This is a genomic window from Pseudomonas sp. 8 R 14 (assembly GCF_900005955.1).
GTDB lineage: Bacteria > Pseudomonadota > Gammaproteobacteria > Pseudomonadales > Pseudomonadaceae > Aquipseudomonas > Aquipseudomonas marginalis.
The window spans coordinates 1-56,799 of record NZ_CVTH01000047.1; the positions used below are offsets into that span (position 1 = coordinate 1).

A 56,799-nucleotide genomic window follows, 5' to 3' on the forward strand; every position below is an offset into this window, starting at 1 on the left:
TGGACTTGCCCCTACAAAACCGGACACCAACTCCCCGTCAAATTGATGCTGCTGCCAAGCGCCTGAACTCCCTCGGTGAGCGATAGTTCAAGGCGCTGTGCGGATGCTGCTCGTTGTAATGCTCGAAGGCAATTGCCAGGTTGCGCAGCGCCGTTTCTCGATCCGGCTTGGGCATGTGCGCAACGTAGTCACGTTTGATCGTCTTCACGAAGCTCTCGGCCATGCCGTTGCTCTGCGGGCTGCGCACCGGGGTGGTCACCGGCTGCAAACCGATCTGTCGAGCAAACAGGCGTGTCTGTTCGGCGGTGTACGCCGAGCCGTTGTCGCTTAGCCATTGAACCGGCGTTGCAGGCAGTTGATCACCGAAGCGTTTCTCTACGCTCTCCAGCATCAAGTCGCGGATGTCATCGCCGCTGTACCCGGTCGGACTCGCGACCCAGCCGATGGCTTCGCGGTCACAGCAATCCAGGGCGAAGGTCACGCTCAGTTTGGCGCCGTCCTCACAGCGGAACTCAAAGCCGTCCGAGCACCAACGCGTATCACTGGTTTGCACCGCAATACGACCCTCGTGCCGACGCGGCACGCCGGGCTGTTTGATGCGCCGCGCCAACAGCAGGTCGTGATCGCGCATGACCCGGTAAACCCGTTTCACATTGATCGCCGGCAGCGACTGGGTTTCACGGGCACGACGCAGCAATCCCCAAACACGACGGTAGCCATAGCTGGGCAGTTCGCTGATCTGTTGCTGGATTTCAACCACCAGATCAGCATCGTCCACAGGCCTGCGGCGCCGTACTTTGAGCGATACCGATTGCTTGATTCGAACCGTTAATTGCGAGCGCGCCACACCGAGACATTCGCTGACCAGCTTCACTGGTCGTCCCCCGGCAACAAGGGTGAGTGCGCAATCCATTTTCGCGACCGGGCGATCTCCACGGCCTCTTTGAGGATTTCTGCTTCCATCGTTTTCTTGCCCAGCATCCGTTGCAGTTCACGGATCTGCTTGAGCGCATCGCTCAACTCCGAGGCGGGCACAACGGCTTCACCGGCACTGACCGCCGACAGACTGCCGTCCTGATATAACTTGCGCCATAGGAACAGCTGGTTGGCATTGATGCCGTTGCGTCGAGCGACCACCGAAACGCTTTGCCCTGGCTCAAGACTCTCGCGAACCATGGCCAGTTTTTGCTCCGGGCTCCAGCGGCGCCGCCGCTCCTGGCCCAAAAGCTCCCCACTCTTGTCGTTGCTATTAGTCATAAACATAACCGTTTGCCTATCCCTTATCGTAAGGGGGAAACGGTGTCCTGTCTTTCATGGGGCTCGTTCACTTGATGACCAGTTGCCTTGCATCGGCGGCCTGCGTTGCAATCCTAACCGTTGCAAGAACTCCGTCGTAAGTGCGTCCAATGCCCCACGTTGGCGTGACGTTTATCACCAGAACAAAATGAACCTCGAAAAGCCTGAGTTTGCCCACAATCGGGCCCAGATGCTTGAGGCTATGGAAGAGGCGAAAGGTGTATTGGAACATCTCGGTGAGGTGGTTGAGGTTGATCTTGATCTACCCCAGGACTTCGTTTTGGAATCTGAAGAAGAGGTCGAAGTTTAATCATGACGGCCAGAGAGTTTGATAAGAAGAACAAGGAAGACCTAGATCGGAATACCGCCATTCTCACGGATGCGCTCATGAAAATGGCTGGGGATTCTAAAATCAAGGCCACTATCTGCGAGCTCTCGCGATTGAGTGGGCTCCATCGCAATACCATTCGAGATCGAGGATGGCCGGTGGAGCGGATCAATGCCATCAAAAAGAGCCGCAAGCTCGATGTTTACCGTCAGAAGATGGAGAAAGAGGAGTCAGTTGATCCACTATCTGTCCTGTCTGACCGTCTTGAAGCTTCGCGTGTAGAAGTCATTCATTGGTTCAATAAGTACCTTGCCGCCGAGAAAAACAATCGGACTACTGAGGGTCAGTTGGCGTTGATGAAATCATCCCGTGACACTTACATGGAGTCTTCGCGGAAAGCACGGCAAGAAGTCTGGGAGAAAGAGGCCGAGATCGAAAAACTACGAGGCGTCATCCAAGTTCTAGAGTCGGCTCGGGCGGAATGACTTTCATGACTAGAGAGCTTGGTCAACGTCAGCCAGTGTGTAGGCGGCGAGCAGAGGTAAATGGCCAGGCTCCGCTACCTTCCTGTCATTTTGAAATCAACGTGGATCGGGAGGCTACCTCCGTTGCTCGCCTGGGACAGACCCTGTCTCTCCAATTTCGGTATCATCCTAATTTTTAGACGCGTGCGTCCGACGCTCGACAGACTAGAGGCCATCATGAAAGCGTACCTAGACCTCCTGACCGATGTCATCACCAATGGATTGGTCAAAGGTGATCGGACGGGCACTGGCACCAAAGCGGTGTTCGCCCGCCAATTCCGGCACAACCTCGCACATGGTTTTCCGCTGTTAACCACCAAAAATCTGCATTTCAAAAGCATTGCCAATGAGCTGATCTGGATGCTCAGTGGCAATACGAACGTGAAATGGCTCAACGAAAATGGTGTCAGCATTTGGGATGAGTGGGCCACGGAGGAGGGGGATCTCGGGCCGGTTTATGGACAACAGTGGACTGCGTGGCCAACGAAGGATGGTCGAACCATCAATCAAATCGATTACATGGTTGAGACGCTCAAGACTAACCCAAATAGCCGCCGCATTCTCTTCCATGGGTGGAATGTTGAGTACCTCCCAGATGAGCGCCAGAGTCCTCAGGAGAATGCCAAGAATGGCCTTCAAGCTCTGCCGCCCTGCCACCTCCTGTATCAGGCCTTCGTCCATGAAGGGCACCTGTCGATGCAGCTGTACATTCGCAGCTCTGACGTGTTCCTCGGGCTGCCATACAACACGGCTGCTCTTGCCCTACTGACACATATGCTGGCTCAGCAATGCGATCTGATCCCTCACGAGATCATTGTCACCACCGGAGACACGCATGCGTATGCCAATCATATGGAGCAGATCCAGGAACAGCTCAGCCGCACGCCTCGTCAGCTTCCTCAGCTCAAGATCTTGCGCCGTCCAGAATCAATCTATGACTATCGCTTTGAGGACTTCGAGATTGTTGGATACGACGCCTACCCGAGTATCAAAGCCCCGGTGGCCGTTTAACCCCTAGCTTGACCAGCGATCAACTGCAGATGCATTCAGAGCGCCGTGATCGTGCGGCGCAAGCGCTTCCTTCGTCCACACACGAGGTCTCCAAGGAATGAACCGATCAGAGCGCCGCAGGTACGAGAAAGAGTTTCCAAAAGCCCTCAAAAAGGCGGGTGACAATTGCGGGATCTGCCGCAAGCCACTGCAACACAACTCCCGTACCTTTGGCGGGGTGCTGGCTGATGGGCAGGCTGCGCTGGCAGGGGAGTGCTGCCAGAACCAGCTTGATGTCGTCATGGGGTCTGGGATTTATATTAACCAGAACACTGATGCCATCATGGATGCCCTGGGCCAAATGAAAGGTCGTTCAGGTGGGGAGCCTGTGTCTGACGCTTTGGAAGCTTCCAAGCGCCTCCAGAAGGGTATTGGAGGCTTGGAGGATTTTGTCGAGCGCGCAAAGCAGCGTGCGGGTGTTACAGGGCCCGTCCAACGGATTTCACTGACTGACACACCATGGAAAACCGATGACGCTCAATGGTTCGAGAGCCATCCCGGTCGCTCTCATCGGTTGCGGCCAATGCATCCGGGTGAGGAGGAGACACTTCCGCCCGAGATAAAGGATGCTGCCATCCCTGAAGGTCATCGCTGGGAAATCCTTGTGCGGCAAATCAAGAAAGGTCAGCGTGTTCGCTCAGCATTTTGCCGCGACACCCGCACCGAGATTCCCGATGTTGAGGCGGTCATTCACGCAATCTTTGACACTGTGGCTCGTGCCCAGCATGCAGGCACAATCACTGTTGAGGAGATTGCTGCGTTGGCCAAGCGATATCACATTCCTGAGGGCTCAGCACCTAACTGAGCAATAGCACTGCGGGTCATCGAACACTCAATGTCCCCACCGCCCCAGGGATAGTCCTCCGTCCGGGCAATACAAACCTATGATTTGCCATAGCAGGCCATGGTGTCCATGCCGGTGGACACCAGGCTTCCTAGGATTTGCAGTAACCGTCCGGCCAACACACCTTCCTGACGCCGTCGCATGAGGCGATGGTGTCCACCTAAATTTAAGTGGACACCATTTTTAGCCTTTTAAGCGGACGCCCATGCCACAAGAACGCCGTTCCTATTCCAAGTCCTTCAAGGCCCAGGTCATTGCCGAGTGCGCACAGGCTGACACCTCGATTGCCAATGTCGCCTTGACCCATAACCTCAACGCCAACCTTGTCCATAAATGGATTCGGGTGCATGCGCAGAAAAACCTGGCACTGCAAACCGCCTTTGTTCCGGTCAAGGCATTGTCGTCGACAGCGGTACCTCAAGTTCTTCCTGCCACGATTCGAATCGAAGTGCCTCATTCAAAAGGCGTAGTCGTGGTGAGCTGGCCGGCAGAAAATGCAGCGGCATGCTCCGCTTTCTTGCGAGACCTGCTGCGATGATTCGCATCGACTCCATCTGGCTCGCCACCGAGCCCATGGACATGCGGGCCGGCACTGAAACCGCGCTGGCGCGGGTCGTAGCGGTGTTCGGTGCGGCGAAGCCGCACTGTGCTTATCTGTTCGCCAACCGCCGCGCCAATCGTATAAAAGTGTTGGTGCATGACGGTGTAGGAATTTGGCTTGCCGCCCGGCGTTTGAATCAAGGACGCTTCTTCTGGCCTGGTGTGCGACACGGCTCCGAAGTTGAGTTGGATGCCGAGCAACTTCAGGCCCTGGTAAGTACCTACGTGATCATGGCTTGGTACCGCTGGTTGAAGTGATCTGCACAGAAGCCGCGCCGGGTTACTTCTTCTCGGATTTCCACAAGGCGCAGGACGCCCTTGAGCGTTTCCCAGACCTTCGTCTGATTCTGGATCTCTACCATGCTCAGATCCTGACGCAGGATGCGATAGGCATACTTCGGGCCTATCATCATCGAACTGAGCATGTACAGATTGCAGACTGGCCTGGACGGCATGAACCAGGTAAAGGGAGTATGGATTTTTTGAGCCTATTCAACATGTTGCAACAGCTCGGCTATAGCGGCTGGGTGGGCTGCGAGTACCATCCTTCTGGTGTGACTACGGATACGCTTGGTTGGATGAGTCGATTCAAGAGCGATCTGTGACCGCATTCGCGGAGCTTGAGACGCTACCAATCAGGAATTGAACATTGCGCTACGACCTTACCAGCCTTGACCTTTTCATCACTGTTGCCCAAGAGCGGAACCTCACTCGTGCGGGTCGAATCAAGCACGTCGCAGTCTCGGCCATCAGCAAAAGGATTACTGAGCTCGAAGCGCAGATCGGCTCCCCCCTGCTTCTGCGGAATGCTCGGGGGGTGGAGCTGACCCCTGCAGGTCAATCCCTGTTGTTCTACGCCAGGCAACTCAAGCAAACCATGGCCCAGCTCGATACCGAATTGAGTGGATATGCTAGCGGGGTCAAGGGGCATATTCGAATCCACGCGATCACCTCCGCGTTGTCCCAATTTTTGCCTCAGGACGTTGATGGTTTTGCCCAGCTCTACCCGCAGATCAAATTCGATATCGAGGAGCGAGTAGGCTCCGCAGTGATTCGAGCAGTAGCTGATGGCCGAGCTGACCTTGGGATCATCGCAGCACAAACAGCCTCTGAGGGCCTTGAGACCCTGACGTACAGGCATGATGAGTTGACCTTGGTAGTTCCCAGTGGCCATGAGCTCGCTACGCGTAAGGCCATCAAATTCAAGGAAGTGCTGGAGCATGAGTTCGTTGGCCCTCATCTCGAAAGCTCGATGCACACCTTGCTGACAGGAGAGGCCGCGAAGCTAGGATTGAGCCTCAAACTGCGTATCCGAATCAGCAGCTTCGACTGCATGTGTCGAATGGTGTCTACGGGATTGGGTATCGCTGTGCTGCCTCGCAGTGTCATCAATCAGTACTTGCGCAGCCACAAGCTAAAGGCAGTGACCCTGGATGAGCCATGGGCGCACCGCACGCTTTTACTGGTGGTGCGAAAGTACGAGGCTGCGTCGCCCACACTCAAAACATTCATCGATCATCTGAAACTGCCAGAGTAAAGCTGTTCGAGAGCGTTCTCGTTTGGAGAACGCTGCTATGGCAATTGACCAATTTTCATCCCCACAGACTGCTCTTAGTATCGGCTCAACCGCATAAGGCATGGCTCCGTGCATGCCTGCGAGCACTATAAAAAGCCGAGCGAAATGAGCATGACCGAGACTGCCTGCGACCTCTTTACTCCCCTGACAATCAGTGATGACTCGTTCACGATTGTCGATTTGAGCAAGATGCTTGATCACAGCCAGCTTGCAAAGCTGCCGTATTCCATTCGTATCTTGCTGGAGAACGTTGCGCGTTGTTCTCCTGAAGCACTGCCGTCGGTACTGGCTAGGGCCGTGGGTAACGGCCCTGACTGCGAAGTGCCTTTCCAGCCCAACCGCCTGATGTTCCATGACACGACCTGCTTGCCAGCTTTGGCCGATTTCGCCGGTATGCGCGATGTTGTCGCCGAACTGGGTGGCGATCCACAGGCGATGAACCCGCTGATCCCGGCTGTACTGACTATCGACCACTCGGTGATCGTCGAGCGCTACGCCGAGGCAGATGCGGTCGAGCAGAACCTGGATATCGACTTCCGCCGCAACAGCGAGCGCTACCGTTTCATCAAATGGGCACAGAAGAGCCTGGACAACTTCGGTGTAATCCCACCGGGTACCGGGATCATTCACCAGATGAACATGGAGGCATTGGCCCAGGTCGTCTGGGAAAGTCGCGGAGCCAACGGCGAACGCTTGCTCCATCCTGACGACATGGTCGCCACCGACAGCCACACGCCGATGATCAATGCCATTGGTGTGTTGGGCTGGGGTGTCGGTGGTCTGGAAGGCCAGGCCGCCATGGTAGGTGAGCCGGTACCGATCAGTTTCCCGAAAGTGATCGGTATCCGTGTGACAAATGCCATGCGCCCGGGTGTTACAGCCACCGACCTGTCCCTGCATGTGGCCGAAATTCTGCGTAAGCGCTCGGTCGTGGGCAAGTTCGTGGAGTTCACCGGCCCAGGGCTCTCGACGCTCAGTTGGGCAGCCCGTGGCACGGTTTCCAACATGGCACCCGAGTACGGTGCGACCGTCGTATTCTTCCCATTCGACGATGAGACTTTGGCTTACCTCGAACTCAGCGGTCGTTCGGCCAAGTTGCGCGAGCAAGTCATCGCCTACATGAGTGCCCAACCGCTTTGGCGCCGCGACGAGCTGGCTGAGCCGGAATTCGACGAGCTCATTGAGCTTGATCTGGCGAGCATCGAGCCAAGTGTTGCAGGGCCTCACCAGCCGCATCAACGTCAGCCCCTTTCCAAGGCTGCAGCGTCATTCCAAGATGAAGTGCTGGGTGGTGGCAAGCTCATCACAGCTCCACAAGAGCAGAGCTTCTTCGAGCCTTCATTCGGTCAGTCGATCACTCACGGTGCTGTGGTGATGTCCGCCATTACCAGCTGCACCAACACCGCCAACCCGGCACAGATGATTCAAGCTGGTTTGCTGGCTCGCAAGGCCCGGAGCCTGGGTCTTCAGCGTAAGCCGTGGGTAAAGACATCGCTCTCGCCTGGTTCGCAGGTGGTCGCCGACTACTTGGCTGAGGCCAACCTGCTTGAAGACTTCTCTGCCCTGGGCTTCGATCTAGCTGGCTTCGGTTGCATGACCTGTATCGGTAACTCCGGAAAGCTCGAAGAGCACGTTGAGCATTTCGCCGACGAGGGCCTCAAAGGCGTGGTCGTGTTGTCCGGCAATCGAAATTTCGAAGGCCGGGTGAACCCTAAAGTACCAGCAGGCTATCTGGCGTCCCCGGCATTGTGCGTTGCATATGCCATCGCCGGTACCATCGATATCGACCTGACTTCGCAGCCGCTTGCCACGGGTGCTGATGGCCAGCCCGTATTCTTGCAGGATCTCATGCCAAGCGATGCTGACATTGCCGATGAGGTCGCCAAAGTCGTGAAGCCGGAGTTCTTCCAGCATCGCCTGGCGACAGTCTGGGATGGTACGCATCATTGGCAGGCTCTTTCTGCAGAGGGCAGCGTGCAGTTTCCCTGGAGCCCGGAGTCTACCTATCTCCGTCGTCCGCAATACCTGGCGGATATCCAGGCGCAACCCAAAGCGTCCCTGGCTATCAGTGGTGCTCGTACACTGATGGTGCTTGGCGATAACGTCACTACTGACCATATCTCACCTGCAGGCGCGATCCCTGCCAACAGCTTGGCCGGCCAGTGGTTGCTGGAGCGGGGAGAGGATCCACAGGATCTCAACCAGTATTCCACTCGTCGTAGTAACCATGAAGTGATGCTGCGGGGCGCCTTCACCAACAAGTCGGTGAAGAACCGTCTCCTTGGCGATCAGCAGCCAGGGCTTGGCGCTTGGGCGTGGAATGCTGACCACAGCAAATGCTTACCTCTGTACGAGGCCGCCAAAAGCTACGCCTTGCAAAAGACGCCGATGGTGGTCTTTGCCGGTATCAACTACGGCGCTGGCTCCAGCCGTGACTGGGCCGCGAAGGCGCAGGCCCTACTTGGCGTAAAGGCAGTGGTTGCGCAAAGCATTGAGCGTATTCACCGCAGCAACTTGATTGGCATGGGCGTACTGCCTTTGGTCTTCAAGCCTGGCCAAAGCGTTGATGACCTTCGTTTGGATGGTAGCGAGCAATTCGATTTCCTGGGCCTTGATGAGCTGGTTGTAGGCGAGAACCTAATCAAGCTGATCATTCATCGCGCCGATGGCCGTCGTGATGAAGCTGAGGTTATTGCGCGTGTGGATTCGCAGCAAGAAGTGCGCTACCTGGTCAGCGGCGGTGTGCTCCCGTTCGTAATCCGCAAGGTTGTTGCCCGCACTCGGGCTTGATCATTCAAGGGCTCCATGCGGGGCCCTACTTGGCCAAAACAATAAGAAGGACACGTCCATGGATCGCGAACAATTCAACGTTGTTGCGCCTGACCCTGTGAGCATCACGCACGCTGGGTTATGCCGTCGCACGCTGATCAAACACTTAGGTACAGCCGCAGGGCTCGGTATTCTGGGTTCATTGCTGCCTACAGGGCTGGTCAGCGCCGCGAGTGCCATGTCTTCAAACAATTCTGTAAGCGGGAGTAATACCCCTATGTTCGCGTATGTCGGATCGCGCACAACCCGGGAGCGTAATGCCCGTGGTGATGGCATCACGGTCTATCGGGTGGATCAGGAAGCCGGCACGCTGGAGCAGGTGCAACTGGTCGACGACCTGGTGAACCCCTCGTTTCTTGCCCTCAATCGTGCCGGTGATCGCCTCTACACTGTACATGGCGACCGTAGTGAGGTCAGTGCCTTCAGCGTAGATAAGGCAAGTGGAAAGCTGACCTTCCTCAACCGCCAAAGCTGCGAAGGAAAGAATCCGGTGCATTTGGCCCTGGATCCTAGCGAGCGGTTCATGGTGGTTTCCAACCATATCACCGGCACCTTGGCAGTGGTCAATGTGGAAGAAAATGGCGCTCTGGGCGGTATCAACCAACTGCTCAAGCTTGAAGGCCCTACTGGCCCTCACCGAGTGGAGCAGCCTTTCGCCAAACCGCACTTCAACCCATTTGATGCAACAGGCAACTACGTCTTGGTACCGGATAAGGGCCTGGATCGCGTGTTCAGCTTCCGCTTCGACAATGGCAAGCTGCATCCCGCTGACCAGCCATTCGCTGTTGCGCGCGAGGGTTCTGGCCCGCGCCATATCGCAATGCACCCGAAAGCCGGTTTCGCCTATGTGATTAACGAGCTGGACTCAACCGTAACCAGCTACCGTTTCGACTCCCGCAGTGGTGCCCTGCAACCGTTCCAGGTATTGCCGTCCCTGCCAGCAACCTATACCGGCAACAGCCGAGCTTCCGAGATCGAAGTGGATCGCAGTGGACGTTTCCTATACGCCTCCAATCGCGGCTACGACAGCATTGCTGTGTTCAAGATTGACCAAGGAAGTGGCCTGCTGAGCCCGGTCGATTTCGTACCGAGCGAAGGAAAGACGCCGCGCTTCTTCACCCTCACGCCGAACCAGCGTTTCCTGTTTGCCCTTAACGAAGACAGCGACAGCATCGTGTCCTTCGCTGTCGATCAAAACAGCGGAGGGTTGAGCAAGACAGGCTTCTTGACTTCGACCGGTAGTCCAGTCTGCATGATCTTTTCCGCCTGATACCTGCTGCAACGATAACAATTAAAGGGCGGACTACGGTTCGCCCTAGATGAGGTCTCTATGAACAACAACAAAACTGTCGATGAGCAGGCCATCGTTCGCAAGGTTACCTTGCGGATCATCCCGTTCATGTTCTTGCTGTACATCGTCTCCTATTTGGATCGCGCCAATATCGGTTATGCCGCGCTGGAGATGAACAAGGAGCTCGCCTTGACCAGCGAGGCGTTCGGCTTCATTTCTGGGATCTTCTTCATCGGCTATTTCCTGTTCGAAGTGCCGAGCAACGTGATGCTCAACAAGTTCGGCGCGCGGGTTTGGATCGCTCGGATTCTCGTCACCTGGGGTGCGATTGCCGCCGCCACTGCTTTTGCCCAAACCGCCAACCAGCTCTACGTGCTGCGCTTCTTCTTGGGCGTGGCTGAGGCGGGCTTCTTCCCAGGCGTGATTGTCTACCTGACCTACTGGTTCCGCTCAAAGGAGTTGGCCACTACAGTCGCGCTGTTCACGGCGGCAATCCCGGTCAGTTACATCATTGGCGCGCCGCTTTCTACCTGGATCATGGACAACATCAAGTGGTTCGACTGGAGCGGCTGGCGTTGGATGCTCTTCCTTGAAGGTGTTCCTGCCGTATTCCTTGGCGTTGCCTGCTTCTTCTTCCTGACTGACAAACCCGAGCAGGCCAAATGGCTGACTCAGCAGGAGAAAGACTGGTTGCTCGCCGAGCTTGAGCGCGACCGCCAGAGCCGCAAGAACGTCAAGCGCCTGAGTGTGTTCAAGACGATGGTCAACAAGAAGGTGCTGTACTTGGCCTTCATCTACTTCGTCTATCAATGCGGCAGCCTGGGCGTCGGTTACTGGATGCCGCAGATCATCAAGGGCTTCTCCAGCGACCTGACCCACACTCAGATCGGCCTCATCGCCATGCTGCCCTACATCGTTGCCACAGCAGCGATGATCATCTGGTCGCGCAGCTCCGACCGCCGTAACGAGCGCAAAATACACTCAGCCATTCCGCTGGCAGTCGCAGCAATCGGCTTGATCGGTGCAGGCATGCTGCCCAGTGCCGTGGCGTCGATGGCGATGATCTGCGTCGCGCTTTCGGGGCTCTACAGTTTCAAATCGCCGTTCTGGGCATTGCCGACGCTGTTCCTCGACCGCGCTACCGCAGCGGTGTCGATTGCTGTGATTAACTCGATCGGTAACCTCGGCGGCTTCGTTGGGCCTTCGCTGATCGGCGTTGTGAAGGGCAGCAGCCAGAGTGCTGCCACTGGCTTGCTTTTCCTAAGCGCACTGCTGGTCATCGCCTTCCTGATGACAGCCTTGATGCGTGTCACCAACAGCGAGCCTGATCAACCAGTGGCCGCCTCGGCCCACTGATGCTCCTGGCCGCATAGCGGCCTGCCCAAGGCTCAGGGTCGCTTCGACAGTTCCTGCCCAGTTTGTCGAAGCGGCTCGCAGTAGCGAAGCAATCCCCGTATCAAGCAAATTCTTCCTAGCTCAATCATGAGTTGGGCAGCGTCATGCCACCTAAATGGAATCGCCAGATGCACAACAACAAAAACATCATGCGTACCCTGATCACTCTGTCCCCTTGCCTGGTCGTCGGCACTGCCAGCGCAGAGGGGTTTGTTGAGGACAGCAAGGCAAGCCTGCAACTGCAGAACTACTACCTCAATCGCGATTTTCGCGATGGTGCCGGCCAATCCAAACGAGAAGAATGGGCCCAGGGATTCCTGTTCGATTTCCGCTCTGGTTACACCCCTGGCACTGTAGGCTTTGGCCTCGATGCGCTCGGGATGCTGGGTATCAAGCTGGATTCAAGCCCTGACCGATCCGGTTCCGGCCTGCTGCCGGTACATGATGATGGGCGTGCTGCCGATGAGTTCAGTCGTCTCGGCCTGACTGCCAAGGTGAAGGTTTCCGAAAGCGAGCTGAAGTACGGAACACTCATTCCTAAGCTGCCGACGATACAGGCGAATACCGGGCGGATTCTTCCGCAGACATTCGAAGGTGGCCTGGTAACCAGTAACGAAATCGAGGGCCTCACACTGACAGGCGCACGCTTCAATCGCGTGACTGATCGTGACTCTACCGACGCTCAGAAAATCACCCTGAACAACAAGAACCGTCGTTTTGCCGGTGCTGTGGAAGGTGATGACTATTGGGTTGGCGGATTCGATTACGCCCTCAACAAAGGGCTAACGATTAGCTACCAGTACGCCGAGCTTCAGGACGTTTACCGGCAGAGCTTCTTTGGTATCAACCACACGTGGAGCATCGGCCCCGGTAAGCTCAAAAGCGACTTGCGGTACATGCTGAGCGACGATGCTGGCAACGCGAACGCTGGTGCCATCGACAGTGGTGCTCTCAGTGGTTTGTTCACCTATAGCCTGGGCGGCCATGCAGTTGGCCTTGGGCTCCAAAAGATGAATGGCGATACTTCAATGCCATTCCTCAACGGCACTGATCCGTATCTCACGAACTACATCCAGATCAACGATTTCGCTGAGCCAGGTGAGCGCTCCTGGCAGCTACGGTACGACTACAATTTCGCCGCTGTCGGTATTCCCGGGCTGACCTTCATGACTCGTTATGTCAAAGGTGATCACGCAGATGCCGCTACTCATGTCGGCGAGGGGCGAGAGTGGGAACGCAATACCGACATCGCCTACGTCTTCCAGTCGGGAGCCTTGAAAAATGTTGGTATCCGTTGGCGCAATGCCGCTTACCGCTCAAACCTCGCCCGTGGCGCTGATGAGAATCGCTTGATCGTTTCCTACACATTGCCAATTTGGTAATTCCATCTTCAGGAGAACCACATGACAGCCGTTACCCCTGCGGTACTTGATGATTTGGCGCCAACAGGCGTTCTCTATGCTGCGATCAACTTCGGCAATCCCGTTCTGGCTCAGCGTGGCCCGAACGGTGAGCCTCAAGGGGTATCAGTAGCGCTCGCCAAGTCCTTGGCACAGGAATTGGGTGCATCGCTGGAAATGCGAACCTTCGACGCTGCCGGCAAGGTATTCGCTTCGTTGGAAGAAGGCGTGTGGAATCTGGCGTTCTTGGCTATCGAGCCGGTGCGAGAAGCGCAGATTTCGTTTAGTGAACCGTACGTCATCATTGAAGGCACGTATCTGGTTGACCGTGATTCTCCGTACCAGTCCGTGGCAGACCTCGATCAGGACGGCTTGAGATTGGCAGTTGGCAAAGGGGCTGCCTATGACTTGTTCCTGAGTCGCACTCTCAAGCATGCCCATCTCGAACGCGCTGAAACCTCGGCAGGCGCAGTTGATCTGTTCCTTGAACAAAAGTTGGATGCTGCCGCTGGCGTTCGTCAGCCCCTCCAGAAAGTCGCGGATCTCGACCCACGCTATCGCGTGCTGGATGACGCCTTCACGTCCATCCGTCAGGCGATGGCTGTGCCCCGAGGACGGGATGCCGGCGCTGCTTACGTCCGAGCATTTGTAGAGCGTAAGAAAGGCGAAGGTTTCGTTCATGAGGCTCTGGCTCAGAGCGGTCAGTCGGACGTGACGGTTGCACCGTAGACCGAAGTGCTAAGTGGAAGAGGCCGGAGACGGCCTCTCGTATTTTGAAGTAAAGGGCATAAATGCCCGCCGTGTTTAGGGTGATGAAATGACCAAGGCCGCTGATGTCGTTGTGCAATGCCTGGAAAACGAGGGTGTCGAGTATGTGTTCGGCATCCCTGGTGAGGAAAACCTCGACCTGCTGGAATCCCTGCGCAAGTCGAAGATCAAGCTGGTACTGACTCGCCACGAGCAGTCGGCGGGCTTCATGGCCGCCACCTATGGTCGCCTGACCGGCAAGACTGGCGTAAGCCTTTCTACCTTGGGCCCCGGCGCCACCAACCTGGTCACCGCCAGTGCGTACGCCTATCTGGGCGGCATGCCGATGATGATGATCACTGGTCAGAAGCCAATCAAGAAATCCAAGCAGGGGCGTTTCCAGATCATTGATGTGTGCGGGATGATGGATCCCATCACCAAGTACACCCACCAGTTCGCTTCGGCGGATAACATTCCGGCACGCATGCGCGAAGCCTTCCGCCTGGCCGAAGAAGAGAAACCGGGCGCCGTACACCTGGAGCTGCCCGAGGACATCGCTGCCGAGCAGACCGACGCTCTGCCAATCCCGCCTAGCCTGCACCGCAGGCCGCTGGCCGAACACAAGGCGATCGAAGCCGCTGTTGAGAAGCTGCAAAAGGCTCGCAGTCCGATTCTGGTGATCGGTGCAGGTGCCAACCGCAAGATGACCGCCAAGGTGCTCAAGCAACTGATCGACAAGACCGACATTCCGTTCATCACTACCCAGATGGGTAAAGGCGTGGTCGACGAACGTCACCCACGCTTCCTGGGTAACGCTGCGCTGTCGTCCGGTGACTTCGTGCACCGCGCCATCGAGGCCGCTGACCTGATTTGTTGGCGCTGATTGAAAACTGACCCACCCTGCCGATTGAAAATTGACCCAGGACGGATTGCTGATTTTTGCCCCAGCAATTGTGGATAAGCTTAGCAGCAGTGTTCCGATTGAAGACGCATCAAGCCCCACCGCATGCAGCAGGGCATTTATGGCGCGGATTAAAATGGCTCATCGTCCTCGACATCATCTCCGTCCTTGCGCTTTCGTTCCCGTGACTTGATCTTTGTCTGGGCGGCTAATGTGCTGTGTTGCAAGCGGTAAGACTCGTTGCCCGTTTCGACGATGTGGCAGTGATGTGTCAGCCGATCCAGCAGCGCCGTAGTCATTTTGGCGTCGCCAAACACACTCGACCATTCCGAGAAGCTGAGGTTGGTGGTGATGACCACGCTGGTGTGTTCGTACAGTTTGGACAGCAGATGAAATAACAGGGCACCGCCGCTTTGACTGAAGGGCAAATACCCCAGCTCATCCAGTATCACCAGGTCTGTTCGTAGCAGTCCCTGGGCGATTCGGCCTGCCTTACCATCGTACTTTTCACGCTCCAGCAGATTGACCAGATCCACCGTGGAGAAAAAGCGCACGCGTTTGTTGTGGGCCGTAATTCCGGATACAGCCAAGGCACTGGCCAGGTGTGTTTTCCCGGTTCCAGGGCCGCCGATGAACACGACATTCTGCGCGGTTTCAGTGAACGCTAAGCTGGATAGATCGCTGACCAGCCGGGCATCAGCGCTGGAAGCGCTGAAGTCAAAGCCAGCTAAGTCACGGTGCATGGGGAGTTTTGCCATGTTCATCTGATGATTCACCGAGCGCACCGCGCGATCCGCATGTTCCTGCTGAAGCAGATGTTCCAGCAGCCACTTCGATGAAGCCGTCGACGCTGTTCCTTGAGATACCAGTTCTTCCCAAGCACTGGCCATGCCGTGCAGGCGCAGTTCTTTGAGTTCAGTCATCAGGTCACGCATTGCGATTCTCCTCATCGGTCGTACGGAGCCGGTCGTAGCGCGCCGTATTGGCAACAGGCGCGACCTTGAGTTGCAGGCTGGTTTCTACACAGGGAGGTGGTGCGGTGGAGGTCAGGCGGGCAAGGACATTGAGGATTTGATCGGCGCTCAGACTTCCCGATTCAAGTACCAGCTCCACCGCCACCAGCACAGGTTCGAGACCCGCAATTGGCACAGCAGCCAGTACCTGCATCATGATTCGATCACCGTTGGTGTGACGCCTCAGTCCTCGTTTGAGAAGCCGTAACGGTTTTGGCAGATCAGCAAATGGCGCGCCATTGCGCAGTGCACCAGGCTTGCGTTCGATGAGTGGGATGTAGTGCTGCCAGTCAAAACTGACCTGATCTCGATCAAAGAGGCGCTCATGGCTGGCGATCACCGTTTCGTCGGCAATGACCACGATCCGCGAAGGGTACAAACGGCTGCTGACCCACTGACCAACACGCTCGCAAGGCACCGAATAACGATTGCGCGCCACGCTGATCAGGCAGGTACTAGAGACACGGACGGTGCGTTCCACGTAGCCATCAAAGGCCGTCGGCATCGGCATCATTTCAGCCTGCTCCAGCTCCAGGACTTCTGCCAGCGTCAAACCGTTGTACTGCGGATGTACAAGTTCGGCCCAGAGCGTACGACAGCGTTGGCCGAGCCAGACGTTCAGCTCCTCGAAGGTATGGAACATGCAGTTTTGAGCATCGAGCCAGATTCGTCTCCGGCTGTCCTGCACGTTCTTTTCGACGATGCCTTTCTCCCAGCCAGAGGCCACGTTGCAGAAGTCCGGATCGAACAGATAGTGCGCGCACATCACGGAAAACCGGGCGTTGACCGTGCGGCCTTTGCCTTTGTTGACCTTGTCGACAGCCGTTTTCATGTTGTCGTAGATGCCGCGACGTGGCACGCCACCCAACGCTCCAAACGAACGGGTATGGGCATCAAACAGCATCTCGTGGCCTTGGCTGGGGTACGCAACCAACCAGAATGCGCGACTGGCGCACAGCTTCATGTGGGAGACCTGGATACGTCGAAACAGGCCACCGATCAGCAGACTCTCTTCGCTCCAGTCAAATTGAAACGCCTCGCCGAGCGCAAAAGTCAGCGGTACAAAAGCGCGTAAAGACTTGCCTTGCTCACCTCGCCAAGAGCGCACAAACGCCGTGAGCTGGCTGTACCCGCCGTCGTAACCCTCGGCCTTGATCTGCTCGAAAAGCGCTTTGGCGCTCCTGCGGTTGTGTTTTGGCCGGAACGAATCGGCCTTGAGCGCCTGTTCCAACGTCTCGTGGAAAGGGCCGAGTTTGTTGAAGGTTGCGCACCGTTGGTACGCCGGCTGAGTGGCTTCGGGCGCTCTGACCCATTTTCGGATGGTGTTTCTCGACAGCCCGGTACGCTTGGCTATCTGATGCAGCGAGAGCTTGTCGCGGAAGTACATCCGCCGGATTTTTCCCAACATTTCCATGCTGATCACCCTGTGTTCTCCTGCTCGAAAAGTGAGCAGAAGCAGTTGAACACCTGGGTCAGTTTTCAGTCGGCAGAAGAGCCTCTACTGGGTCAGTTTTCGGTCAGCGGCAACAGTCTCTTGGCCAACCGACGAACCCGCCATCATTGAGACCTAAGGTAACAGAAAATGTCGTTGGATGAGTGGTGGCGAACCTGTCGAAGACGCCCAATACCAAGCGATCATTTTCGGTAAAGGGAATTTGTTTAGCGTTGGCAGAACTATAATTTTTTAATAACTTTGCGCTGGTGATCTGAGGGTCTTTAGCAAGATGCTCAACGTTCTGAGTGATGCTGTCGAAGAATTGCGTGATTCCGTTGTCGACATGGAGAATTTCGCGGGTGCTATTTTCAAAGAAATGGGCCTCCGCGTCTCCGCGTAGATTAATAATGACAAGCGCTGCGACCAAAATCACTGGAAGGCAGGCTATTGCTGAAAATACCCATGTTAATTTCTGCTTGATGCTCATGATTTCTCCAGCGCGAATTCTTAGTTTTTTAGCTGTGGGAATAAAGCCATGCTTGCAGGCCCGTAATTAGCAGGAAATGGCTGGCCTAGAAGGAAAAAAACTCCCGAGGCTGTCGGGAGTAAAGGAGCGCGCGTAACAGAGGAGAACAAAAGTCATCGAATTTCACTGCGCCACTCCATGGCGCGAAACAAAAGCGGCGATCTTTAACTAAGCTATCATCGCCGCAAGGCAATGTCAGGTTTAATCTGACGGCTTGATTAGAAGATGTTGATCGGGTACTCAGCAAATGCCCTTACTTCATTGCCGTCCTCATTATAGTCGCGAGCATTGTTTGATACGCGCAACCAGGAGCCTCGCAACTTTAGTTTCAGATCTTTAGCAGGGCCGCTTTGGACAACATATTGAATTTGGTTGAAGATTTCCCGCTCGCTACCATCGCCGTCATTGGTGCGAATGTTATCACCGTGAACATACGCGATTCTGTATGAGAGTCCGGGTGCACCGTACTCAGCGAAATCGAGGGAGTATGCAACTTGCCAAGAGCGCTCATCCTCCGCATTGAAGTCCGACCAGTAAGAGTTGGCGAGGAAGATTGTGCTGCCGCCGTCTCCGACACCGCCAACATTCTGGTATCTGCCATAGTTATAGCCCGTGTCCCCCGAACTACGTTGGTGGGCTAAAGTAACGGCGTGAGGGCCGAACGCAAACGTGGCGCCCAAGCTCCATATGATGTTGTCACGACCAGTTCCGAGCTGTTCCGAGTATGCCTTGTCCAGTCGGGACTTATATGCGTTCAGGTCAAGTGTGAGCGAAGTGTTATCTTCGAACGGAAGGGTATACACTGCGCCCAAATAGTGCTTGGTGAGCCGGTCTTCAACGTCGGATGTGTAGAGAGCGGCGCTGAAATTATCGCTGAACTCATAGCTGCCGCCAATTAAGTCAATGTTCTTCAGGCCGCCGCTGTCACGCCCCTCAGCACTTTTCCGCACCTCTGCAGTTAAGTGTGCGGCATTGACTTCAAGCCCCTTCAGTTCCTTCGATGTCACCATCCATCCGGTATAGGTTTCTGGTAATAGTCGAGCATCATCGTGATTCAAAACAGGGAGCGTTGGCCTTAGGTCACCATATTTAAGAACGGTGTTTGAGGCCCGTAGCTTGATTGCGCCGCCTGCACGCGATAGATCACTTGCAGCTTCGCCACTATCACCTTGCTTGAAGAAATCGATACCCCCAGCGCCCGATTTACCTTGACCGCCATCCAGTCTCAGTGCGTAGAAACCGAATGCATCAGCTCCAAACCCTACAGTCCCTTGGGTAAAACCAGACTCGAACTGGCCCATTACTGCTTGACCCCATTCTGCCTTGTCTTGGCGCTGATTATTGTAATCTCGATTGATATAGGCGTTTCGAAGAAGGACTTTTAAATGGCTATCTTCTATGAAGCCATTGGCTGACGACTGATCGCTCGCAAGCGCGTTGAGACTCAGGGCCAGTCCCAGAGGGGCTGCCATAAATATTGTTTTTTTCATTATTATCCCTTGTTGTGTTTGTGATGCGCTGGCTGTCGCAAGGGCTAATTGTCCCTGTTGCGATTATAGGGCGATAGATTTGTAGTTATCTTCGGCGTCCAGGGCGTAGTCTCCGGGCGCGCGAAGAGGAAACAATTTATCTATTATTCGTTATATGGCTATGACTGGGCATCGGGCGGTCTCTTTAGTTTTTGTTATTTTTTGGGTGAAGCCAAGGGCGTTACTGCTGGCATTTCTGATTCGTCGAAGCTATCAAAGCTTTCTCGATTCTAATATCTGATTTCTGAATACTTGGTCTTCAGGATTCGAATAGGCTCAGTCGAATCATTACGCATGAGGCCTGGGGGGGTTCTAGCTATTCGGAATCTGAATACCTGGATTTCGGATTCTGTATAGTAGATGGTGCTAAGGGGGGTGATATAGTCCAAGGCGAAATCACCTTTAAGGAAAGGAACCGCCAGTGACAGCGTTCTCTTATACGATCAAGCCCGAAATTTTTTCTGACCACCCCGACTACGTTCGAGGGGTCGTTGTATTTAGAGGGCTAGATAACGCTGCGCTCCACGCTGAGATCACGCAGGAGCTCCGCGCCAGTGAGGGAGCGCTGCGCGAACGGATCCAAGGCAACCCTGCAGAATTCCCACAGATTGCCGCCTGGCGAGATGCTTATCGCAAATTTGGCGCGAAGCCGTCGGAGCACAGGAGCTCGATCGAGGCCCTTAGCAGGCGCGTTCTAAAGCCGGACTCCCTGCCCGATATCAACGCTTTGGTGGACATCGGCAACCTTCTGTCCCTGCGATACGTCCTGCCTGCGGGGGTTCACCCGATCGGTTCAGGATCCCATGAGATCGAGCTTCGTAAATCCAAAACCTCAGACACCTTCCTGGCAGAGTCAGAGAAAGATCCAGAGTTCATTGCACCTGGAGAAGTGGTGTTGGCCGCTGGCGGGCGAGTATTGACTCGTCGGTGGACATGGCGGCAGGCGGCTGATACCAGGACTCTTGCTGAGACAAATTGTGTCTTCTTCGATATCGATGGCTTGGCCCCCACAGGTCTGGCGGATGTGAGGTCTGCCATCGCCGATCTGATCCAGCTCGTCGGTAAATTCTGCGGCGGCGAATGCGTGGGATACGCCATACTGGACGCTAAGAACTCCACGATGAACGTTAACCTGGGATAGCCGATGAACCCTGCCTTCAGTAGCCTGACCATACTGCAATTGAGGGCATTGGTGACGATCCTTGATGTGCGTAACCTGAGCAAGGCTGCGGATATTTTGGGTACTAGTCAGCCAGCGATCAGTAGATATCTTGCTCATGCTCGCGAGGCCCTGGGCGACCCATTGGTGGTTCGCAAGGGTCGTCAGTACGTTCTCACCGAACGAGGAGTCGAGGTAATTCAGCCGCTCAAGGACATCTTGGTGCGCCTTGAGGGCATGACATCTACCATTAACTTTTCTCCTGAAAAATGTGATCGCCGCTTCAGCATCGCAGGTTCGGACTACGTTGCGCAGTACATTCTTCCTGATTTGATGAAGGATCTCGCGCTGGTTGCTCCGAAGGTCAGCGTCGATTACCGCAGTTGGCAAGCCAACCATTATGATTGGCTTGCCAATGGAGAGGTAGATCTTGCGGTTAGCATGGTCGCCGAAACGCCAGCGGATTATCACGGTCGTATGATCGGGGAGGATCATGCCGTTTGTTGTATGCGGCTTGGCCATCCTGTTTCTTTGGCTCAATCCGTTGATCAAGAGGCGTATCTAAAGTGGCCTCACGTCAAGATCACAACAGGCGGGGACAAGGATAGCTTTATTGATTCGTTCCTTCGCAAATCTCAGCACAATCGCAAATTGAAATTGACGGTTCCATACTACTCGGCTGCATTGATGGTCGTTCAGCAGAGTGATGCATTGCTTACGCTGCCTGAACACATTGCCCGTAAATGGTCAGAGATGGGCCTGGTGTGCTATCGCCCGATATCGTTCCTGCAACACCAATTCCGATACTGGGTGGTATGGCACTCCCGAACCCAGTCATCTCCAGAGCAGCAGTGGTTCAGGCATTTTATATACCAGCATTGCCGAGCATCTCACTTCCTGAGTCCTGGTGATCGCTCACCGTCGCTGCTGGGGTCTGATGTATCTACAATCTGAATAGCTGCTATGCAGGCATGATTACTGCCATCTCATCTTCTAGGTGATACCTTGGGTATCAATCGATGAGCTATTGCTTTTCGATAAAAGCGGTACCCAATAATTACAAAATGGGTAGCCTGCACTTCAATCTGCCAAAATCACATCTGGCCTGTCACTTTGGTGGCGCCTTAGGCTGATGCATCACAATTGAGAAAAATATGATGAGCAGAGATCAAGAGTCTGGGCAGGCGCTCGTGCGCGGCCTGTCGAATCGTCACATTCAAATGATCGGATTGGGCGGTGCCATTGGTACCGGTCTTTTTCTGGGTAGCGCGGGTGTTATTAAATCAGCTGGCCCCAGTTTGCTAATTGGTTATGCTTTCGCTGGAATGATTGCATTTCTTATTATGCGCCAGCTCGGCGAAATGCTTGTGGATGAGCCTGTGTCTGGCTCTCTCAGTTACTTTGCTCGGAAGTACTGCGGCGGATTCTTAGGGTACTTGACTGGGTGGAACTACATCGCGGCGTATGTCCTGGTCGGCATGGCAGAACTTACGGCAATTGGTAAGTTTATTCAGTTCTGGTGGCCAGAGGTTCCCACCTGGATCACGGCCTCGTGTTTCTTTGTGATTATCAATGCCATGAATCTACTCAACGTTCGCTTTTACGGCGAAACGGAGTTTTGGTTCTCGTTGGTTAAAGTTACCGCCATCGTTGCCATGATCGGCTTCGGAAGCTGGCTGCTCTTTGGCCCTACGCCCCCACCTGAGGCTGCTGTTTCGAATCTCTGGGCGCATGGTGGATTCTTCCCTCACGGGGTTGGCGGATTGCTGATGGCTTTGCCATTCATAATGTTCGCGTTTGGTGGCCTGGAAATGATTGGCTTCACTGCTGGTGAAGCTCGTGAGCCGAAAAAGACCATCCCATTGGCCATCAACCGTGTCCTGTACCGTATTGGTATTTTTTACATCGCTGCCTTGGCTATCCTCTTGGCGCTCACCCCTTGGGATACCTTGGTCAGTTCCCTGGATAACGCGGGTGATCCCTACAGCGCTAGCCCGTTCGTTAAAATTTTGAGCCTGTTGGGTAGTGACTTCGCGGCGAACCTACTTAACCTTGTAGTTCTGACTGCGGCAATGTCTGTCTACAACGGCATCGTGTATTGCAATGCGCGCCAGTTGTTCGCTCTCGCACAGCAAAATCAAGCGCCTAAGCGATTCTTGAAACTGAACGGTAATAGCGTGCCTGTGAATGCTTTATTTGCAACAGCGCTTATTACTGGCATTGCCGTTGTAATCAACTATTTCTCTCCAAATGGAGCTATTGAAATATTGATGTCGTTGACTGTGTCGGCCACTGTAATCAATTGGTTGCTCACAAGCTATACACATCTGAAGTTCAAGAAAGCTAAGGCCGAAGCAGGCGAGGAGCTGGCGTACAACTCCCCTTTGCATCCTTACAGTAACTATCTGTGCATCGCTTTCATTGTCGGGCTGCTCGTGCTTATGGCTTTCATTCCTTCAATTCGGATTGCTGTGTGGCTTATTCCTCTCTGGCTGATGGTGATTTATGCCAGCTATAAAAAAACCCAAGTTGGTGCGACTCGCGCAGTTAGCTTTGAGTAAATTGCATTAGGTGATACAAATGAAAACTGAGAACTCTACAGCTGTAACCATGACTGGCGGCGATGCTATCGTCCAAGGCCTTAAGGCTCACGGTGTTGATACTGTATTTGCACTCCCTGGTGCTCAAATCTACGGTTTGACCGATGCGCTCGCTCGTAACACCGACTCGCTGCGTATCTTCGGTGCCCGCCACGAGCAGACCAGCGCTTACATGGCATTTGGTTATGCTCGCTCCACTGGCCGCCCAGGCGTGTTCACTGTGGTGCCTGGCCCAGGCATTCTGAACGCCAGTGCCGCGATGCTTACGGCACATGGATGCAATGCGCCAGTGCTCGCTTTGACTGGCGACGTGATGAGCGCCTTCAAAGATCGTGGTCGTGGCCAGCTGCATGAGCTCCCTCGCCAACTGGAAATTCTGCAAAGTGTGGGCAAGTACGCTGCTCACATTGAGCAGCCAGCTGATACATCCTGGCATGTCGCCCGAGCGTTCCAGGAGATGTGCTCGGGCCGGCCAGGCGTCGTGTCTCTTCAAGCATCTTGGGACTACTTCACCAAGCCAGCTGCTGTCGCTCCCCAGGCGCCGCTCCCGCTGAAGCCAACTCCACCAGTCGATTCTGACGCGGTAGAGCGCGCGGCTGGAATTCTGAGCAAAGCCAAAGCGCCAATGATTTTTGTTGGCTCTGGCGCGCTTGAGGCCAGCAATGAAGTCAGTCAACTGGCAGAGGTTCTGGGTGCACCGGTTGTAAGTTTCCGTGGTGGTCGTGGTGTGGTAAGCGATGATCATCCTCTGGGCTTCACTGTGGCCTCCGGCTCTCGCCTTTGGCCGCAAACCGATGTGGCTATCGTCATCGGCTCGCGATTTGAGCTTCTGGACATTCGCTGGAGGCATCGCCCAGAAGGCTTGAAGATCATCCGTATCGACATCGATCCTGCCGAGGTACGCCGGATCAGCGCTGAGGTCAACCTGCTGGCTGATGCAGGCGAAGGCTCCAAAGCACTCGCTGAGGCCGTACTGCGAGTAGGAGCGCCTAAGCACAGAGATGCAGATCTGGCCGAGGCAAAAGCGTCGGCTGAGCAGGCTATTCAGTCTGTACAGCCACAATTGAGCTACTTGCGCGTTATTCGAGATGTCTTGCCACGTGATGGCTTCTTCATCGAAGAAATCTCGCAGGTTGGTTTCACTTCGATTTTCGGCTTCCCGGTATACAAGCCTCGCACCCTCGTCACATCGGGTCACCAAGGCACGCTGGGCTTCGGTTTCCCAACTGCACTTGGTGTGAAGGCGGCTCATCCAGACAAAGCAGTGGTCTCGATCTGCGGTGATGGCGGATTCATGTTTGCTGCCCAAGAGCTTGCCACCGCTGTTCAGTACAAGCTGAACCTGGTCACCATCGTTTTCAACAACAGTGCTTATGGGAACGTGTATCGGGATCAGCAGGAGAGCTTCGGTGGCCGCCTGCTCGGCTCCGAGCTGGTCAACCCGGATTTTGTGAAATTCGCTGAATCCTTCGGCGTAGAAGCCCACCGAGTCAATACCCCGGCCCAGCTTCGTCCCGTCCTGGAAAAAGCTTTCGCTGCTGATAAGCCGGTTCTGATTGAAGTCGTGGTTCCTCGTGGTGGAGATACCAGCCCTTGGACTTTCTTGCACCCGACTTTCAACTGAATCTAAAGGAAACTCAAAATGCTTGAACAAGTAGAGCTTTATCCGGGCGACCCCATTCTCTCGCTGATGGATGATTTCCATAAAGATCCACGAGCTGAAAAAGTGAATCTCAGCATCGGCTTCTACTACGACGAAAACGGCAATGTACCCGTGCTTACGTCCGTGAAGAAAGCCAAAGAGATTCTGGATGGCCGTGTTGAGGAGCCAAACCTCTACCTTCCTATGGATGGTCTGCCCTCCTTCCGTACCCAGGTACAGGAATATCTGTTCGGTGAAGCGAATAGCTCCCACGGCGCACGGATTGCCACAATCCAAACTGTGGGTGGGTCTGGTGCGATCCGGGTAGGCGCAGACTTTTTGAAGCGCTACTACCCTGACTCACAAGTGTGGGTGAGCGATCCAACCTGGGACAACCATCACGCTATCTTCAAAGGTGTGGGCTTCGATGTGCACCGATACTCCTACCTGAAAGATGGTGGGCGATCGGTCAACTTCGAAGGTATGCTGGAGACATTCAAGTCTCTCCCAGAAAACACGATCGTTCTCTTGCATGCGTGCTGTCATAACCCGACCGGTTTGGATCTGACGCCTTCGCAGTGGGACACCTTGATCGAGCTGTTCTCCAGCAAATCTTTGATTCCGTTCCTTGATGCAGCGTATCTGGGGATGGGGGAGGGTTTGGATGAGGACAGTTACGGCATTCGAGCTCTCGCAGGGTCTGGCATCACGGGACTGATCAGCAACTCATTCTCGAAAGTCTTTTCTCTGTATGGTGAACGGGTCGGCTCGTTGTCCATCATTTGTGAGTCATCAGAAATTGCGGAGCGGACAGGCGGTCAACTGAAAGGTACCGTCCGTACCAACTACTCCAATCCCCCACGTTTTGGAGCGGAATTGGTGAGCATTATTCTGTCGAACGCCGACCTTCGGGCTGAGTGGCGAGCTGAGTTGGAGTCGATGCGTGAGCGCATGGTGACCATGCGGCATGCCCTGTATGACCAGATCAAAACAATCCGTCCGGAAGCCGATGTTGAGTATCTCGTCACCCAGAAAGGAATGTTTAGCTTCAGTGGCTTGAGCGCAGAAGCTGTTGACAGAATCCGTGACAAGCATGGCATCTACTTCATTCGCAATGGTCGGATCTGCATCGCTGGTCTCAATGAGTTCAACGTCTCCAAAGTAGCCACTGCAATTGCTGCAGAGTCATAAGTTCTTCGTTAGGAAGTTACCTCTTAGCGCCCCTTAGGGGCGCTTTTTTTATATATCTACTTCAGGCGTTTGCACAGGTATTTCATGTGCTCAACAACGAGGTGTCGTGATGGCTGGCCTCCAAGAATGTGGAAACTCGGTGTCTCAGTGGAATTTTGCAGTGCGTGCCGTTTGTGGGCCATACGAGACAGAGGTTAATCGAAAGTACGCCAAATTCGTTGGTGATGTCGTGTCCGGGACGCGGGGTGGGCTACCATTCGCTCGGTTACGAACCAACGCAGCTCGTGTCAGGCGGTGTGCTCGTGGAGCGGATCGAGATAATGATCAGCGCTGCGTACTCCTCAGTCAGAGCATTGGCCAGGCCCGGGTAGTTCACGATGGTTTCACTTACCACCTGATGCCTGGAGACATTGTGCTCCTCGACAGCGCAGGGGAGTGCGAAATTGAACCGAAAGGTTTGATTGAGCACATGGCTATTTCTCTTCCGAAACCCATGGTCGCTCGGCACATCAGCCCTGGTCGACGCCTTCAAGGGATGGTGGATCTGAATTCTACTTCCGGTCGCCTGTTGCGTTTATTGCTGGCCCAGCTGTCTGAAGAGGATCATAAGCTTTCTGAACTTGAACAGCATGGAGTGCTATCTGCAATTCTATGCCTGCTCGGCTCAGCACTCCAAAAACAGAACGTACAGCCATCAAAAAAATTAACTCGAAGAACATCTGCAGAATTGCGAGTGGAAGCGGAGATCTTTATCCAAAACTCAATCGCATCTCCCGAGCTCAGTCCTGCATTAATTGCTAGCGTTCTAAATGTCTCCCTGCGACAGCTGTACCGATCGTTCGAGGAAGGTGGGGGGTCTGTGTACAGATACATACTAGCAAGCAGATTAAAGCACTGCGCTTCGGAGCTTACAGTCGCTGGCTCAATAAGAGTATCTGTTACTGATATTGCCTACAAATGGGGGTTTTCAGACTCAGCTAGCTTTAGCCGCGCTTTCAAGCGCCATTTTGGATTGGCGCCACGTGAGTATCGTATGGTTTTTTGCGATCAGAAAATTATTATTTAAATTTGCATAAAAGGCTTGCGTATGATTGATTCGCCAACCTATATGAATTTGAGACTTTCGCATGTTCGTGAATTTTTTATGCGGAACTTAAGGCCTGCCTTGAATCGCTATAACGTAACAGAGCAACAGTGGCGAGTTATTCATGCCCTCAGCCACCACGGCCCAATGGAGTTCAGCCAACTCGCCCATCAGTGCTGCATAATTAAGGCAAGTTTTAGCTCTATCCTGGTAAGGATGGAAAGTGCAGGCTACATTTCTCGAAAAAAATCAAGCTCAGATCGACGGCGGATAATCATTGCGCTAAAGAAGCCAGGGGCAGATCTGTTTCTGCAGCTGTCCAATGACATGGCTATCAATCAGAGAGAGCTTAAGGAAAGTCTAGGTGACGACCGTTGGAGTTCGTTACTTCTACTGATAGATGAGTTAGATCGACTCGTGCTGCCGCTGGAGAGCATTGTCCCCAGCGACAGTCACCCCTAAAGGCACTAATACACAGTGCTAGCCGGCACCTCAGGGCTGTCAGTGCCTTTGAATTTTCCGGCCAGGGTTTTCAGTCCCCTCATCAGAATCGATGTATCTACACCGACCGCCACAAAAGTCGCCCCCAGCTCAAGATAGCGCCGAGCGAGTTTCTCATCTGCACTCAGGATCCCAACTGCCTTGCCTGCGCTCTTTACACGTAAGATGGCATCTTCAATTACGCGCTGAACTTCGGGGTGACCAGGATTTCCCCGGTGCCCTAAAGCAGCGGAAAGATCAGCAGGCCCGATGAAGACGCCGTCTACTCCCTCGACGGCAGCGATCGCATCCAGGTTGGACAATCCCACCTGATTTTCCACTTGTACCAGTAGGCAGATTTCCGCATCGGCTTTGTCGAGATAGTCAGTAATCGAATTCCAGCGTGAAGCGCGTGCCAATGCACTACCCACACCGCGAATCCCGTTAGGGGGATACGTCACAGCCTTCACCAGATGCTCCGCCTGCTCTGATGTCTCCACCATCGGAACCAATAGAGTTTGCGCACCCACATCAAGCATCTGCTTGATCAGGGCCGCATCACCCACCACTGGGCGGATGATCGGCTGCGATGGGTATGGGGCTATGGCTTGAAGCTGCCCCAGAGTGCTGCGAAGGTCATTCGGAGCGTGCTCACCATCTATCAAAAGCCAGTCAAAGCCCGCGTTCGCCGCAAGCTCTGCACAGTAAGGGTCTGCCAACCCGAGCCAGAGGCCGATCTGCGGTTCATCCTTCTTGAGGCGAGATTTGAAGAGATTCTGCTGCATGATTGAAGCTCCTTCGTCTTCAAATGAACCGGCAGGTAATGCTACCCAGCAGGTCGTAGTCGACATGGAACGTATCACCAGGGCTTGCGGCAACTGGCCGGGTAAATGAGCCGCCCAAGATGATCTGTCCAGGTTCCAGAGTGACATCGTACGGAGCCAGTTTGTTTGCCAGCCACGCAACACCTTTAGCTGGATGGTTGAGCACAGCGGCGCTCACACCGGACTCTTCGATCACGCCGTTGCGGTATAGAACTGCAGGGATCTTCCGGAGGTCGACGTCAGTAGGGCGTACTGGACGACCGCCCATTACGACGCCGGCGTTCGCTGCGTTATCGGAGATCGTGTCGAATACCTTCCGGGTCACCTTGGTCTGTGGATCGACCTGGTGGATACGGGCGTCAATGATTTCCAGTGCAGGAATGACCCACTCAGTCGCATCGAGGACGTCGAATACAGTGACATTAGGGCCTTTGAGAGGCTTACCAAGGATGAAGGCCAGTTCAACTTCTACCCGTGGGACGATAAAGCGGTTAAACGGGATGTCAGTACCTTCCTCGAAGATCATGTCATCGAGCAGTGCGCCGTAGTCGGGCTCTGTGATGTTCGACGAGACCTGCATGGCACGTGATGTCAGTCCGATTTTGTGGCCCACCAACTTCCGGCCAGAGGCAATTTTTTTTGCCACCCAGGCCCGCTGAATAGCGTAAGCATCTTCGATTGTAATTGCCGGTTGTGAAATCGAGAACTGACTAATTTGCTCGCGCGTGCGTTCAGCTTGGTCGAGCAACTCTGCGCACTGTTGGATGATATCGTTGTTGAGCATGGCAAACCTCAAGTTGCTTTGTTGAACAGCGAGTGCAGGCTACTGTGTTTTGCATCAAACACCTGTCCAACGCTTTCATCTATTTGCAGAGTTAGGCCGATAGGGCGTTTTTGTAAAAGGGCGTCCAAGTGACTACGTAATGTTCCCAGTAGTGCTTGGCCGACCGATTGATGCACGGTAGGGCTGCGTCCGGCGCCAATTCGTAAATTGGCATAGAGGAATCCGTACTGACCTTGCCCGTCGGCAACTGCGCAATGCGCTGCAGGGTAGGCAAGTACACGAGTTCCCCCCGTTGGGAAGACTTTTTGGCCTGTTTCGTCTTTTTGCTCAAGCATGGTGTCAGCAAGAGCACGGCATAGAGCTGACAAGTCTGCTTCAGCCTCCAAATCGGGCGTGTAGAGCAGAACCAGGTGAGGCATGACGGCGCTTCCTATAGTCGACTGGTGGATACGACAGCAGCGAGGTTCGCGGCTTGCGCTGCTGGGATACGAGTACCGCTTTGCGGAGTCACTGGGAAGATGGCGTTGATTTGCCCAGTTCCGGAAGAGCCGAAGTAAGGCGTTATGACTTCTGCTTTGCCGTCGTAGTCTGACCATCCAAGCGCGCCCAGCAGCATGGCTGTGTCGTGCATGAAGCCCTCGCCGTGACCTTTCGCGGCATACTCAGGCAGCATTCCGCAGAACTCTTCCCATTCACCGTTTTCCCACATCTTCACCACGCGCTCATCAAGAACCTGGAGGAAAGGACTCCAAATTTTCTCGGCGAATTCGGGGGCTTGGCCATTTTGAGCAAAGCGATGAGAGAGAGAGCCACTGGCCAAGAATGCGACGGTTCCGTCATAGTGATCTTCGACAGCTTTCCGCATCGCCCAGCCAAGGCGCGCACTGTCAGCAAGGTAATGAGAGGTGCACAGCGCTGACACCGAAATTACTTTGAAGTGTTGATCTTGGTTCATGTAACGCATCGGCACCAAAGTTCCGTATTCCGGGCCTAAGGTTGTAGCATCGTGAGCCATCGTCTCGACTTGGAAGCGATTACATTCTTCAGCTAGGATTTTCCCAAGCTCTGGGTTGCCAGGGAACTCATAATGCATGTTGCTAATAAAGTGCGGAAGCTCGTTGCTGGTGTAAACACCTTCAAAGTGCGGGCCGCAGAGAACGTGATAATTCGCGTTCACTAGCCAATGGGTATCGAAGACGATAATAGTATCGACGCCCAGTTCGCGGCAGCGGCGGCTGATTTCGTAGTGCCCATCAATGGCGGACTGTCGCAGGCCTTGTCGCGGGCCAGGCAGTTCGGACAGGTACATAGACGGAACGTGTGTGATTTTAGCTGCTAGTGCTACTTTGCCCATGAGTGGAATCCTTATTCTTGTTAGATCCCGCAGCACCAGGCGAGCTTGGCGGTCGTCAGAACAGCAAGCTCCCCCAGTGCGTTGGGAAAATTGCTACACGCCCCAGCGTGGGATGTGATGGCTGCCCATGGAAATGCAGACGTTCTTGATTTCTGCAAAGACTTCGAAGCTGTATTGGCCGCCTTCGCGACCGGTGCCCGAGCCTTTCACTCCACCGAACGGTTGGCGCAGGTCGCGTACGTTTTGGCTGTTGATGAACACCATGCCGGCCTCGATACCACGTGCCAGACGATGGGCCTTACCAATGTCCTGAGTCCAGATGTAGGAGGCCAGGCCGTACTCGGTGTCGTTGGCCAGGCGCAGGGCTTCGGCTTCGTCCTTGAACGGGATCAAGCACGCCACCGGGCCGAAGATTTCTTCCTGGGCGATGCGCATGTTGTTGTTCACGTCGGCGAACACCGTCGGCTGGATGAACTGCCCCTTGGCCAGGTGTGCCGGCAGGTTGGTCGGACGCTCCAGGCCACCCGCGACCAGCCGCGCGCCTTCCTCGATGCCGATGCGGATGTAGCCGGTGACCTTGTCGTAGTGCTGCTGGGTGATCATCGAACCGACCTGGGTCTTCGGGTCGGTCGGGTCACCGACGATCAGGCGCTGGGCGCGGGCGGCGAATTCGGCGATGAACTGCGGGTACACGCTCTCCTGGATGAAGATCCGGCTGCCAGCGGTGCAACGCTCGCCGTTCAGCGAGAAGATGGTGAACAGCGCAGCGTCCAGGGCACGTTCCAGATCAGCGTCTTCGAAGATCAGCACCGGCGACTTGCCGCCCAGTTCCATCGAGTACTTCTTCAGGCCGGCGGTCTGCATGATCTTCTTACCGGTGGCGGTGCCACCGGTGAAGGAGATTGCGCGCACATCCGGGTGTCGAACCAGAGCGTCGCCGGCAGTGGCGCCGTAGCCCTGGATGACGTTGAGCACGCCATTAGGAATGCCGGCTTCGACGGCCAGACGGCCTAGTTCGTTGGCGGTCAGCGGCGACAGCTCGCTCATCTTCAGTACGGCGGTGTTACCCAGCGCCAGGCACGGCGCGGTCTTCCAGGTAGCCGTCATGAATGGCACGTTCCACGGCGAAACCAGGCCACACACACCCACTGGCTGGTACAGGGTGTAGTTGAGCATCTGGTCATCGACCGGGTACGAATGGCCGTCCATGCGTGTGCAGACTTCGGCGAAGAAGTCGAAGTTGTGCGAAGCGCGTGGGATCAGCACGTTCTTGGTCTGGTGAATCGGCAGGCCGGTGTCGAGGGTCTCCAGTTCGGCCAGCTTCGGCACGTTCTGGTCGATCAGCTCACCGAGCTTGCGCATCAGACGGGCGCGTTCCTTGGCCGGGGTATTGGCCCATTTCGGGAACGCTTCCTTCGCAGCCGCTACGGCCTGGGCGACCTCTTCAGCGCCGCCGCTGGCGACTTCGCCAATCGCTTCGCCGGTAGCCGGGTTGTAGTTGACGAAGGTGTCTTTGCTTTCGACCTCGCGGCCATTGATCCAATGTTTGATCATGATGATTACGCCTCTTTATTTCGTGAAGCGAAGAACTCCGCCTCGCTGACAATACGGTTCACCAGGCGGCCTACGCCTTCTACTTCCACGATTACCTCATCGCCCGCCACCACGTCAGCCAAGCCTTCGGGTGTACCGGTAGCGATCATGTCGCCGGGCTGCAGGGTCATGAAGCTGGAGAAGTATTCGATCAGGTAGGGGATATCGAAAATCATGTCCGCAGTGGAGCCTTCTTGCTTCAGCTCACCGTTGACCCAGGTGCGCAGGGTCAGATTGTTCGGATCGGGTACATCGGCGGTGTCGATGATCCACGGGCCTACCGGGGTGGTGGCGTCGCGGTTCTTCACGCGCAGGTTGGGCCTGTAGTAGTTTTCCAGGTAGTCACGGATGGCGTAGTCGTTGCAGACGGTGTAGCCAGCCACGTACTGCAGGGCGTCTTCGCGTTTGACGTTCCGTGCAGGTTTACCGATAACTGCCACCAGCTCGCACTCGTAGTGCATGTAGGTAACGCCATCCGGGCGCCAAGTGACCTGGTTGTGGCTGGTGTACGTACCAGGCGACTTGATGAAGGCCAGCGGTTCGGTCGGTGGCGCAAAGGCCAGCTCAGCGGCGTGGTCGGCGTAGTTCAGGCCCAGGGCAAACATGTTGCCATTGGCGGGAGGTAACCATTCCACCTGTGCTTCTGCGATCAGGCGTCCGTCGGCCAATCGCACTGCGTTATCAGTCTCGACGGTGACGTCGTGCTCTTGGCCTTCGAAACGGATGCGGGCATGTTTCATCAGCGGATCTCCTGCTCTTCGACAATGTGGTTGGCAAGCTGGCCAAGTGAAGTGATTTCAACCTCGACTTGGTCGCCAGGTCGAATGTCGACCCTGCCTTCTGGAGTGCCGGTAATTAGGAGGTCACCTTCATGGAGTGTCATAAACTCGCTGAGCTCGGCGATCAGCTGAGGGATGCTGCGCACAAAATTGGCCGTGGAGTTCTGCTGATGCACTTCACCATTAACCCGAAGGGTGATCATCAAATTGTGCGGATCAGCGATCTCGCTAGCGGGTACCACCTCCGGCCCAAATGAACAGAAGCCGTCACGACACTTGGCCTTGACCGCCGGGCGGTAATAGCTGTCTTCCGGCAAACTGAACTCATTGACGATGGTGTAGCCGGCCACGTGCTCCATCGCATTTTCGACGCTGACGCGGCTAGTGGTCTTGCCGATCAGAACGCCGAGCGCCGGGCCCGCCTGCAAGCGCTCTACATTAATCGGGTATACAACCGCGCGATTGTGAGCATTGCGGGTGTTTGGCGTTTTGATGAACAACACAGGCTTAACGGGTAGTTGCTTGTACGGCGCTTGTTCGAATTCCGCGAGACGCTGGTTCAGCAAACCCTTATAGTTCAGCGCAATGCCGAACAGAGCGCCATGCACCAACTCATTTAAGCTTTGGGACATCAATGTTCTCCTTGTTAGCTCGACCAGGCTTGGTCGTTATTTTTTATTGAAACTGAACACTAATGCCGACAGATAGTTGATGCGGTGGCGTCAAGTCACCGCTGGGAGATCCTGCCATCTGAAGTGTAATATGGTCAGTCCTATTGGCTTTAGTATCGAATCATTACGGACTTCAATTCAGTAAAGTCCTCGATGAAAGCACTGCCGAATTCGCGCCCAATCCCAGACGCTTTGATTCCGCCGAATGGAACTGCTGGATCAAGAAGGGTATGCATGTTGACCCAAAGAGTTCCTGCTTGAATTTCCGGAATCATGCGCAGTGCCTTGCTGAGATCGTTAGTCCAGAGACTGGCGCTCAACCCATACGGACTGTCATTCATCAACGAAACAAGCTCGTCCTCGTCGTCATAAGCGAGGAACGTCGCAACAGGCCCGAAAGTCTCTTGAGTCATCAGCGTATCTGTGGCGCTGTTTGCAAGAATTACGGTTGGCTCGACATAGCAACCTGGTTGATCCAGTAGCCGTCCGCCATGAAGAATGGTGTTGTTCTCAGCCCTGGCTTGCGCAAAATACCCAGAAAGCTTCTGCTGATGCTGAGCATTTGTAACAGGGCCGAACTCACTGGCTTCGTCCATTGGCGAGCCAATTTTCAAGGCCTTCAGGCGTGTCACCAAACTTTCAAGTAGGTGATCGATCTGAGACCGATGAACATAAAACCGTTCAGCTGCAGCGCAGATTTGGCCGGAGTGCAAGAAGCCAGCCTCAATGATCCCTGCCACCGCTTTTTCGACTGGCACATCGCGGAGGAAGCCAGCAGCGTTTTTGCCGCCCAACTCAAGCGTGGCACGAGTCAGCTTGGCCTGCATGGCAGTGGAACCTACTGCCAAACCAGTGGGCACCGAGCCGGTGAAGGACACTTTGTCAGTGTCAGGGTGCTCAATCAGAGCTTTCCCGACAGCACCATCGCCACAGACAACGTTGAGAGCGCCTGGAGGCAGGCCTGCTTCGATCGCAAGCTCCGAAATCCGCAGGATGGTAAGCGGGGTGAACTCGCTAGGCTTGATGATCACGCTGCATCCGGTCACCAGCGCTGACGCCAGCTTCCAGATCGCGATCATGGTCGAGAAATTCCACGGAACGATGCCTACCACTACACCTACCGGCTCTCGAAGAGTGAATGCCGTGTAGCGTTCGCCGTTGAATGAAGGGATCGACGGGGTGATCGTTTGACCCGTAATTTTGCTTGCCCAGCCAGCGTAATAGCGCAGGAAATGTGCCGCTTGTCCCACCTCAAACGCTCTGGAGATGTTGATGAGCTTTCCGGATTGGAGGGTTTCAAGCTGAGCCAATTCTTCGCTGTTGGCTTCCAGCAGGTCAGCCAGCTTCAGCAGGACTGCGCCTCGATGGGCTGGGGTGGCCTGCCCCCAAGCCTTGAAGCCTTTTCGAGACGACGCGACAGCAGCATCGATGTCCGCCTTATTTGCGACCCCGACGCGGGCGATAACACGCCCATTCGCCGGGTTGGTCACGGGCAGTTCGTCAGTATTCGTTACCGGTGTCGCCTGTCCATCAATGAATAGGCCATGTGGGCGGCGCAGAAATGCTTCTACGCTTGCAAGGATGGTTACCTGACTCATAGCCGAAACCTCTAAACAAGAAAGCTACTGAGGCTACGCCGGTAAAGTAAATTTAACTTGGCAATTCCTGCCAATTCCATATAGCAATCCATGCCATGAAAAAATTAAGGTAAACTTTTTGGAGTTAAACCGGCACTAATTTAAAATTAGACAGCACGGCGAGTATTGCGTAAACCCCGAATACTGCATAGCAGCTATTCAGGCATTGAGCTTGCAAAAGCCTATGCTGGAAAAGTAGTCGGGGTGTCTCTTTTGGCGTTTCGGCGGGAATACGCTAAATTCGCCATTGAGGAGGTGCGCGATCTGGAAAGTAAACGTCTCTGAGCCGCTTATGAATATAGGTGCTGAGACTTTCTGGCAGTTAGCTTTTTACGCAAGGAATGAAGCCTGAGCAGCCTGATTTTCCTGGGGTCAGAGACCAAATCCATGATCGAGCTGTGCAAGCATGTCCATCACAAGTAGGTATCCAGCCTCAGTGCAGGCGTACTCAAGCGCTGATATTTCTCCGAAGCTCGTGCGTGGCTGACTCAGCCATGTCGCCGCTTTCGCCTTGTTGCCAAAAACCTCTTCGGCCCGGAACCAAACTCGCTGTACGTTATCCATCGGTCACCTCATTAAGCATAAACTTATGGAAGCTACTGGAGTGTTGGGGAGGGGCAGCAAATTACCAGTAACTGATAAGCAGAAATTGCCTGAAAGAGTGCCTCCGCCGCAAGTCTTAATGTTTCGAGCTCGGCAGCCGGCAGCCCAGAATCCATATCATCTTGATATTGCTTCAGAGTGTTTAAGGTTTGCTGCAATGCATCCAGTGCGTGCCTCAGGGTGTCAAGCGCACTGGTCATCAGCGGCTCATTAGCTTCAAGAGTTGTAAGCACGTCTTTATCCATCAACTCCCTCCTTGGCTGAAAGGTAGCCTAGCCTGTCGGCAGCCGATGAGTACACCCAGAAGGGGATGGGTACATTGCATGATGCTACGGACGCGAGGAGTGCCTCGGCTTGCGAGGGTTTCTTGACGGGAAGGCAGTGAGCCTACTGCTTGCTGCCAGGCCATCAGGGCACCGTTTGCGATAGCGGAATCTCCGAAACCTTTAGGGCTGTCATGGTCGGGAGAGCAGAGAATCATCTCGTTCGCCCATTTGCCTTCTGCTGGCCAGATGGAGGGGTATCCGGGCTTGCGTGCTGACTGACTGTGCAGCATCATGATTGCACAGTCAGTAAATTCGTATAAAACCCAGCATTTTCAGTGTTATGTGCAGAAAAGTCGTAACATGAATTTGATGGACGGCCTGAGCGTATTTGCGCTCAACGATGCACAGGAAGCCGCCAAACGCTTGCTCTACAGCGGGCCGATCCGCCTGAAACCGGTGCATGCCTGCGCCGGGCGCGGCCAGGAAGTTATCCACAGCCTGGATGAGTTCGAGGCCGTGCTGGCGCGCCCCGAAGCGGCCCGGATGTTCAGCGAAGGCGTCGTGCTGGAACAAGACCTGCACGATGTGGTCACCCATAGTGTGGGCCAGAGTTTTATCGGCGATCACGTCATCAGCTACTGCGGCGAGCAATACCTGACCCAGGACGGACAGGGCGAGGAGGTCTACGGTGGCTCCAACCTGCTGGTGGTGCCTGGCGGTTATGACGATTTGCTCAAGCTCGAGCTGCCCGGCGACGTGCGCCAAGCCATCGAGCAAGCCCAGGTCTTCGACGCGGCCGCCGATGAGGCTTACCCGGGTTTCTACGCGTCCCGGCGCAACTACGATATCGCCCAGGGCCTGGACAGCGACGGCCAGCGGCGCAGTGGTGTGCTTGAACAATCCTGGCGCATGGGGGGCGCCAGCAGCGCGGAAGTCGCGGCGCTGCAGAGCTTTATCAACCACCCGGGCCTCAAGGCCATTCAGGTGTCTTCGGTAGAAACCTACGTGGACCAGGCGCTGCCCGCGGATGCTATCGAGGTGTACCGAGGCCCGGCGGAACACAGCGACTTTCTTCTCAAGTACGTGACGGTTAAATCTTATGACGGCTAGAAGCGAAAGCATTGCGATCGACATCGACGACGAACAGATGAGCGGCACGTTCCTCAGCCCCAAATCGAAGGTGCCGGGGGTGTTATTCGTGCACGGCTGGGGCGGTAGCCAGGAGCGGGACCTAGAGCGCGCCAAAGGTATCGCCGGGCTGGGATGCGTGTGCCTGACGTTCGATCTGCGTGGCCACGCGGGCACAGGTATCCCGTTGTCCCGCGTCACCCGTGAAGACAACCTGCGCGATCTGCTGGCGGCCTACGACCGACTGCTCTCGCACCCGGCCATCGACACCTCGGCGGTGGCGGTGGTGGGCACCAGCTATGGCGGCTACCTGGCGGCGATTCTCACCTCATTGCGCCCGGTGCGCTGGCTGGCGCTGCGCGTGCCTGCGTTGTACCGCGACCAGGAATGGCTCAAGCCCAAGCGTGACCTCGATAAGGCCGACCTGATGGATTACCGCAGCACGCTGGTGCACGCCGAAACCAACCGCGCACTGCAGGCCTGCGCGCAATTTACCGGTGATGTGCTGATTGTCGAATCGGAAACCGATGACCATGTGCCCCACGCCACCATCATGAGCTACCGCGCGGCGTGCCAGCACACGCACTCCCTGACGCACCGCATCATCGATGGTGCCGACCACTCCCTGAGCGATCCAGTGTCACAACAGGCCTACACCTCGATCCTGGTGGACTGGATCACCGAGATGGTAGTGGGGGAACGGTTGAGCATCATCCAGTCCCAGTAACGCGATCATGCTGGTGTTTTCTTCACCCGTAGTGCCTTGGCTTTGGCCTCGACACCGAGGTACATCACCAGGGCGATCAGTAGCGGCAGGATAAAGTAAATGGCCCGATAGGCGATCAGCCCGGCCAGCAAACTGCCGCGCGACGCTTCATGTTGCAGCAGTGCGATAAACACCGCTTCCAGCACCCCGAGCCCGGCGGGGATATGGGTGATGACACCGGCGATCGCGCTGATCAGCAGCACGCCCAACACCAGCGGGTAGTCCAGCTTGGCGGGCAACAAGGTGAAAATCACCGCGGCCATCAGCGACCAGTTCAACGCGCCCAATGCCAACTGCAGGCACGCCATGCGCAGCGACGGCAGGTTGATCTCGATGCCGCGAATCGACCATGCACGCTTTGTCGAGAATTGGCACGCCGCCAGATAGCCCAGGCTCGCCAGCACCAACAGCACACCCACGCCCTGCAGGGCGCCGCTGCTGAGCTTCCAGCCCGGCGGCATGGTCACCAGGCCGCTGCTGAACACCACCCCGGCCAATGCCATATAACCGAACCAATTGGTGGCCAGGCTCAGCCCGAGAATCTTGGCGATATTGCCAGTGCTCACCCCCAGCCGCGAATACAGCCGATAGCGCATGGCGATTCCGCCGACCCAGGCACTCAGGTTCAGATTGAACGCATAGCTGATGATTCCGACCGGCAGGATTTGCTTCCAGCGCAGCGGTTGGCGAATGTAGGTGCGGCCGATCAAGTCGAAGCAGGCGTAGACGATAAAGCTGCATAACGTCAGCGTGCCCGCGATCAGCAGGGTGCGCAGCTTGAAATCGCCCAGGGTGTGGAACACTTCGCTCCAGTCGATACGCCTTGCGAGGAGGGTGAACAGCACGATCAGCAACAGGAAGAACGCCACGGTCAGCGGTTTCTTCCAGCGCTTTAAGCGTGAACCGTTGGCTTCAGATGTCATGGGTTCGAGCCTCGAAGGGTTTCAACCGTGGCTTGTGCGCCGGGAACCAGCCGGTCAGCGCGGGGAAGTGGCGCATCACATGGAACACCAGGAAACCGACGGTCAGTCGCCATAGCCACAGGCGCGGCTTGCGGTTTTCCGGCATGGTCTGGCAATGCTCCTTGGCGAGTACGTCCAGGCGTTTGTACAGTTGCTGATTGAACGCCCGGTCACGAATCAGCACGTTGGCCTCCAGGTTCAGCGACAGGCTTAACGGGTCGAGGTTGCTCGAACCCACGGTGCTCCACTCGTCATCCACCAGCGCGACTTTGCCGTGCAGCGGGCGCTGGCAATATTCATGAATCACCACGCCATCCTTGAGCAGGTAGTCGTAGAGCATGCGCGCGGCCAGCTTGGCCAGCAGCACATCGGGCTGGCCCTGCATGATCAATTGCACCTTCACGCCACGGCGCGCCGCATTGCGGATCTCGCGCAGCAGGCGGTAACCGGGGAAGAAGTAGGCATTGGCAATCACCGCGCGTTCCCGGGCTTTGCTCAAGGCATGGATGTAGGCCTCTTCAATGTCGTCGCGGTGTTGCAGATTGTCGCGGTAAATCAGGCGCACCAGGCCGTCGCCTGTATCGGTCGGCCAAGGCGATGGCCGTTGCTGGCGCCGTCGCCAACCGCGCCGCGTGCGCACCTGGCGACCGCTTTGGGCGAGGGCGAAATGATGCAGGTCGGCCACCGCCGGGCCTATCACCTGCACCGCGTAATCCTGCTTGGCCTCGGGGCCGAAATCCCCCAGGTGATCGGCAGAAAAATTGATCCCGCCGATAAACGCCACGGTGGCATCCACCACCACGATCTTGCGGTGCAGGCGGCGAAACCAGTTGGTGCGAATACCCAGGGTCTTGGACGCCGGGTCAAACATCTGCACGGCCACCCCGGCCTGGGCCAATTCGCCGAGAAAAGCGCGGCTCAGTTCGCCGCAGCCAAAGCCATCCAGGCTGACCACCACCTTGACTCCACGCTGCGCTGCGTCGATCAAGATGCGTTGCAGCTCATGGCCGACCTTGTCTTCGAAGAGGATAAAGGTCTCCAGCAGGATCTCCCGCTGCGCCCCGCGCAAGGCGTCGAATACTTTGGGAAAGTACGCCTCGCCGTTCTCCAGCAACTCGAGCCGGTTGTCAGGCTGCCAGCCGTAATCGAGGTCGCGAGCCTTGGCTTCATCCGGCGGCTGGTCGGTAGAAATGTGCTCAACGGCAATGTTCATAGTTCAATCTCCACCGACAGGGGCACGTGGTCTGACAGATGGGACCAGGGGCGGGTGGTCAGCACCTTGGGGTGATGAATCTTTAGATTGCGCACATAGATGCGGTCCAGTGCCAGCAGCGGCAGGCGTGCCGGAAAGGTGCGTGCGGGTTTACCGTGGGCCTGCATGAAGACTTCCTGCAGGCCGCTTTGGCTGAGGTCGGCGCGTTGGCGCCAGTCATTGAAATCGCCGGCAACCACCAACGGCGCATCCGCCGGGATCTCGCTGATACGCTGCTCCAGCAAGCGCAATTGCTGCTGGCGATGCACCTCGCGCAAGCCCAGGTGGATGCAGATCGCATGCACTTCCTGTCCGGTGCCAGGCAAGCGCAGCACGCAATGCAACAGGCCACGGTTTTCATGGCCGCTTTGGGAGATGTCGAGGTTGTCGTAACTCACGATCTGGAATTTCGACAGCAACGCATTGCCGTGGTCGCCATGGGGGTAGACCGCGTTGCGCCCGTAGGCGAACTGCGGCCAGATGCTGTCGGCGAGGAACTCGTACTGCGGCATGTTCGGCCAGTCGCTGTAGCGCTGGGGATGGCGCTCGTGGGTGCCGTGGATTTCCTGCAGGAACACCATATCAGCGCCCACACTGCGTACCGCTTCACGCAGCTCGGGCAGGATGAAGCGTCGGTTCAAGGCGGTGAAGCCCTTGTGGATATTGACCGTCAGCACCGTGAAGCGAGTGATGGCGACGGTGGGCGTAATGGGGACCCATTCCGGATGCGTCATGGCAACACCCCCGGTTCAGGCAACTTGCCGGGCTCGGTGGAAAGCTGCCTGTCCAGCCCGAAACGCTGCAGCAAGTGGCGTGCATCGAAGGGCGCACGCACTTTGATGTCATTGTCGAAAAAGCAAAACACATCCCGCTGTTTGCGGGCGCGCGGTTTGTGCTGCGGGGCGGCCAGGTGCGCATCGGCCGGTTGCTTGCCGTGGGCCCAACGTTCGATGCGATCGCCCCAGCGCTTGAGGGCTTCATCGGTATAACCGCTGGCGTACAGCTGCTTGTCGCCGTGCAAACGCAAGTACATGAAGTTGGCGGTAACATCTTCGAGATACGGCCACTTGCCGGCGGTGTCTGCCACCACCAACGCCACGCCGTGCTTATCCAGCATCTGCACAAACTCCGGCACCGCAAAACTGTTATGACGAATCTCCACCGCGTGGCGCAGGGCGCGCTTGCCGTGGGCCTGCAGGCTGGCCTTGCCGTTCAGGCGCGGCTCATGCTGGTGGGCGAGGGTGGCGGCCTGCCGGGTGTCGGTGGGCAATTCGGCGAGGAAGGCTTCGAACAGCAGCGGATCGAATTTAAAGCTGGGCGGAAACTGCCACAGGATCGGGCCGAGTTTGTCTTTCAACTCCAGCACTCCGGAGGCGAAGAAGTTCGCCATCGGCTTGTGCACATCCTGCAGGCGCAGGATATGCGTGATGTAGCGCGGTGCCTTGACACTGAACATGAAGTCTTCAGGCGTCTGGGCATACCACTCGGCGTAACGCTTGGGAGTTTGCAGCGCGTAGAACGAACCGTTGATCTCGATGCTGTTGACGGCCCGTGACGCAAACTGCAGCTCGCGTTTCTGGGTCAGCCCCTCGGGGTAGAAATCCCCCCGCCAAGGCGTGTAGCGCCAGCCGGAAATGCCGATATGAATCGCCGCCATGGTTACTCCCGTCGATGTGGGTCGATTGACCTCCGTTTTGGGATGACCGTGCAATTTGCGCGAAAGTTTCCACCGTCCTACAGACGGTGCAGGTTCAAAACTGTGCCGAAGGCCACCACGCCTCACCCCGGCATGCAGGCCGCATTTGATAGTTGCCTAAGCGGCAAAGATGCTGAAACAGGGGAACGATCAGTGCTCAAATTCGTCAGTTCCTTACAGACCCTTCTGAAGGAGCCCGGTGTTTTGCTGAATCTAAAGACTGCATTACTGCTCGGCGCGCTGCTGTTCTGCGGCAGCGGCGCACTGTACGCCGCTGCCACCGCGCCGGAAGCCGAAGCACCGGCCAAACCGGAGTTGCTGGTAGAGGGCGGATTGCTCGGTGCCATCAGTTCCAGCATCGATGATGTGCAGAACAAGCTCGACCTCAATCAGAACCTTGTTGATGCCTGGCGCCTGCGCGCGGACCGCGCGGCAGATGAGGTCGGCCGGTTGGTTGACCAGACGTCGGAGCGTTCGCCGTGGAGCGTGGCCGGCGACTTCCTGCTGCTGTCCGGGGTGTGGGTCGGTGCCTTCGTTGGGTTGACGCTGCTGGGGCGGTTTATCGTGCTGCGCCTGAGTCGTCGTCCTTTCATCGAACGGCGGGGGCGCCTGCAAGGCGTGCTGGGTTACGTGGTGCCCTACACGATCCCGGCGCTGATCTGCCTGCCGCTGACGCTCTATGTCAGTCACTTCCTGCCCACGTCCATAGGTCGCGCACTGGCGCTGTGCTTTGCCTATGCGACCAGCAGCGGCATCTTCTCCACGTCGATGCTGCTGTGCGTGATTGTGATGTTCAACGTCGGCCATAAGCGGCCGGCGGTGCAGATCATTCGCGACTACTGCCCCAAGCCGCTGTTCCTGATCGGCTTCCTCGCCGCCCTCAGCGACGCCCTGACCAGTCCGCAGATCGCCCGCCAGCTCGGGGGCAATATCACCAGCAGTATCGCGGTGTTTACCGGCCTGTTCGCGGCGGTGATCTTTGGCGTGCTGGTGGTGCGCCTGCGCCGCCCGGTGGCCCACCTGATCCGTAATCGACCGCTGGCCCAGCGCCTGAAACACCCGGCGTTGCAGCAGTCGCTGCGGATATTTTCCGGCCTTTGGTACTGGCCGATCCTGTTGATGGTGCTGGTCTCGGCGATCAACCTGATCGGCGCCGGCGACGACAACCAGAAAGCCCTGCGCTGCGCGCTGTTCACCACGATTCTGTTGATCGGCACGGTATTCCTGAGCACGGTGCTGCAACACCTGTTCAAGTCCCGCAGCCAGGTGGCTATCCAGCGCAGCAGTGCCTACAAGGAGCGTTTTCTCAGCCTGTTGCACGCGATCCTGCGCATTGTCATGGCCATCGCCTTTATCGAAATACTCGGGCGGATCTGGGGCGTGTCGCTGTTCGAATTCGCCCAGCGCAACTCGGTGGGACGCGCGATCAGCGATTCCCTCAGCAGCATCGGCCTGATCCTGCTGATGACCTGGTTGTTCTGGGTGGTGCTCGACACGGCGATCCAGGAAGCGCTGAAACCGCCGGTGAACAAACGCTCCAATCGCCAGCCCAGCACAAGGGTGAAGACCATCCTGCCGCTGCTGCGCAATGCGGTGAAAATCATCCTGGTGGTGATCTGCGCAATCACCACCATGGCCAACCTGGGCATCAACGTCGCGCCGTTGCTGGCGGGGGCCGGTGTGGTCGGCCTGGCGATTGGTTTCGGCTCCCAGCAATTGGTGCAGGACGTGATTACCGGCCTGTTCATCATCATCGAAGACACCTTGTCCATCGGCGACTGGGTGGTGCTTGATTCCGGCCACGCCGGCACCGTCGAAGGCCTGACCATCCGTACCCTGCGCCTGCGCGACGGCAAGGGCTTTGTGCATTCGGTGCCGTTCGGGCAGATCAAGGCGGTCACCAACCAGTCGCGGCAATTTGCCTATGCGTTCTTCTCGGTGCAGTTCACCTACGACACCGATGTGGACAAGGCCGTGGAACTGATCCGCGAGGCCGGGCAGTCGATCCGCGACGATGTGTTCCTCAAGTACAACCTGCAAGGGCCGCTGGAGGTGTTTGGCGTCGACAAGATGGACCTTAATGGCGTGGTGCTCACGGCGCAGTTCCGTACCGTGTCGGGTGGGCAATATGCGGTGAGCCGTGCGTTCAACCAGCGTTTGAAAAAGCTTGTGGATAACTGTGATGAGGTGCACTTCGCGCAGACTTATCCACAGCAGGTTTTGTTGCCCAAGCGTACACCCCAGGTGGATGAGCCGGATGAAGAGGTGCCGGCGTCGGTGGTGTTGACGGAGCAGCCGCGTACTCAATAATCCTCCACCCCGTAGCAGCTGCCGAGCGCCAGCGAGGCTGCGTCAGGCGCGCTGCCGATTCAGAATCGAGTCGCGGCCGACGCAGCCTCGCCGGGGCTCGACAGCTGCTACGGATTTGCGCGGTGCTGGATCAGCTTGTCCCGTATTGACTGCTGATCCACATCCAGCAATATCTGTTGCTTGCCCCCCACCATCACCGCCGCCGGCAACCCATCCTGATACACAACACGATTCCCACTCACCGCCGGCACCTTGCTGCCCGGCAACAGTGTGCCCACCAGGTTCAGCGGGTCAGCCCCGCACACGGCGATCAAACTCCCGTCATGGGGGCGGCGCCGCACCTCGCGCAGCAATGGGATCGCCTCCGGCAGCGCAAACTGCTCACCCGCCAGCCCGCTGACAAACCGCCCGCCGCGAATCTCACCCCGGGCTTCCAGCCGATGGAATGTGCGTAGCAGTTCGCGCCAACTCGGCAACCAATCCGCCTCGCGCTCCAGCAAACGCCAGAACACCACGCCATAACGGCGCAGCAAGGTCATCGCCACATGTTCCAGGGTTTCGGCCGAGTGCGGGCCGGCGGCGGTCGATGGGCGGCGAATCAGCGCCCAGCGTCCGGCATCGTCCATGCCGCCGATAAACGCCCCACGCCCGCGCCGACTGCTGCGCGCCTGGCGCTTGCTGGCCGGGGTGGTCAGTGCGCGCAACCCGGCAAAACTGTCGGCATTCACCAGGCCGGCGCCGACCAGTTCCTGCAAGGCGGTTTCCAGTTCGCTGCGCAACAGATGGGCTTCGTGCACCAGCTCATCGAAAAACAGCGCGCCGTGTTCGCGCAAGGCCAGGTGGACTTTCTGCGCCTTGGGCGACAGCGTCGTGCTATCGGTGGGTTCGGTGAGCCCGCTCCACAATGCCACCTGGCTGCGCGGCAACAGCACCACCGGCGTGCTGCGCAGGGCGATGGCGCCGGACTTGTTGCTCAAGCGCGTCCACACCAGCTTGCCGCTGCGGCACAGCTCGTCGAGCCAGGTCGATGAGTAATCCTTGAGCCGCGCACTGAGCAGGTCACTGTCCCAGGCCGACGTGGCGGCGGCGTAGCCTTCGAACTGGCCGACAATCTGCGGCAGCATCGCGCTGCCCTGGCCACGTGTGCTATCGGACAGATGCTGCCAATCGAACAGGAAGCGCATGAAATCCTGCAGCGCCACCGGCTCGATTTCCCGGCGCAGGCGCTTGACCGTGTAGCGATGAATGCGTGCGAGCAGATGCCGTTCGCACCATTGTTCCTCGAGTGCGCCGGGGCTGAAGCGACCGCGCAGCACGTAGCCTTCCTGCTCCAGGCGGGCCAGTGCCTGGGTGATGTCGGCCAGCGGCAAGGCCAGTGGCGCGGCGATCTCGATAATGCTCTGCGGGCCGAAGCCACCCAGGCGCGCACGCAGCAGTTCCACCAGCGCGTCGTCAAAGGTCCAGGGCTCATCGAAGCCGGGGAGCAACGGCAAGCTGTTGGGGTAGATCGCCTGCAAACACCCCAGGCGCTCCACCGCGACCCACAGGCCATTGGACAACTGAAAGGCGCGGCCAGCCTTGGCCAAGGCGTTCAGCCACTCGGCCCATTGCGCCGTGACTTCGTGGCTGGCGATGCACGCCAGGCTCATCAGTGCCTCATGCATTTCATCCACGCCATGGGGCGCCGGCCAGGCCTCTTCGCACACGCCGGCGATGGCGTCCGCATCCAGTGCGCCCAGGTCGTCGGTGCTCTGTGGGTCGCTCCAACGGCGGTTGAGCACGGCCTGGGTGCGGCGTTCTTCCAGCGGTGCATCGTCGAGAAAGGTGTAGGGGCGCGCGCTGAGGATTTCGGCGGCCATGGGCGAGGGCGCCGGCAGGTCGCGGCTGATCAAGCGCACTTCGCCGCGCTCCATGCGCCGCAGCAAGGCAAGCCAGGCGTCGCTGTCCATGGCTTCGTGCAGGCAGTCATCGAGGGTTTGTTCCACCAGCGGGTGCTCGGGTACTTCGCGTTCACCGGCGAGGTTTTCCAGGCAGGCGATCTGGTCGGGGAACACACTGGCGATCAGGTCTTCGCTCTTCATGCGCTGGATCTGCGGCGCCACCTTGCGCCCACCGGTAAAGCGCGGCAGCGCCAGGGCCACGCCGGCGTTCCAGCGCCAGCGCACGCCGAACAGCGGCGCATCCAGCACCGCCTGGATCAGCAGGTGTTCGGCACTGTTGCTGTTGAGGTAACGCCACACCTCATCCAGCTCGAAACTGTGGCTGGTGGACAGCGACAGCACGATCGCATTTTCGCTGGCTGCCGCCTGCAATTCGAAATTGAAGGTGCGGCAAAAACGCTTGCGCAAGGCCAGGCCCCAGGCCCGGTTGATGCGGCTGCCGAACGGCGTGTGGATGATCAACTGGGTGCCGCCGGATTCGTCGAAAAACCGCTCCATGATCAACGTGTCCTGGGACGGCAACGCGCCGAGGGCCAGGCGCGCGCGGGCCAGGTAGTCGAGGATCTGTTCGGCGCTGGCGCGGTTCAGGCCAAGGGTGCCGGTGAGCCACTCTTGCGCCGGTTGCAGGTCGCCGGGGCTGGCGCTGAGCAGGGTGTCGAGTTGCCCCTGCAAACGCGCGACAGCGGCGGATAACTCATTGCTGCGCCCCGGCGCTTCGCCGAGCCAGAACGGAATGGTCGGCGGCTGGCCGTGGGCGTCTTCGACCCGCACTTTGCCGGCCTCGACCCGCAGGATGCGGTAGGAGGTATTGCCGAGCTGGAAGATATCCCCGGCGATGCTTTCCACCGCGAAGTCTTCGTTGACGCTGCCGATGTTCAGGCTTTGGGGTTCGAGCAACACGCTGTAGTCGGCGTTGTCGGGGATGGTGCCGCCGCTGGTCACGGCGGTCAGCTTGGCGCCACGGCGACCGCGCAGGGTGCGGGTCAGGGCATCGCGGTGCAGGTACGCGCTGCGGATACCCTGGCGCCCGTTGTAGCCCTCGGCGAGCATCTGCAGCAGCGCCTGATAGTGGCGTTCATCCAGGGTGGCGTAGGGCGCGGCGCGGTGGATCAGGTCAAGCAGGGCCTGCTCCGGCCACTCCTGGGCACTGACCTCGGCGATGATCTGCTGGGCCAGCACGTCCAGGGGCGCCACCGGGATCTGCAAGGTGTCCAGTTCTCCCCGCCGCACACAATCGAGCAGGGCGGCGCATTCGATCAGATCGTCGCGGGTGGTGGCGAACAGGCGCCCCTTGGGCGTGCCGCCGACCTGATGCCCGGAGCGGCCCACCCGTTGCAGAAAGCCGTTGATGGAGCCCGGCGAACCGATCTGGCACACCAAATCGACATCGCCGATATCAATCCCCAGTTCCAGGGACGCTGTGGCGATCAGCACTTGCAGCTCGCCGGCCTTGAGCCGTTGCTCGGCGTCCAGGCGCATCTCCTTGGCCAGGCTGCCGTGGTGGGCGGCGACGGCGCTCTTGCCCAGGCGCTCGCTCAAGTGCCGGGCCAGGCGTTCGGCCAGGCGCCGGGTGTTGACGAAGATCAGCGTGGTGCGGTGCTCACGGGCAAGGGCGGAGAGGCGGTCGTAGACCAGCTCCCAGACATCGTTGGCCATCACCGCCGACAGCGGCACCGGGGGCACTTCGATATCCAGGTCACGGGGGCGGGCATGGCCGATGTCGACGATGTCGCACGTTCGCTCAGTGCCCACCAGAAAGCGCGACACCGCTTCGATGGGTTTTTGCGTGGCCGACAGACCGATGCGGGTCAGCGGCTCGGCGCACAAGCCTTGCAGGCGCTCCAGGCTCAAGGCCAGGTGGCTGCCGCGTTTGCTGGCGGCGATGGCGTGGATTTCATCGACGATCACCGTGCGCGTGCTGGCCAGCGTCTGCCGGCCGGAGTCCGAGCCCAGCAGCACGTAGAGCGATTCCGGCGTGGTCACCAGGATATGCGGCGGGCGCTTGCGCATCTGTGCGCGGTCTTTCTGCGGGGTATCGCCGGTGCGCACGGCGGTGCGGATCACCAGTGGCGGCAGGCCCAGGCGCTGCAAATGCTCGGTGATCCCGGCCAGCGGGGTTTGCAGGTTGATCTGGATGTCATTGGACAGCGCCTTGAGCGGCGACACATACACCACCAGCGTCTCGTCCGGCAGTTGCCCGCCGTTGGCCAGGCCCTGGTTAACCAGGTCATCGAGCACCGCGAGGAACGCCGTCAGCGTCTTGCCGGAGCCGGTGGGCGCTGCGATCAGCGTCGAGCGGCGCTGGCGGATCAGCGGCCACGCCTGGGCCTGGGCGCTGGTCACCGAAGGGAAGGTGTGGCGGAACCAGGTGCTGACGGCGGGGTGGAAGCCGTTCAAGACCGTGTCGGTTGATTCAGGAAGGTTCATGCCTAAGTTATGCAGCCCACTCCAACAAGTTGCAACCCCGCACTTTATCCGTGACGGTTGCGCTACAAACCCGCAAAATGCAACGATTCTGGAATAAACCTACGGCACGCCTCACGGGCTTGCCGACCATAACCATCGTTCCAAACAGACCGGGCCTGCTCAATCTATGCGAATGCGCCTTATGTTACTGGGCGGCGGGAATGCCCTCGGGCAGGCGCTGATTCGCCTCGGTGCAGAGGAAGACATTGGTTTCCTCGCACCCAAACCGCCCCAAGACGGCTGGGATGCCGCAAGCCTCACCCAATTGCTCGACGACACCCGTCCCGATGCGTTGATCAACCTCGCCTACTATTTCGACTGGTTCCAGGCCGAAGCTGTCAGCGAAACCCGCCTGGCCGCCCAGGAGTTCGCCATCGAGCGCCTGGCTGAACTGTGCCAGCACCACAACATTACCCTGCTGCAACCGTCCAGCTACCGCGTGTTCGATGGCTCCCGCGCCACCGCCTACAGCGAAAAGGACGAGCCGGTGCCCCTGGGCCTGCGCGGCCAGGCGTTATGGCGGATCGAACAGAGCGTGCGCGCGACGTGTCCGCAACATGTGCTGTTGCGTTTTGGCTGGCTGTTGGATGACAGCGTCGACGGCACCCTCGGGCGCTTCCTGGCCCGGGCCGAGAAACCGGATGAGTTGTTGATGGCGGACGACCGCCGCGGTAACCCGACGCCGGTGGACGATGCCGCACGGGTGATCATCTCGGTGCTCAAGCAACTCGATTGCGCGGCGCCGCTGTGGGGCACTTACCACTACGCCGGGCATGAGGCGACCACGCCGCTGGCGCTGGGCCAGGCGATCCTCACCGAAGCGCGCAGCTACCATGCGCTGGCCATCGAAGCGCCCACCGCCCAGGCCCACGCGGCACGGCCGGATGCAGCAGACGAACCGCAGCATGCGGTGCTGGCCTGCAAGAAAATCCTCCACACCTTCGGCATCAAGCCGCGGGCGTGGCGGGCGGGGCTACCGGCATTGCTGGACCGGTTCTACCGCCACAGCTGACTCAATACAAAACCAAATGTGGGAGGGGGGTTGCTGTAGTGAGCGGGCTTGCCCCGCGCCGGACTGCGCAGCAGTCCCATTGGACCGCGGTGCACCCAGCGGGGACAAGCCCCCTCACTACAGCAACCCCCCTCCCACATTGGTTATGCAGTGTTGCTTAGAACTTGTAGCCGATACCCACCATGTAAACCATCGGGTCCACGTCCACATTGACCTTGGCCCGGGTGCCAGGCGCCACGGCGTTGTTTTCCACGGTGGCCTTGGTGCTGATGTCGATGTAACGCGCCTGGGCGTTGATCATCCACTTGTCGTTGATCATGTAGTCCGCGCCGATCTGCGCAGCCCAGCCCCAGGAGTTCTCGGCCTTGAAGTTGCTGAAACCGGCTTCGGAGGCGCGGCTGCCGACGTGTTCGTCGTAGATCCAGGTGTAGTTGATACCGGCGCCTACGTACGGCTGGAACGGGGATTTATTGTCCAGTGGGTAGTACACGACGCTCAGGGTCGGCGGCAGGTGTTTCAGCGTACCGAGCTTGCCGTTGGCGGCGCCGAGGGCGGTGTTCTTAAGCTTCACGTCATGCTCGAACGGCGTGGCCGCCAGCAGTTCGATACCGACATGGCTGGTGAGCATGTAGGCGAAGTTCAAACCCAGCTGGGTGTCGCTGCTCATGGTCGCCTTGCCGCCCAGGTTGGCGCCGGCCAGTGGACCCTGGTCAACTTTGACGGTGCCGCTGTCTGCCTTCGGGTTCACGGTGATTGCACCGGCACGAATCAGAATGTCGCCCGCTTCGTGAGCGTGGACGGCAGGGGCGGCGAGTGCGAGGGCGAAGAGGGACGCGCCGAGCAGAGACTTGTTCATGGGAGCTCCAGAGGACGTTTAGAAGTTGTACGTCCAATGGTAAAGATCGTTCCGTCCGGTCTGTTGACTCAGCTCAATGAAAGGGCGATCAGCGTTATTCCGGCAGTTCGTAGATATAAATTTTCTCGGCATCCATTTGGTAGCCGGCGTCGGCCAGTTCACTGGTGGACGGTTTGACCTGCATCGCACCCTCGATCCAGTACGGCTGGTAGAGCTCATCGAGTTTCACGCCGAGTTCGCTTTTCACGTGCACGATCTGGTTCGATGGCGGTGGCGGCACATGGATGCACGCGCCGAAATACGGCACCAGCAGGAACTCGGTGGTGCGGCCTTCTTCGCTGACTTCCAGCGGCACGATATACCCGGGCAGGCGGATGTGCTGGCCATCGAGGCTCTGCACCACCGGCGCATTGGGCAGATCCTGCTTGGCCGCTGGTGCCGCTTCGACGGACAAGGCATCGGCCATGTTCGACAGGTTGTGCAGCGGTTTCATATTGGGGATTTCCGGTGGCGCGTCCGGCGGGATCATCTCCTGCCAGGACAAATCCCTGGGCTGGTCCTCCGCCCAGGCCGGCACGGCCACCAGCAGCAATAACGCAAACAGAGCGCGACGCATGAAGACTCCTCAGTGGGTAGCTGCAAGTTGCAAGCTTCAAGTAAAAGCCGATTCGCTTGAGGCTTGTAGCTTGAAACGTACAGCTGCTGTTCACAGCCTTATGGACAGGCCATCGGCCAGGGATTGTCGGTAGGCGCGCCAGGCGGGCACGCTGCCCATCAATAGCGCTGCCGCCAGGATACCGGCGAGCAAGGTCCATTCATATTCGCTGGGCCACGACATCGGCAGGTCGAGGCCGTAATTGGCCTGCAAATACCCGCGCGATGCGGCGATGCACACATACAGCAAGCCCACGCCTGCGATCACGCCGGACAGGGCCAGGGCGAAGGCTTCGAAAATCAGCAAGGTTGCGATATGCCACGGCCGCGCGCCCACCGAGCGCAGGATCGCCATTTCGCGGCGGCGTTCGTTGAGGCTGGTGAGGATCGCCGTGAGCATGCCGATCAAACCGGTCAGCACCACGAACAGCGAGATCACGAACAAGGCTTTTTCGGCGGTGCCCATCATGCTCCACAGCTCTTGCAGCGCCACGCCGGGCAGGATCGCCAGCATCGGTTCGCCACGGAATTCGTTGATCTCCCGCTGCAGGGCGAAGGTGGAAATCTTGTTGTTCAGGCCGAGCATAAAGGCCGTGATGGCTTGCGGGGTGAGGTCCATGTTGCGCGCCTGGTCGGCGCTGATGCGGCCTTTGCCCTGGGCCGGTACGCCGTTGTGCCAATCGATATGGATCGCCTCCATACCGCCGAGGCTGATATGCAGCGTGCGGTCCACCGGCGTGCCGGTGCGCTTGAGAATACCGACCACGGTGAACGGTTTGTCATCGTGTTTTACCAGGCTGACCACCGCCACGCCGTGGGCCAGCACCAGCTTGTCGCCGAGCTTGTAGTGCAGGGCATCGGCGACTTCGGCGCCGAGTACTACTTCGAACGGGTCGGTGGCGAAGGCGCGGCCGCTGGCCAGTTCCAGGTTTTGCTTGCGCCCGTACTGGTAGTGCTCGAAGTAGGATTCGTTGGTGCCCATGACGCGGTAGCCACGATGGGAGTCGCCGAGAGAAATCGGGATCGCCCATTTCACCTGGGGGCTGGCGGCGAAGTGCTCGTAGCTGTCCCACCGAATGTTGTTGGTGGCGTTGCCGATGCGGAACACCGAGTACAGCAGCAGGTTGACCGAACCGGAGCGGGCGCCGACGATCAGGTCGGTGCCGCTGATGGTGCTGGCGAAACTGTTGCGCGCCTCAACGCGCACGCGTTCCACCGCCAGCAGCAGGCACACCGACAAGGCGATGGCGAAGGCGGTGAGGATCGCGGTAAAGCGGCGGTTAGCCAGGCTGGCCATGGCTAGACGAAACAGATACATCTCAAACCTCTGCGGGCGTGGCGGCGCGATTGAGTTCGGCCAGCGACAGGTTGCGGTCGAACAGCGGCGCCAGGCTCTGGTCATGGCTGACAAACAACAGGCTGGCGCCGGCTTCGCGGCATTCGGCGAACAGCAGTCGAATGAAGGCTTCGCGGGCGTCGTAGTCCAGGGCCGAGGTGGGCTCGTCGGCGATCACCAACTCCGGTTGGCCGATCAGCGCACGGGCAGCGGCCACCCGTTGCTGTTGGCCGATGGACAGCGAGTCGGCGCGGCGCTCCAGCAAGTCCTTATCCTTCAGGCCCAGGTGCGCCAGCAATGTGGCGGCGGCTGTGTCGACACTGCCGTGGCGCAGCTTTGCCCGTTGCGCGCGTAGCTTGGAAAAGTGACAGGGCAGCTCGACGTTCTCGCGCACCGACAGGAACGGCAGCAGGTTGAACTGCTGGAAGATATAGCCGGTGTGGTCAACGCGAAAGCGGTCCCGGGCGCCGGCCGAGAGTTCGGTCAGCTCCTGGCCGAGCAGGCGGATACTGCCCAGGCTGGGCTTCTGCACACCGCCGAGCAGGCCGAGCAAGGTGGTTTTGCCACTGCCGCTCGGCCCCTTGAGAAACAGGGTTTCCCCCGCTTCCAGGCGGAACGCGGGGATGTCCAGCAACTGTGGGTGACCGGGCCAGTTGAAGCCCAGGTCAGACAGTTCGATCAATGGGTGGGTCATGGGCACTCAGAACTTCAGGGTGGCTGCTGTGGCCGTCGCTTCAACACCTTGCTGGCCGCTCGGGCCGATCAGTTGTACCTGAATTTTCTGAGTGGCGGGGAAGGTCTTGAACACCTGGGTCAGGTCCAGGTTGCCCAGGGCGGTCGGCGTGGCGCAGGTGAATTGGTAGTGGGCGTGGATTTCACTGTGATCGTGATGATGCTCGTGGGCGCCGTCTTTGGCGTCGTGGTCATCATCATCGTCGTCGTGGTCGGCTTCCGGTTTGTCGCCGAACAGCGGGCTGTTGAGTTCCTGGGAGCTGATCACGCAACCCGCGGCCTTGGGCAGGTTGAACAGGGCCAGTGGGTTCTCCAGCTGTTTGCGGGCGGCGGCGACCTTGGCTTTGTCGGCTGCGCTGGTGGCGAGGTGTTCGAAGCCCACCAGGTTCATCGCCGGGCTGTCCAGTTCAAGCTCCAGGGCCTGGCCGTCGAGTACCGCGTTAAGGCGGCCTACGCCATGCTCGTGGGCGCCGAGGCTGCCGTGTTCGTGATCGTGGTCATGCTCGTCGGCGGCATGAGCGATGGCGAGTGGCAACAGGGCAAACGGCAAAGCAAGCAACAGACGGCGCATGGGAAAGCTCCAGAGATGAAAGTTTTGTTATGTGATCTTATAACAATAGTGCCGAGAGTTTGCCCGCCCGCTTGGCGTTGCGCAAGCCGCATGGGAGCATGCTCGTCAGAAAAAATGCAGGAGTAAGGACGATGTTGCGAATTCGTGGAACCATCGGCGACCTGCCGGTGGACTTGACCCTGGAGCTGGACGACGGCGATTGGGCACAACTCGGCGCGCAGTTGCAGGCGACGCCAGTGGCAAGCGCGACCGCCGCGCCGGCAGCGCCGGTCAAGCCGAACGATGATCTGTGGCAGAACGCCCAGGACCTGTTGCGCAACGCCGGGCAACTCAGCGGCCTGGAACTGCTTGATCGACTGGAAGGTTTGGCGGGGGATGCCGCGGCGGGCAAGCGCCTGTTGGTGCGCCTGCGCCATAGCGCCAAGGTCAAGGTGGCCAGCGGCGGGGATACGCCGCTGTACAGTTGGATCGGCGATTAGTACAGCGCGGCGAACAACTTGCGGCGGTACACGGTCACCAGCGGGTGATCATTGCCCAACAGCTCGAACACCTGCAGCAAGGTTTTGTGCGGCAGGCCTTCGCTGTAGCTGCGGTTGCGGATAAACAGCTTGAGCAAGCCTTCCAGCGCCGCGTCGTACTGCTGGCGCGCCAGCTGCTGGATGGCCAGTTGATAGGCGGCTTCGTCGTCCTGCGGGTTTTGCGCCAGGCGGCTTTTCAGCTCGGCGGTGTCCGGCAGGTCGGCGGCCTGGCGCAGGAAGGTGATTTGCGCCTTGGCGCCGGCGAGGGCGGCTTTGTGGTCATCGCTCTTCACTGCATCGAGCACGGTTTGGGCTTCACCCAACTCACCGCGTTCGGCCAGGCAGCGCGCGTACAGAATCAACGCGGCAGCGTTGGTGTTGTCTTCACCCAGCAGCGCCACCAGCACGGCCTCGGCGTCGCTGATGCGGCCATCGGTAAACAGCGCCTGGGCCTGCTCCAGCGGGTCAGCCGCCGCCGGTGGTGGCATCTTCACGTGAGGCTCCAGCAGCGCCCGCACCGCCGACTCCGGCTGCGCCCCGGCAAACCCATCCACCGGCTGGCCATCCTTGAACAGCACCACCGTCGGCAGGCTTTGAATGCCAAAGCGCGCGACGATGTCCTGCTCGGCCTCGCAATCGACCTTGGCGAGCAGCAACTCGCCCTGATAACTCTGGGCAATCTGCGCCAGCATCGGCATCAACGCCTTGCACGGCGCGCACCACTCGGCCCAGAAATCCACGAGCACGGGTTTTTCGAAGGAGTTCTGGATCACGGCCTGGTCGAAATTGGCGCTGGTGACGTCGAAGATGTACGGCGTGGGCTCACTCATGGGGCGTCTCGAATAAAGCGGGAATGGGGCAACTATAAGGGCTGGCGAAGGCTACCGGAAGCAGCGGGGTGTTCTGTTTCCAAGCGCATGCCAAAAAGGGTCCTGATACCAATCGAGAGGGAAGCCCATCGCTTTCAGGCTAACTTCCGGAAATTCGTAAATAAGGCGATGCAGGCGTTGATCCCAGTGACTGTGGGGGCTCACCTGATGCATCAAGTGATTCAGAATGCAGAGTGCTGCAAAAATGCGGGTGTGTGGCCCTGGCTGAAAGAGCTGTCCCGGCCATAAGAAGTTGGCTTTCCTTGGCAGTACGGGACGAATGCCTAACTCTCGGTTCCACAGTCGTGAATGATGGGCGCACATGTTTCGAATGGTGGTCAGGGTGTGCAGCCAGGACTGCATGAGGGGGGCCGCAAGTCCCAGGCGCTTGGCAATGGCCTTTTTATCCGCGTCTTTCGCCAAGCCCTTATATAAGTGGGATAAATCACCCAGTGGACTTGCCCCTACAAAACCGGACACCAACTCCCCGTCAAATTGATGCTGCTGCCAAGCGCCTGAACTCCCTCGGTGAGCGATAGTTCAAGGCGCTGTGCGGATGCTGCTCGTTGTAATGCTCGAAGGCAATTGCCAGGTTGCGCAGCGCCGTTTCTCGATCCGGCTTGGGCATGTGCGCAACGTAGTCACGTTTGATCGTCTTCACGAAGCTCTCGGCCATGCCGTTGCTCTGCGGGCTGCGCACCGGGGTGGTCACCGGCTGCAAACCGATCTGTCGAGCAAACAGGCGTGTCTGTTCGGCGGTGTACGCCGAGCCGTTGTCGCTTAGCCATTGAACCGGCGTTGCAGGCAGTTGATCACCGAAGCGTTTCTCTACGCTCTCCAGCATCAAGTCGCGGATGTCATCGCCGCTGTACCCGGTCGGACTCGCGACCCAGCCGATGGCTTCGCGGTCACAGCAATCCAGGGCGAAGGTCACGCTCAGTTTGGCGCCGTCCTCACAGCGGAACTCAAAGCCGTCCGAGCACCAACGCGTATCACTGGTTTGCACCGCAATACGACCCTCGTGCCGACGCGGCACGCCGGGCTGTTTGATGCGCCGCGCCAACAGCAGGTCGTGATCGCGCATGACCCGGTAAACCCGTTTCACATTGATCGCCGGCAGCGACTGGGTTTCACGGGCACGACGCAGCAATCCCCAAACACGACGGTAGCCATAGCTGGGCAGTTCGCTGATCTGTTGCTGGATTTCAACCACCAGATCAGCATCGTCCACAGGCCTGCGGCGCCGTACTTTGAGCGATACCGATTGCTTGATTCGAACCGTTAATTGCGAGCGCGCCACACCGAGACATTCGCTGACCAGCTTCACTGGTCGTCCCCCGGCAACAAGGGTGAGTGCGCAATCCATTTTCGCGACCGGGCGATCTCCACGGCCTCTTTGAGGATTTCTGCTTCCATCGTTTTCTTGCCCAGCATCCGTTGCAGTTCACGGATCTGCTTGAGCGCATCGCTCAACTCCGAGGCGGGCACAACGGCTTCACCGGCACTGACCGCCGACAGACTGCCGTCCTGATATAACTTGCGCCATAGGAACAGCTGGTTGGCATTGATGCCGTTGCGTCGAGCGACCACCGAAACGCTTTGCCCTGGCTCAAGACTCTCGCGAACCATGGCCAGTTTTTGCTCCGGGCTCCAGCGGCGCCGCCGCTCCTGGCCCAAAAGCTCCCCACTCTTGTCGTTGCTATTAGTCATAAACATAACCGTTTGCCTATCCCTTATCGTAAGGGGGAAACGGTGTCCTGTCTTTCATGGGGCTCGTTCA

The 56,799-nt window shown here is 57.6% G+C and carries 52 protein-coding genes and 2 pseudogenes; 26 read left to right on the forward strand and 28 right to left on the reverse strand.

Annotated features, from left to right (window positions below; translation table 11 throughout):
- Window positions 1–37: 37 nt before the first annotated feature.
- Window positions 38–1,257 (reverse strand): IS3 family transposase gene (locus BFQ01_RS31315; RefSeq protein WP_370467938.1). Its coding sequence is split into 2 segments (ribosomal slippage): window positions 38–912 and window positions 912–1,257, totalling 1,221 coding nucleotides; the frame shifts between segments, so codons are not numbered across the junction.
- Window positions 1,258–1,444: 187 nt separating this feature from the next.
- Here BFQ01_RS31315 and BFQ01_RS32550 point away from each other — a divergent pair.
- From BFQ01_RS32550 to BFQ01_RS09800, 14 genes and pseudogenes are all read left to right on the forward strand, one after another.
- A complete protein-coding gene (locus BFQ01_RS32550; RefSeq protein WP_176718742.1) occupies window positions 1,445–1,606 on the forward strand; it encodes a hypothetical protein in 162 nt (53 codons plus the stop codon).
- Between the two features lie 2 nt (window positions 1,607–1,608).
- Window positions 1,609–2,109, forward strand: a complete 501-nt coding sequence (locus tag BFQ01_RS09740; protein WP_065925099.1) for a hypothetical protein — start codon at window positions 1,609–1,611, stop codon at window positions 2,107–2,109.
- A gap of 216 nt (window positions 2,110–2,325) precedes the next feature.
- Window positions 2,326–3,159, forward strand: coding sequence for a thymidylate synthase (locus tag BFQ01_RS09745; RefSeq protein WP_065925138.1), 834 nt, complete (start codon window positions 2,326–2,328; stop codon window positions 3,157–3,159).
- 97 nt (window positions 3,160–3,256) lie between these two features.
- The gene (locus BFQ01_RS09750) at window positions 3,257–4,003 is read left to right on the forward strand and encodes a hypothetical protein (RefSeq protein WP_065925100.1); all 747 of its coding nucleotides are present in this window, start codon (window positions 3,257–3,259) and stop codon (window positions 4,001–4,003) included.
- A gap of 244 nt (window positions 4,004–4,247) precedes the next feature.
- Complete coding sequence (locus BFQ01_RS09755) at window positions 4,248–4,580, forward strand: IS66-like element accessory protein TnpA (protein WP_065925101.1); 333 nt, start codon at window positions 4,248–4,250, stop codon at window positions 4,578–4,580.
- Window positions 4,577–4,900, forward strand: a complete 324-nt coding sequence (tnpB, locus tag BFQ01_RS31320; protein ID WP_065925102.1) for an IS66 family insertion sequence element accessory protein TnpB — start codon at window positions 4,577–4,579, stop codon at window positions 4,898–4,900. The genes BFQ01_RS09755 and tnpB overlap by 4 nt, the downstream gene beginning before the upstream one ends.
- Window positions 4,879–5,247, forward strand: a complete 369-nt coding sequence (locus tag BFQ01_RS09765; protein ID WP_256097719.1) for a TIM barrel protein — start codon at window positions 4,879–4,881, stop codon at window positions 5,245–5,247. Before tnpB ends, BFQ01_RS09765 begins: the two co-directional genes overlap by 22 nt.
- Before the next feature lie 44 nt (window positions 5,248–5,291).
- Window positions 5,292–6,179, forward strand: a complete 888-nt coding sequence (locus BFQ01_RS09770) for a LysR substrate-binding domain-containing protein (RefSeq protein ID WP_065925103.1) — start codon at window positions 5,292–5,294, stop codon at window positions 6,177–6,179.
- A 150-nt stretch (window positions 6,180–6,329) separates the two neighbouring features.
- Window positions 6,330–9,008, forward strand: a complete 2,679-nt coding sequence (acnA, locus tag BFQ01_RS09775; protein WP_065925139.1) for an aconitate hydratase AcnA — start codon at window positions 6,330–6,332, stop codon at window positions 9,006–9,008.
- A 256-nt stretch (window positions 9,009–9,264) separates the two neighbouring features.
- Window positions 9,265–10,317 (forward strand): lactonase family protein, encoded by a 1,053-nt coding sequence (locus tag BFQ01_RS09780; protein ID WP_065925104.1) that lies wholly within the window; start codon window positions 9,265–9,267, stop codon window positions 10,315–10,317.
- A 60-nt stretch (window positions 10,318–10,377) separates the two neighbouring features.
- The gene (locus tag BFQ01_RS09785) at window positions 10,378–11,694 is read left to right on the forward strand and encodes an MFS transporter (protein WP_065925105.1); all 1,317 of its coding nucleotides are present in this window, start codon (window positions 10,378–10,380) and stop codon (window positions 11,692–11,694) included.
- Window positions 11,695–11,861: 167 nt separating this feature from the next.
- Window positions 11,862–13,115, forward strand: a complete 1,254-nt coding sequence (locus tag BFQ01_RS09790; RefSeq protein ID WP_065925106.1) for an OprD family porin — start codon at window positions 11,862–11,864, stop codon at window positions 13,113–13,115.
- 21 nt (window positions 13,116–13,136) lie between these two features.
- The gene (locus BFQ01_RS09795) at window positions 13,137–13,862 is read left to right on the forward strand and encodes a transporter substrate-binding domain-containing protein (protein ID WP_065925107.1); all 726 of its coding nucleotides are present in this window, start codon (window positions 13,137–13,139) and stop codon (window positions 13,860–13,862) included.
- Between the two features lie 88 nt (window positions 13,863–13,950).
- A pseudogene (locus tag BFQ01_RS09800) lies at window positions 13,951–14,751 on the forward strand (thiamine pyrophosphate-binding protein); the annotation flags it as partial.
- A gap of 161 nt (window positions 14,752–14,912) precedes the next feature.
- Here BFQ01_RS09800 and istB read toward each other — a convergent pair.
- From istB to BFQ01_RS09820, 4 genes are all read right to left on the reverse strand, one after another.
- Window positions 14,913–15,716 (reverse strand): IS21-like element ISPsy20 family helper ATPase IstB, encoded by an 804-nt coding sequence (gene istB / locus BFQ01_RS09805; protein ID WP_029241171.1) that lies wholly within the window; start codon window positions 15,714–15,716, stop codon window positions 14,913–14,915.
- A complete protein-coding gene (gene istA / locus BFQ01_RS09810; RefSeq protein ID WP_141691268.1) occupies window positions 15,709–17,208 on the reverse strand; it encodes an IS21 family transposase in 1,500 nt (499 codons plus the stop codon). The genes istB and istA overlap by 8 nt, the downstream gene beginning before the upstream one ends.
- A gap of 103 nt (window positions 17,209–17,311) precedes the next feature.
- The gene (locus tag BFQ01_RS32225) at window positions 17,312–17,716 is read right to left on the reverse strand and encodes a hypothetical protein (RefSeq protein ID WP_065925109.1); all 405 of its coding nucleotides are present in this window, start codon (window positions 17,714–17,716) and stop codon (window positions 17,312–17,314) included.
- Window positions 17,717–17,973: 257 nt separating this feature from the next.
- Entirely contained in the window at window positions 17,974–19,248 is a 1,275-nt protein-coding gene (locus BFQ01_RS09820) for an OprD family porin (protein WP_065925110.1), read from the reverse strand.
- Between the two features lie 457 nt (window positions 19,249–19,705).
- Between BFQ01_RS09820 and BFQ01_RS09825 the strand changes: the two genes are divergently transcribed.
- From BFQ01_RS09825 to BFQ01_RS33305, 7 genes are all read left to right on the forward strand, one after another.
- On the forward strand, window positions 19,706–20,425 hold the full coding sequence (locus BFQ01_RS09825) for a B3/B4 domain-containing protein (protein WP_065925111.1): 720 nt from the start codon (window positions 19,706–19,708) through the stop codon (window positions 20,423–20,425).
- A 3-nt stretch (window positions 20,426–20,428) separates the two neighbouring features.
- Window positions 20,429–21,397 (forward strand): LysR family transcriptional regulator, encoded by a 969-nt coding sequence (locus tag BFQ01_RS09830; RefSeq protein ID WP_065925112.1) that lies wholly within the window; start codon window positions 20,429–20,431, stop codon window positions 21,395–21,397.
- A 203-nt stretch (window positions 21,398–21,600) separates the two neighbouring features.
- Window positions 21,601–23,004 carry an amino acid permease gene (locus BFQ01_RS09835; protein ID WP_065925140.1) on the forward strand — a complete coding sequence of 468 codons (1,404 nt, stop codon included), beginning with the start codon at window positions 21,601–21,603 and terminating at the stop codon, window positions 23,002–23,004.
- Window positions 23,005–23,023: 19 nt separating this feature from the next.
- On the forward strand, window positions 23,024–24,667 hold the full coding sequence (locus BFQ01_RS31325) for a thiamine pyrophosphate-dependent enzyme (protein ID WP_083221126.1): 1,644 nt from the start codon (window positions 23,024–23,026) through the stop codon (window positions 24,665–24,667).
- 18 nt (window positions 24,668–24,685) lie between these two features.
- Window positions 24,686–25,876, forward strand: a complete 1,191-nt coding sequence (locus BFQ01_RS09845) for an amino acid aminotransferase (RefSeq protein ID WP_065925114.1) — start codon at window positions 24,686–24,688, stop codon at window positions 25,874–25,876.
- A 109-nt stretch (window positions 25,877–25,985) separates the two neighbouring features.
- A complete protein-coding gene (gene feaR, locus BFQ01_RS31330; protein ID WP_083221125.1) occupies window positions 25,986–26,942 on the forward strand; it encodes a transcriptional regulator FeaR in 957 nt (318 codons plus the stop codon).
- A 78-nt stretch (window positions 26,943–27,020) separates the two neighbouring features.
- Entirely contained in the window at window positions 27,021–27,422 is a 402-nt protein-coding gene (locus tag BFQ01_RS33305) for a MarR family transcriptional regulator (RefSeq protein ID WP_065946594.1), read from the forward strand.
- A gap of 5 nt (window positions 27,423–27,427) precedes the next feature.
- Here BFQ01_RS33305 and hpaI read toward each other — a convergent pair whose 3' ends face one another.
- The 10 genes from hpaI to BFQ01_RS09900 all read right to left on the reverse strand — a co-directional run bounded on the left by hpaI (window position 27,428) and on the right by BFQ01_RS09900 (window position 35,930).
- Complete coding sequence (hpaI, locus tag BFQ01_RS09855; RefSeq protein ID WP_065925116.1) at window positions 27,428–28,225, reverse strand: 4-hydroxy-2-oxoheptanedioate aldolase; 798 nt, start codon at window positions 28,223–28,225, stop codon at window positions 27,428–27,430.
- A 19-nt stretch (window positions 28,226–28,244) separates the two neighbouring features.
- Window positions 28,245–29,048 carry a 2-oxo-hept-4-ene-1,7-dioate hydratase gene (hpaH, locus tag BFQ01_RS09860; protein ID WP_065925117.1) on the reverse strand — a complete coding sequence of 268 codons (804 nt, stop codon included), beginning with the start codon at window positions 29,046–29,048 and terminating at the stop codon, window positions 28,245–28,247.
- 8 nt (window positions 29,049–29,056) lie between these two features.
- Window positions 29,057–29,467, reverse strand: a complete 411-nt coding sequence (locus tag BFQ01_RS31335; protein ID WP_083221124.1) for a 5-carboxymethyl-2-hydroxymuconate Delta-isomerase — start codon at window positions 29,465–29,467, stop codon at window positions 29,057–29,059.
- A gap of 11 nt (window positions 29,468–29,478) precedes the next feature.
- Window positions 29,479–30,402 (reverse strand): 3,4-dihydroxyphenylacetate 2,3-dioxygenase, encoded by a 924-nt coding sequence (gene hpaD / locus BFQ01_RS09870; RefSeq protein WP_065925119.1) that lies wholly within the window; start codon window positions 30,400–30,402, stop codon window positions 29,479–29,481.
- Window positions 30,403–30,495: 93 nt separating this feature from the next.
- Window positions 30,496–31,956: a 5-carboxymethyl-2-hydroxymuconate semialdehyde dehydrogenase gene (gene hpaE / locus BFQ01_RS09875; RefSeq protein ID WP_065925120.1), complete on the reverse strand. Its 1,461-nt coding sequence runs from the start codon at window positions 31,954–31,956 to the stop codon at window positions 30,496–30,498.
- 5 nt (window positions 31,957–31,961) lie between these two features.
- On the reverse strand, window positions 31,962–32,735 hold the full coding sequence (locus BFQ01_RS09880; protein ID WP_065925121.1) for a fumarylacetoacetate hydrolase family protein: 774 nt from the start codon (window positions 32,733–32,735) through the stop codon (window positions 31,962–31,964).
- Window positions 32,735–33,406, reverse strand: coding sequence for a fumarylacetoacetate hydrolase family protein (locus BFQ01_RS09885; protein ID WP_065925122.1), 672 nt, complete (start codon window positions 33,404–33,406; stop codon window positions 32,735–32,737). The genes BFQ01_RS09880 and BFQ01_RS09885 overlap by 1 nt, the downstream gene beginning before the upstream one ends.
- 149 nt (window positions 33,407–33,555) lie before the next feature.
- A complete protein-coding gene (locus tag BFQ01_RS09890; RefSeq protein WP_065925123.1) occupies window positions 33,556–35,043 on the reverse strand; it encodes an aldehyde dehydrogenase family protein in 1,488 nt (495 codons plus the stop codon).
- 411 nt (window positions 35,044–35,454) lie between these two features.
- The gene (locus BFQ01_RS09895) at window positions 35,455–35,646 is read right to left on the reverse strand and encodes an MbcA/ParS/Xre antitoxin family protein (protein ID WP_065925124.1); all 192 of its coding nucleotides are present in this window, start codon (window positions 35,644–35,646) and stop codon (window positions 35,455–35,457) included.
- Window positions 35,647–35,678: 32 nt separating this feature from the next.
- Window positions 35,679–35,930, reverse strand: coding sequence for a hypothetical protein (locus tag BFQ01_RS09900; RefSeq protein ID WP_116643424.1), 252 nt, complete (start codon window positions 35,928–35,930; stop codon window positions 35,679–35,681).
- Window positions 35,931–36,317: 387 nt separating this feature from the next.
- Between BFQ01_RS09900 and BFQ01_RS09905 the strand changes: the two are divergent.
- Window positions 36,318–37,061 (forward strand): annotated as a pseudogene (locus tag BFQ01_RS09905) (DUF3182 family protein); the annotation flags it as partial.
- The gene (locus tag BFQ01_RS09910; protein ID WP_027605173.1) at window positions 37,051–37,806 is read left to right on the forward strand and encodes an alpha/beta hydrolase family protein; all 756 of its coding nucleotides are present in this window, start codon (window positions 37,051–37,053) and stop codon (window positions 37,804–37,806) included. The pseudogene BFQ01_RS09905 and the gene BFQ01_RS09910, both read left to right, overlap by 11 nt.
- Before the next feature lie 5 nt (window positions 37,807–37,811).
- Here BFQ01_RS09910 and BFQ01_RS09915 read toward each other — a convergent pair whose 3' ends face one another.
- The 4 genes from BFQ01_RS09915 to BFQ01_RS09930 are packed head-to-tail and all read right to left on the reverse strand — an operon-like array spanning window position 37,812 to window position 41,716.
- Window positions 37,812–38,768, reverse strand: coding sequence for a lysylphosphatidylglycerol synthase domain-containing protein (locus BFQ01_RS09915; RefSeq protein WP_065925125.1), 957 nt, complete (start codon window positions 38,766–38,768; stop codon window positions 37,812–37,814).
- Window positions 38,758–40,020, reverse strand: coding sequence for a cardiolipin synthase ClsB (clsB, locus tag BFQ01_RS09920; protein WP_065925126.1), 1,263 nt, complete (start codon window positions 40,018–40,020; stop codon window positions 38,758–38,760). Before clsB ends, BFQ01_RS09915 begins: the two co-directional genes overlap by 11 nt.
- Window positions 40,017–40,793, reverse strand: coding sequence for an endonuclease/exonuclease/phosphatase family protein (locus BFQ01_RS09925; RefSeq protein WP_065925127.1), 777 nt, complete (start codon window positions 40,791–40,793; stop codon window positions 40,017–40,019). The genes clsB and BFQ01_RS09925 overlap by 4 nt, the downstream gene beginning before the upstream one ends.
- Window positions 40,790–41,716: a DUF72 domain-containing protein gene (locus tag BFQ01_RS09930; RefSeq protein ID WP_065925128.1), complete on the reverse strand. Its 927-nt coding sequence runs from the start codon at window positions 41,714–41,716 to the stop codon at window positions 40,790–40,792. Before BFQ01_RS09930 ends, BFQ01_RS09925 begins: the two co-directional genes overlap by 4 nt.
- 243 nt (window positions 41,717–41,959) lie before the next feature.
- On the opposite strand from BFQ01_RS09930, the gene BFQ01_RS09935 reads away from it, so the two are divergent.
- The gene (locus BFQ01_RS09935) at window positions 41,960–44,065 is read left to right on the forward strand and encodes a mechanosensitive ion channel family protein (protein WP_065925129.1); all 2,106 of its coding nucleotides are present in this window, start codon (window positions 41,960–41,962) and stop codon (window positions 44,063–44,065) included.
- A gap of 107 nt (window positions 44,066–44,172) precedes the next feature.
- Here the strand turns inward: BFQ01_RS09935 and BFQ01_RS09940 are convergent, their stop codons facing one another.
- Entirely contained in the window at window positions 44,173–48,432 is a 4,260-nt protein-coding gene (locus BFQ01_RS09940) for a DEAD/DEAH box helicase (RefSeq protein ID WP_065925130.1), read from the reverse strand.
- Window positions 48,433–48,598: 166 nt separating this feature from the next.
- On the opposite strand from BFQ01_RS09940, the gene BFQ01_RS09945 reads away from it, so the two are divergent.
- Window positions 48,599–49,483 carry a sugar nucleotide-binding protein gene (locus BFQ01_RS09945; protein WP_027605180.1) on the forward strand — a complete coding sequence of 295 codons (885 nt, stop codon included), beginning with the start codon at window positions 48,599–48,601 and terminating at the stop codon, window positions 49,481–49,483.
- Window positions 49,484–49,640: 157 nt separating this feature from the next.
- Here BFQ01_RS09945 and BFQ01_RS09950 read toward each other — a convergent pair whose 3' ends face one another.
- The 5 genes from BFQ01_RS09950 to BFQ01_RS09970 all read right to left on the reverse strand — a co-directional run bounded on the left by BFQ01_RS09950 (window position 49,641) and on the right by BFQ01_RS09970 (window position 53,632).
- A complete protein-coding gene (locus BFQ01_RS09950; protein ID WP_065925131.1) occupies window positions 49,641–50,339 on the reverse strand; it encodes an OmpW/AlkL family protein in 699 nt (232 codons plus the stop codon).
- 94 nt (window positions 50,340–50,433) lie between these two features.
- Window positions 50,434–50,955, reverse strand: coding sequence for a DUF3299 domain-containing protein (locus BFQ01_RS09955; RefSeq protein ID WP_065925132.1), 522 nt, complete (start codon window positions 50,953–50,955; stop codon window positions 50,434–50,436).
- Window positions 50,956–51,045: 90 nt separating this feature from the next.
- Window positions 51,046–52,311 carry an ABC transporter permease gene (locus BFQ01_RS09960; RefSeq protein WP_027605183.1) on the reverse strand — a complete coding sequence of 422 codons (1,266 nt, stop codon included), beginning with the start codon at window positions 52,309–52,311 and terminating at the stop codon, window positions 51,046–51,048.
- Window position 52,312: 1 nt separating this feature from the next.
- Window positions 52,313–53,023, reverse strand: a complete 711-nt coding sequence (locus BFQ01_RS09965; protein ID WP_065925133.1) for an ABC transporter ATP-binding protein — start codon at window positions 53,021–53,023, stop codon at window positions 52,313–52,315.
- A 6-nt stretch (window positions 53,024–53,029) separates the two neighbouring features.
- Window positions 53,030–53,632, reverse strand: coding sequence for a DUF2796 domain-containing protein (locus BFQ01_RS09970; protein WP_065925134.1), 603 nt, complete (start codon window positions 53,630–53,632; stop codon window positions 53,030–53,032).
- A 131-nt stretch (window positions 53,633–53,763) separates the two neighbouring features.
- Here BFQ01_RS09970 and BFQ01_RS09975 point away from each other — a divergent pair, with 131 nt between their 5' ends.
- Window positions 53,764–54,111 (forward strand): hypothetical protein, encoded by a 348-nt coding sequence (locus tag BFQ01_RS09975; protein ID WP_065925135.1) that lies wholly within the window; start codon window positions 53,764–53,766, stop codon window positions 54,109–54,111.
- Here BFQ01_RS09975 and trxA read toward each other — a convergent pair.
- The 3 genes from trxA to BFQ01_RS31345 form a co-directional block, all read right to left on the reverse strand.
- Window positions 54,108–54,980: a thioredoxin gene (trxA, locus tag BFQ01_RS09980; protein WP_065925136.1), complete on the reverse strand. Its 873-nt coding sequence runs from the start codon at window positions 54,978–54,980 to the stop codon at window positions 54,108–54,110. The genes BFQ01_RS09975 and trxA overlap by 4 nt on opposite strands.
- A gap of 51 nt (window positions 54,981–55,031) precedes the next feature.
- A complete protein-coding gene (locus tag BFQ01_RS31340) occupies window positions 55,032–55,499 on the reverse strand; it encodes an Abi family protein (RefSeq protein ID WP_256097720.1) in 468 nt (155 codons plus the stop codon).
- Window positions 55,500–55,509: 10 nt separating this feature from the next.
- Window positions 55,510–56,729, reverse strand: a protein-coding gene (locus tag BFQ01_RS31345) for an IS3 family transposase (protein WP_370467938.1) whose coding sequence is annotated in 2 segments (ribosomal slippage) — window positions 55,510–56,384 and window positions 56,384–56,729 — 1,221 coding nt in all. Because the reading frame shifts where the segments join, the coding sequence is not laid out codon by codon here.
- Between the last annotated feature and the right edge of the window lie 70 nt (window positions 56,730–56,799).

Coding starts and splice junctions, on each gene's coding strand:
- BFQ01_RS09785 (WP_065925105.1), top strand. CDS start 10,378: ATGAACAACAACAAAACTGTCGATGAGCAGGCCATCGTTCGCAAGGTT.
- BFQ01_RS09745 (WP_065925138.1), top strand. CDS start 2,326: ATGAAAGCGTACCTAGACCTCCTGACCGATGTCATCACCAATGGATTG.
- BFQ01_RS09910 (WP_027605173.1), top strand. CDS start 37,051: ATGACGGCTAGAAGCGAAAGCATTGCGATCGACATCGACGACGAACAG.
- BFQ01_RS09940 (WP_065925130.1), bottom strand. CDS start 48,432: ATGAACCTTCCTGAATCAACCGACACGGTCTTGAACGGCTTCCACCCC.
- hpaD (WP_065925119.1), bottom strand. CDS start 30,402: ATGGGCAAAGTAGCACTAGCAGCTAAAATCACACACGTTCCGTCTATG.
- BFQ01_RS09835 (WP_065925140.1), top strand. CDS start 21,601: ATGAGCAGAGATCAAGAGTCTGGGCAGGCGCTCGTGCGCGGCCTGTCG.
- BFQ01_RS09915 (WP_065925125.1), bottom strand. CDS start 38,768: ATGACATCTGAAGCCAACGGTTCACGCTTAAAGCGCTGGAAGAAACCG.
- BFQ01_RS09845 (WP_065925114.1), top strand. CDS start 24,686: ATGCTTGAACAAGTAGAGCTTTATCCGGGCGACCCCATTCTCTCGCTG.
- BFQ01_RS09975 (WP_065925135.1), top strand. CDS start 53,764: ATGTTGCGAATTCGTGGAACCATCGGCGACCTGCCGGTGGACTTGACC.
- BFQ01_RS09780 (WP_065925104.1), top strand. CDS start 9,265: ATGTTCGCGTATGTCGGATCGCGCACAACCCGGGAGCGTAATGCCCGT.
- BFQ01_RS32225 (WP_065925109.1), bottom strand. CDS start 17,716: ATGAGCATCAAGCAGAAATTAACATGGGTATTTTCAGCAATAGCCTGC.
- hpaH (WP_065925117.1), bottom strand. CDS start 29,048: ATGCTCAACAACGATATCATCCAACAGTGCGCAGAGTTGCTCGACCAA.
- BFQ01_RS09930 (WP_065925128.1), bottom strand. CDS start 41,716: ATGGCGGCGATTCATATCGGCATTTCCGGCTGGCGCTACACGCCTTGG.
- BFQ01_RS09890 (WP_065925123.1), bottom strand. CDS start 35,043: ATGAGTCAGGTAACCATCCTTGCAAGCGTAGAAGCATTTCTGCGCCGC.
- BFQ01_RS33305 (WP_065946594.1), top strand. CDS start 27,021: ATGCGGAACTTAAGGCCTGCCTTGAATCGCTATAACGTAACAGAGCAA.
- acnA (WP_065925139.1), top strand. CDS start 6,330: ATGACCGAGACTGCCTGCGACCTCTTTACTCCCCTGACAATCAGTGAT.
- istA (WP_141691268.1), bottom strand. CDS start 17,208: ATGGAAATGTTGGGAAAAATCCGGCGGATGTACTTCCGCGACAAGCTC.
- hpaI (WP_065925116.1), bottom strand. CDS start 28,225: ATGCAGCAGAATCTCTTCAAATCTCGCCTCAAGAAGGATGAACCGCAG.
- BFQ01_RS32550 (WP_176718742.1), top strand. CDS start 1,445: ATGAACCTCGAAAAGCCTGAGTTTGCCCACAATCGGGCCCAGATGCTT.
- BFQ01_RS09790 (WP_065925106.1), top strand. CDS start 11,862: ATGCACAACAACAAAAACATCATGCGTACCCTGATCACTCTGTCCCCT.
- clsB (WP_065925126.1), bottom strand. CDS start 40,020: ATGAACATTGCCGTTGAGCACATTTCTACCGACCAGCCGCCGGATGAA.
- BFQ01_RS09950 (WP_065925131.1), bottom strand. CDS start 50,339: ATGAACAAGTCTCTGCTCGGCGCGTCCCTCTTCGCCCTCGCACTCGCC.
- BFQ01_RS09945 (WP_027605180.1), top strand. CDS start 48,599: ATGCGAATGCGCCTTATGTTACTGGGCGGCGGGAATGCCCTCGGGCAG.
- BFQ01_RS31325 (WP_083221126.1), top strand. CDS start 23,024: ATGAAAACTGAGAACTCTACAGCTGTAACCATGACTGGCGGCGATGCT.
- BFQ01_RS09955 (WP_065925132.1), bottom strand. CDS start 50,955: ATGCGTCGCGCTCTGTTTGCGTTATTGCTGCTGGTGGCCGTGCCGGCC.
- BFQ01_RS09755 (WP_065925101.1), top strand. CDS start 4,248: ATGCCACAAGAACGCCGTTCCTATTCCAAGTCCTTCAAGGCCCAGGTC.
- BFQ01_RS09925 (WP_065925127.1), bottom strand. CDS start 40,793: ATGACGCATCCGGAATGGGTCCCCATTACGCCCACCGTCGCCATCACT.
- feaR (WP_083221125.1), top strand. CDS start 25,986: ATGGCTGGCCTCCAAGAATGTGGAAACTCGGTGTCTCAGTGGAATTTT.
- BFQ01_RS09880 (WP_065925121.1), bottom strand. CDS start 32,735: ATGAAACATGCCCGCATCCGTTTCGAAGGCCAAGAGCACGACGTCACC.
- BFQ01_RS31335 (WP_083221124.1), bottom strand. CDS start 29,467: ATGCCTCACCTGGTTCTGCTCTACACGCCCGATTTGGAGGCTGAAGCA.
- BFQ01_RS09885 (WP_065925122.1), bottom strand. CDS start 33,406: ATGTCCCAAAGCTTAAATGAGTTGGTGCATGGCGCTCTGTTCGGCATT.
- BFQ01_RS09740 (WP_065925099.1), top strand. CDS start 1,609: ATGACGGCCAGAGAGTTTGATAAGAAGAACAAGGAAGACCTAGATCGG.
- BFQ01_RS09895 (WP_065925124.1), bottom strand. CDS start 35,646: ATGGATAACGTACAGCGAGTTTGGTTCCGGGCCGAAGAGGTTTTTGGC.
- BFQ01_RS09960 (WP_027605183.1), bottom strand. CDS start 52,311: ATGTATCTGTTTCGTCTAGCCATGGCCAGCCTGGCTAACCGCCGCTTT.
- hpaE (WP_065925120.1), bottom strand. CDS start 31,956: ATGATCAAACATTGGATCAATGGCCGCGAGGTCGAAAGCAAAGACACC.
- trxA (WP_065925136.1), bottom strand. CDS start 54,980: ATGAGTGAGCCCACGCCGTACATCTTCGACGTCACCAGCGCCAATTTC.
- BFQ01_RS09830 (WP_065925112.1), top strand. CDS start 20,429: ATGAACCCTGCCTTCAGTAGCCTGACCATACTGCAATTGAGGGCATTG.
- BFQ01_RS09750 (WP_065925100.1), top strand. CDS start 3,257: ATGAACCGATCAGAGCGCCGCAGGTACGAGAAAGAGTTTCCAAAAGCC.
- BFQ01_RS09900 (WP_116643424.1), bottom strand. CDS start 35,930: ATGGATAAAGACGTGCTTACAACTCTTGAAGCTAATGAGCCGCTGATG.
- tnpB (WP_065925102.1), top strand. CDS start 4,577: ATGATTCGCATCGACTCCATCTGGCTCGCCACCGAGCCCATGGACATG.
- BFQ01_RS09965 (WP_065925133.1), bottom strand. CDS start 53,023: ATGACCCACCCATTGATCGAACTGTCTGACCTGGGCTTCAACTGGCCC.
- BFQ01_RS09795 (WP_065925107.1), top strand. CDS start 13,137: ATGACAGCCGTTACCCCTGCGGTACTTGATGATTTGGCGCCAACAGGC.
- istB (WP_029241171.1), bottom strand. CDS start 15,716: ATGCGTGACCTGATGACTGAACTCAAAGAACTGCGCCTGCACGGCATG.
- BFQ01_RS09970 (WP_065925134.1), bottom strand. CDS start 53,632: ATGCGCCGTCTGTTGCTTGCTTTGCCGTTTGCCCTGTTGCCACTCGCC.